This window comes from Streptomyces sp. NPDC055287 (assembly GCF_053646035.1).
Genome location: NZ_JBSHNE010000007.1, coordinates 223431 through 278025, shown reverse-complemented (window position 1 = coordinate 278025; position 54595 = coordinate 223431). Strand labels below are relative to the sequence as shown.

Here is a 54595-nt window from a genome sequence, read left to right as displayed (position 1 = left end):
ATCTCGGGGGTGCAGATCGCACTGGGTGCCAACTCGCCGTTCCTCTTCGGCCGCGAGCTGTGGCGCGAGTCCCGCCCGCCCCTCTTCCAGCAGGCGACCGACACCCGGCCGCCGGAACTCCAGGCGCAGGGCGTGCGGCCCAGGACATGGTTCGGCGAGCGGTGGGTGGAATCGGCGTACGAGCTCTTCGAGGAGAACCTGCGGTACTTCCCGGCCCTCCTGCCGATCTGCGACGACGAGGACCCGCTCCTCGTGCTCGACGACGGCGGGGTGCCGCGGCTCCAGGAGCTCGTGCTGCACAACGGGACGGTCTACCGCTGGAACCGGCCGGTGTACGGGCTGGCCGACGGCGTGCCGCATCTGCGGGTGGAGAACAGGGTGCTGCCGGCGGGGCCGACAGTGACGGACGTGATCGCCAACGCGGCCTTCTACTACGGGCTGGTGCGGGCGCTGGCGGAGGACGCGCGGCCGGTGTGGAAGCGGCTGCCCTTCGAGGCCGCGGAGGAGAACTTCGACACCGCGTGCCGGTACGGGATCGACGCGGAGATCCTCTGGCCGAAGCCGGGCCGCGCGGGCGGGACGGCGCGGGTGCCGGCCGTCAGGCTCGTACGGGACGAACTGCTGCCGCTGGCCGCGGCCGGGCTCGACGCCTGGGGCATCGAGCCCGCCGACCGGGACTACTACCTCGGCGTCATCGAGCAGCGGTGCAGGCGGCGCGTGAACGGCGCTTCCTGGCAGGTGGACACGTACCACCGGGCCCTGGAGGCCGGCCTGGAGCGCGAAGCCGCGCTGGCCGCCACGACGCGCCGCTACAGCGAGCTGATGCACCAGGGCGATCCGGTGCACACCTGGCCGGTGGGGTTCCCGGGGCGGGCGTGAGGCGAGCGGCGGACGGTACGGGCCCGCCCGGTCAGCCGCCCCGGCCCGCCTCCATGATGGCCTGGAGGATGAAGGCGTGGATCACGGCGGGGTCGCTGACCTGGTATCCGCCGCCGCCCGTGACGGAGGCGATCGCCTCGGCCTCCTCCCTGTCGGCGTCCGGGCGCACGGCGATCGCGATCACCGGGACCGGCCGCTCGGGGTCGGAGAGCCGCTCCAGCTCGGCGATCAGGGTGCCGCGGGAGATGCTGTACCGGTCCTGGTTCGAGCCGTCCGTGAGGGGGCGACAGCGTTGAACTTGCCGCTCGCGTAGCTGTCCCGGGCGCCCTTGTAGGCGGCCAGCGTGGTGTCGTACAGGCCCGTCGCACCGCCCGGGACGGGGGCGAGCGCGGAGAACGCCGCCGAAAGACTGTCGCGCTGTGTGCCGCCTCCGGACACGGGGTCGCCGAGCCGGGTGGTCGCCACCTTCCTGCGGTAGTCGCGCGGACCGTCGAGGTTCGTGGCGAAGTCCCACAGGCCGATCTCGTCCTCGGGAGTGAACTGGGAGAGGGCCCGGAGCAGCGACGCCTTCGTGACGTCCATGCGTGACTGGCCGCCGCGCCCCGGCACGGGGGCGGCCATGGACCCCGAGGCGCGTCCACCACCGTCGTCAGCCGGGCGCTCTGCACCGTGATGGTCCACATGCCGAGCGTCTTCTGGACGTCCTCGCTCGACAACGGCTCCGCCGCGGCCGACGCGTACGGCTGGGGCGGGCGGCCGTCGGCGACTCGTACGACATCCTCGGAGAACGGCTTGTCCGGCGTACGGAACCCGCGGCGGCCAGGACCTCGCGGCTCTGCGGTTCGCCGAGCAGCGTCATGAAGCGCATGGCCGCGCGGCGCTCGTCGGCGGACAGTCCGGGCTCGTCGACGAGGGTGTACGGGTAGTCGGGCTGGGGGGCGCCGTTCTTCGGGTGGAAGACCTCGGAGCCGGGTGCGCCGCCCGCGCTGTTGTACGCGAAGGCCGCCTGCTCGGAGAGGAGTACGGCCTGGTCCGGCGGGGGCCGCCCGTGTCCGTGCCGGAGCCGTCCCGTGCCAGCGTCCGCAGAGCTTGCGGTTCGCCGGCCGAGACGCGCTGCGAGAGGAGCTTGGCGGCCGGCCGCGACCTCGCTGTCGCGGGCGCGACCGGCCGCCGCGCGCACGGCGGGGGCGATGTCGGGGGAGGCGACGACCTTCAGACGGACGGCGGAGTCCGCGCACGAAGCGGAGAAGGACAACAGGTCGCCCCTGACCGCGAACGCGGTTCCCGCAGCGAGGCCAAGGACAAGCAGGGTGGTGACGGCGAGCGTGCGGCGGTGAGCGCGTGAACCGGACCTGGTGCCGTCGTTCGCTTCGTCGTCGGGCAAGCTGTGACGTCCCATGGCAGTGGAGCCCTCCTTGGATCTCGAACAAATCCCGGTCAAGGAAAGGGGGCTCGCTACTGGAAAGGCGCTCGTCCCCCCCCGGCCTGTCGCGCGCGATCTTCGTACCTGCATTCGAGACCCTGGCGGGGCGGAGTTGGGGATGAGCCGGGATCGCGGAACTGGAGGCTGGTGTGCAGGCAGAGGCGGGGCGGGTGGCCGATTTCCCTACGGGGCAGGGGGTGACACGACAGATCCTGCGGGTCGAAGTACTGATCGTCCTGGCGCTCTCGCTGGGCGCGAGCGGGGTGTCGTCCCTGATCAGGTTTGTCGGAGCCGTTACCAGGCCGGGCGGGCTCAAGGACCAGGCGGCGCATCTCAACACGTCCGCCGCGCCCGGGCGGCCGTGGCTGGATCTCGCCTGGCAGTTGTTCGGCATCACGTCGGCGCTCGCGCCGGTCGCGCTCGTCGCGTACCTGCTGTTGCGGGAGGGCGCGGGACTGCGCGCGATCGGGTTCGACCGGACGCGGCCCTGGCCGGATCTGGGGCGGGGAACGCTGGTCGCGGCGGGGATCGGCAGCGCCGGGCTCGCCTTCTACCTGATCGCCATCGAGTCGGGGTTCAACCTCACGGTGGTGCCGGAATCGCTGCCGCCGGTGTGGTGGAAGTTCCCGGTGCTGATCCTCTCGGCGCTGCAGAACTCCGTACTGGAGGAGGTCATCGTCGTCGGGTATCTGCTGCGCAGACTTGACCAGTTGGGGTGGTCGCCGAAGGCCTCTCTGGCGGCGAGTTCGGTGCTGCGCGGCTCGTACCACCTGTACCAGGGGATCGGCGGCTTCATCGGCAACATGGTGATGGGCGCCGTCTTCGTGCTGCTGTACCGGCGTTGGGGGCGGGTCGGGCCGCTGGTGGTGGCGCACACGCTGCTCGATGTGGGGGCGTTCGTGGGGTACGCGCTGCTGGCGGGCGAGGTGGGGTGGCTGCCGACTATGAAGGAGTGAGGAAGGGGGCGTACGGAAGATCCGTACGCCCCCTTCGGGCTTTCAGGTGCTCTGCGGGCCGGCGCCGGGCCGTGGGGCGAGCAGCTCTCCGTCGATGACGGTGAAGGCGCCGCCGGTCAGCAGGGTGCGGTCGCCGCGCAGCGAGGTGGCGACGAGGCCGGAGCGGCCGGACGCCTGGAGGCCGGTCAGGTCGTCGCGGCCCAGGCGGGCCGACCAGAACGGGGCGAGGGCCGTGTGCGCGCTGCCGGTCACCGGGTCCTCGTCGATGCCGACCTGGGGGAAGAAGCAGCGCGAGACGAAGTCGTAGCCGTCGGAGGGGCCTTCGGCGGCGGCCGTGGCGATGATGCCGCGCCTTGAGTGGGCCACGAGGCCGGCGAAGTCGGGTGTGAGCGCGCGTACGGTCCGCTCGTCGGCCAGCTCCACCAGCAGATCGCCGATGTGCGGTCCGGTGTCGCGTGCCGAGAGAACCTCCGCGCCCAGGGCCACACCGACGCCGTCGGGAACCGGGACCGCGGAGAGCGGCGCGGTCGGGAAGTCGAGGGTGAAGGCGCCGTCGGACCGCGCGGTGGCGGTGAGGATCCCGCAGAGCGCGGAGAAGCGCACGGTGCCCTTCGAGGCGCCCGTGGAGTGCAGGACATGCGCCGTGGCCAGGGTCGCGTGGCCGCACATGGCGACCTCGGCCGCGGGGGTGAACCAGCGCAGTGCCCAGTCCGCGTCGCCGCCCGCAGGGAGCGGGTGCGCGAAGGCGGTCTCGGAGAGGTTCACCTCGGCGGCCACCTGCCGGAGCCAGGCGTCGTCGGGGAACGTGTCGGAGTCCAGCAGCAGCACTCCGGCCGGATTGCCGGCGAAGGGCCGGTCGGTGAAGGCGTCGACGATTCGAATCCGCATGGACATGAACGTAGGGCCGCGGCAAAGCCGCAGGCCAAGGCCAATTTCGGATGCCTGGCCTCATTTGTGCTTGTCGGTCGAGCTATTCCGATATATCGTTGGAGTATCGCGACAGATCAACGATGGAAGGAGCGTAGCGATGCGTTCACATGGACATGGGGACTGCGGGCCCGGCCATCGCGGTCGGGGTGAGTTCGAGGGGCGGCGTGCCGCCTTCGGCCCCTTCGGGCCACCGTTCGGCGGGCCGTGGGGTGGCGGCGGACGTGGGCGAGGCGGACCGAGGGGCAGGGCGCGGCGCGGCGACGTGCGCGCGTCGATCCTGGCGCTGCTGGCCGACCGGCCCATGCACGGCTACGAGATGATCCAGGAGATCGGCGAGCGCAGTGGCGGGGCCTGGCGGCCCAGCCCCGGCTCGGTCTACCCGACGCTCCAGCTGCTCGAGGACGAAGGCCTGATCGTCAGTGAGAGCGAGGGCGGCAAGAAGCTGTTCACGCTCACCGACGCCGGGCGCACCGAGGCCGAGGCGGGGCCGCAGGCCCCGTGGGAGGAAGCGGGGCGCGGCGTCGACTGGGAGACGATGAACGAAGTCCGCCAGGCGGGATTCGGCCTGATGGAGGCGTTCGGCCAGGTCTGGAAGACCGGTTCGGCCGAGCAGCGGCAGAAGGCTCTCGCTGTCATCAACGAGTCCCGCAAGAAGCTCTATCTGATCCTTGCCGACGAGGACTGAGGCGCGGCAGGAAGAGCCGGGCAGGGCTGGAGCAGCAGGAGCAGCGGCGCCCCGCGGACATCCGCGGGGCGCCGGCTCGTGTCCGCCGGCTCAGGTGACCAGGCCGTCGAGCCTGCGCAGCGACTCGCTCAGCGCGGCGCCCGCCGAGTCCTTCAGCTTGCCCGCCATCAGGGAAACGGCGGCGCCGGTGAACTCGCCGTCGATGCGTACCAGGGTGCCGCCGCCCTCGGGTGCGAGCGAGTACCGCATGGCGAGGTTGACGCCCATCGGCCCCTTCCCCCTGGTGGCGAGGAGCCTGGCAGGCTCCAGCTCCTCGACCGTCCAGGTGACCTCGGCGGGGAAGCCCATGAGCTTCATGTTCTCGTCGTACGTCGCCGAGACCTCGAGCACCGCGGGGCCGCCTCCGGGGAAGCTGGTGTGGGTCGCGTTCCACTCGGCGTACGAGGTGAAGTCCGTCAGCTGCGCCCAGATTTTCTCGGCCGGCGCCCCGATGTGTGCCTCCGCGCTGGCTTCGGCCATGCGACCACCCCTTCTCGTCACCGTTCGGCGGCTGTCGTCGGCTGTGTGTCGCGGAACGTAGCCCGGCGGGGCGGAACATTCAATACTGATGAACTGTCAGATCCGTCGGGGCCAGGCACAGTCCCGATATTCCTGGTCTCATCCGTAAGGAGGAGAGCCCGGGCCGGGTTGCCCAACTTCCGTGGGATGCGCGAATGCTCCTCGGCGGGGATGTTCGCGCCGGCGGCGGCTGATGAGGTGGGAGATGTGCAAAGCCCTACCCCGCGGGTTCCCCATCAGCCCGCTCCCCGGCGTGCGGACGTCGCGGCCGGGCTCACCGCGGAGCTCGCCTCGGTGGTCGCGGGCGCGCGCAGACGGGCGCTGCGGGACGGCGACCGGCAGATCGACACCGCGCATCTGCTGCACTCGGTGATCGAGACCGATCCGGAGGTCCGGGCCGCGTTCGACGGACCGCCGCAGCTCGCCAGGGTGCTCGGCTATCTCGTACAGCGCAGCATCGGCTACGGGCTGCGCTGGCAGGGCGCGGTGGAGGAGTCCGGCACGGTGCCGCCGGTGCGGGATTCGGCGGGTGTGGCGGGTGTGTTGGATGTTGCCGGCTGGTCGCCCGCCGCTGTCGCGGCCATGGCGGGCGCCCTGGAGCGAGCCGCGGCGCGGGGCGATCAGCGGGCCTGCGGGCTCGATCTGTTCGCCGTACTCGCGGCGGATCCCGGTTGCCGGGCGGTCGAAGTGCTGCGGCGGGGCGGGGTGAACACGGAGCTGCTGGCAGGGCGTCTGCGCGGGGCGTCTCGACAGGCGTAACAGGGGTGACGCTCCTGACCCCGGCTGGCATGATGTGCCGATGCATGCGTCTCAGGGAAAGAGCGCCGGCCTGGGACTTGCCCTGGCATCGGCGTTCGCATTCGGCGGTTCCGGTGTCGCGGCCAAGCCGCTGATCGAAGCGGGGCTCGACCCGCTGCACGTGGTGTGGCTGCGGGTGGCGGGTGCCGCTCTCGTCATGCTGCCCGTGGCCTGGCGCCACCGGGACCTGCTGCTGCGCAAGCCCGCTCTGCTCGCCGGTTTCGGCCTGCTCGCGGTCGCCGGTGTGCAGGCCTTCTACTTCGCCTCGCTGTCCCGGATCCCGGTCGGTGTCGCCCTGCTCATCGAGTATCTCGCCCCGGCCCTGGTGCTCGGATGGGTCCGGTTCGTGCAGCGCAGGCCGGTGACGCGGGCGGCCGCGGTCGGTGTGGTGCTGGCCGTCGGGGGCCTGGCCTGCGTCGTCGAGGTGTGGGCGGGGCTGAGTTTTGACGCCCTGGGGCTGCTGTTCGCGCTCGGTGCCGCTTGTTGCCAGGTCGGTTACTTCGTCCTGTCCGACCAGGGCGGCTCCGGCGACGACGCGGCCGATCCGCTCGGCGTCATCGCGTACGGACTGCTCATCGGGGCCGCGGTGCTGACCGTGGTGGCCCGCCCCTGGGGCATGGACTGGTCGCTGCTGGCGGGGAACGCCGACATGGGCGGGACGGCTGTGCCGGCCGCGCTGCTGCTCGGCTGGATCGTGCTGATCGCCACCGTCGTCGCGTACGTGACGGGCGTGGTATCGGTGCGCAAGCTGTCGCCGCAGGTGGCGGGTGTGGTGGCCTGCCTGGAGGCGGTCATCGCGACCGTACTGGCGTGGGTGCTGCTGCGTGAGCACCTGTCCGCGCCGCAGATCATCGGTGGGGCCGTGGTGCTGATCGGTGCGTTCATCGCGCAGTCGTCGGCTCCCAAGGCTCCGAGCGGTCCTGTGGCGGGCGGGGCACCCGTGGTAGATGCGGCATCTGTGGTGGGTGGGGCTTCTGCGAGGGGCGAGGCAGCTGTGGTGGGTGAGGCGGATGCGGGCCTCGGGCGTGCGGATCTTGGGCGGCATGCCGATCTCGGGAGGTCTGCCGACGGTGAGTTGTCCGCGGGCCGGACCGCACCGTAGGGTGATGATCATGCATCTGACTGTGCTTCCGCCTCCCGCCGCGTAACGCGGGCGGCATTGCCGAAGACGAAGACCGGGCTCGGGCAGTCCCCGAGCGGTTCGTCGCTGCCCGCGTGCGGAGTCCAGCGACCACCACCTGTCCCGTCTTCACGCGGAGAAGTCACGTGTCGAAACTGTCCATTCCTTCCTCAGGCCTGCCCGTCGGGCGTGGCCTCGTCTATCTGATCATCGCCGGAACGGCCTGGGGCACCGCGGGAGCGGCCGCCTCTCTCACCTTCACGGCCAGCGATCTCGGGCCGCTCGCCCTGTCCTTCTGGCGCTGCGCCGGGGGGCTGGTGCTGCTGATGGCCGCCCGTGCGGTACGGCGGCGCCGGGTTGTCGCGCTGGGTGCGGCTGCTGCGGGAGCGGATGGCGCGCCGGCCGAGCCTCGTAAGCGGCGGCTGACGCGCGTTGTTGTCACCGGGCTCGGGCTCACCGTCTTCCAGAGCGCGTACTTCGCGGCCGTGCAGGCCACCGGGCTCGCCGTCGGAACCGTCGTCACCATGGGCGCGGCGCCGGTGCTGATCGCGCTGGGTGCGCGGCTGACCATGGGAGAGCGGCTGGGTCGTGCCGGGGCGCTCACCGTGGTCGGGGCGATTGCCGGGCTCGCCGTGATGGTGCTGGGCAGCGGTGAAACTGCCGTGCGGCCCGTCGGCGTCTTCTTCGCCCTGCTGTCTGCGGCGGGGTACGCCGCGATGACGCTGCTCACACGGCGGCTCGGGCGTGACGGTGGCGGCGGCGATCCGTTCCGTACGACCGCCTGGGCTTTCGCGATCTGCTCGCTGTGCCTGATGCCGTTCGCGGCTGTTGAAGGGCTGTTGCCGCACACCGCCGATCCGGTGCGGGTGGCGTGGCTGCTGGTGTACGTGGCGGCGGTGCCGACGGCGCTCGCGTACGCGCTCTACTTCGCCGGGGCGGCCGTGGTCCGGTCCGCGACAGTGTCGGTGATCACGCTGCTCGAGCCGGTGAGCGCGGCGGTCATCGCGGTCGTGCTGCTGGACGAGCACCTGACGGTGGCCACCGTGGTGGGCACGCTGCTGCTGCTCGCGGCGGTGGCGGGGCTGGCGCTCACGGAGGCGAGGGCGGCGGTGGGCCGGAGGGCTGCCGGGGTGCTCGTGTAGGGGCGGCGGGCCGGGCCGGGGCGCACTTCTGCCCGCCCCGGCCCCTCCCCGGCCGGCCTGGGCCGTGGGTCAGAGCGTCGTGAGGTAGTCGGGGAGCGCGACGGCCGGGTCCAGGTCGGCTGCCGGGATCGGGGCGCCGTACCCGCGGGTCAGGGGCACGACGCCCGTCCAGTGGGGGAGCGAGGCGTCCTCGGGCTCGTCGTTGGGGCCGCCGGTGCGTACCTTCGCGGAGACCTCCTTCAGATCGAGGCGGATCACGGCGGTCGCCGCGAGCTCCTTGGCGTTGGCCGGGCGCGAGTCGTGGGAGCGGCCGGGGACCACGTGGTCGACGAGCGCGTCGAGGGCGGTGCGGCGCTCTTCCTCGTCGATGACCTGGTGGGCCGTGCCGTGGACGACCACGGAGCGGTAGTTCATGGAGTGGTGGAAGGCGGAGCGGGCGAGGACCAGTCCGTCGACGTGGGTGACGGTCAGGCAGACGGCGAGACCGGGGTCGCTCTCGCCGGCCATGCGCAGGGGCCGGGAGCCCGTGGAGCCGTGCACATAGAGGCGGTCGCCGACCCGGCCGTACAGCGTCGGCAGGACCACGGGCGCGCCGTCACGGACGAAGCCGAGGTGGCACACGTAACCCTCGTCGAGTATCGCGTGCACCAAGTCGCGGTTGTACGAGGCGCGTTCCCGGGAGCGTGTCGGGACCGTGCGCTCGGAAGGCGCGTAGGAGGTGGTGTCCGGCATTGCGTTCTCCATTGCACTAGTGCATAGTTGTCTTTGTGCTAGGGCGAGAGTATCGGATCAGTGGGCGGCGTGCATCGGAGATTGCCGCGAGTGTGGAGCGTGCGGTGGGTTCCGGGGAACTGGAGCCCGGTCAACTGCTGCCTCCCATGCGTGAGTTGGCAGGGGAACTGGGGGTCAATCCGAATACGGTCGCGGCCGCGTACCGGACGCTGCGCGAGCGTGGGGTGATCGAGACCTCGGGCCGCCGGGGCAGCCGGGTTCGTCCGCGGCCTGCCAGTACGGCGCGGGACTCGATCAGGGTCGACGTACCGCCCGGTGTGCGCGACTTGAGCGAGGGCAATCCTGATCCCGCGTTGCTGCCGCTGCTGCACGACGCCTTCGCGGCTGCCGCGCGGCACAATGCCGAGCGGCCCGTGCTGTACGGGCAGGATGCCGTCGACCCGGATTTCGCGCGGCTCGCGCGGGCCGCGTTCGACGCGGACGGGGTGCCGGGCGGGCCTGTGGCCGTCACGTCCGGGTCGCTGGACGCGATCGAGCGCGTCCTGGCCGCGCACCTGAAGCCGGGTGACGCGGTGGCCGTCGAGGACCCGGGGTGGGGCGCCCTGCTCGATCTCATCCCCGCGCTCGGGCTGACCGCCGTACCGGTCGGGCTCGACGACAACGGGCCGCTGCCCGGTGAGGTCGAACGGGCGCTGCGGGGCGGGGCGCGGGCGCTGGTGATCACCGACCGGGCCCAGAACCCGACCGGTGCGGCGGTGAGCGTCGCGCGAGCCCAGGAGTTGCGCGGTGTCCTGGTGACGTTCCCGGGCGTCCTGCTCATCGAGGACGACCACGGGCACGCCATCGTCGATCTGCCGGTGCGTCCGCTCGCCGGGCTGACCGACCACTGGGTGTTCGTGCGGTCCGTCGCGAAAGCGTACGGCCCCGACCTGCGGCTCGCCATGATGACCGGCGACCCGGTCACCGTGGACAGGGTGATGGGCCGGCAGCGGCTCGGGCCCGGCTGGGTGAGCCGGCTGTTGCAGCGGGCGGTCGTTGAGCTGTGGGAGGCGGGCGCCGTGGACGTGCGGGCCGTCTCGCAGGAGTACGGCAGGCGGCGGGACGCGCTGGTGCGGGCGCTGGCCGAGCGGGGGATCGAGGCGCACGGGCGCAGCGGTCTGAACGTGTGGGTGCCGGTGGCGGACGAGACGGGGGTGGTGGCGCGGCTGCTGCACTCGGGGTGGGCCGTCGTGCCGGGGGCGCGGTTCCGGATGGCGGCGCCGCCGGGCGTGCGGGTGACCGTTTCGGCGATGACTCCGGCCGACGTCGGACCGCTCGCCGACGCCATCGCGGCGGCGGCCGGACCAGCGCCGGGGGGACGGCGCTACGGGTGAGGGCCGGCCGCCTGCCCCGCGACGCGAGCTCGAACCCAGCCCGACCCCAGCCTGATCCGGCGCCGGGCTCAGTCGGATCAAGCCCGCCTGCTGTCAGTCGTGGCTCGCGACCGTGCTTCGGGATCGGGCGCGGCTCTGGGTCAGGGCCGCGCCCGCGAGGACGACAAGCGCGCCCACCGGGGTGTTCCAGCTGAGGTGCTCGCCCAGCAGCGTGACGCCCGCGACGGTGGCGATGACCGGGATGAAGTAGGTGACCATCTGTGCGGTCGTCGGGCCGATCTCGGCGACGAGGTTGTACTGGAGCAGCATCGCGAAGCCCGTGCCGAGCGCGCCGAGTGCCACCACCGCGAGCAGCGGGACGACCGGGAACGACGTCGGCATGGTGGTGAACAGAGGGGTCGCCACGGCCAGTTGCGCGGTGCCGAGCAGGAGTTGCGCGCCGGTCATGGAGAGGGCGGAGTTGCCGCTACCGCCGAGCGTACGGCGCAGGTAGATCCAGCCCACCGGGTAGCTGAGCGAAGCGAGCAGCGCCATCGCCGTACCGCTGAAGTCGAGGCCCGAGAAACCCTGCCAGGCGCCGAGCACGGTCAGTACGCCGATGAAGCCGATGCCGAGCCCCGCGACGCGGCGCCGGGTCGGGCGGTCCTCGGAGAACGCCACCACCGAAAGCGCCATGCCCCACAGTGGCGATGTGGCGTTGCAGATGCCGGCCAGCGTCGAGGGGATCGTCAGCTCGGAGTAGGCGAAGAGCGTGAACGGCAGGGCGTTGAGGAAGAATGCAGCGACAGTCAGATGGCCCCACGTACGGGCGCCGCGCGGCAGCCCCACCCGCTTGACGGCCATCGCGGCAGCGAGCACGGCCGTACCGAAGAGAAGTCGCCCGAGGGTCACTTGGAACGGGGCGTAGGCCTGTGTGCCGACCTTGATCAGCAGGAAGCTGAAGCCCCAGATCAGCGCGAGCACGCCGAAGCGGATGCGCCAGTCCAGGGCCGGGCGCCGGACGGACGCGGGAGGGGCCTCCGGAGCGGCGTCAGGTGTCTCGCCAGGTGTGGCGTCAGGTGTGGCTGGGTTGGCGGACGGCGCGGCGCGGCGTGTGGAGGCGAGGCTCATGATGTTTACCCTGGCCTGCCCCACCTCGTAGCACAAGCGAGATTTTGTGGAGCTGACCGCTTAGTATCGCTTACATGTTGAATCTGGAGCGCCTGCGTACGCTCGACGCCCTCGCCCGGCACGGTTCGGTCAGTGGCGCGGCGGAGGGCTTGCATGTGACGACCTCCGCCGTCTCACAGCAGATGGCCAAGCTGGAGCGCGAGGTCGGTCAGCCCCTGCTCGCCAAGAACGGCCGCGGCGTCCGCCTCACCGATGCCGGAAGGCTGCTCGCCGACCACGCTGCCCGCATCCTCTCCCAGGTTGAGCGTGCGCAGTCCGACATCGAGGCGCAGCGCGGCCGCGTCGTCGGTGATCTCACCGTGGCCGCATTCCCCACCGCCGCCCGGGGTCTGCTGCCGGCCGCCCTTGCCGCGCTTCGCGTCGAGCACCCGCAACTGCGGGTGAAGATGCAGGAGCTTGAGCCCGCCGAGTCGGTACGCGGGGTCGTGCGCGGTGACTTCGATCTCGCCGTCGTGCTCGACTGGTACAACAGGCCGCTCTCCATGCCGGAAGGGCTCGCGAAGCAGGAACTGCTCCACGACCCCGCCGACGTCGCGATGCATGTCGACCATCCGCTCGCCGACCGCAGCGCCGTGGACCTGGAGGAGTTCGCCGACGACGACTGGGTCACCTGGGCGGAGGGCGAGTTCTGCCACGAGTGGCTGATGTTCACGCTGCGCGGCAAGGGTGTCGAGCCCCGGATCGCGCATGTCGCCGAGGAGCACGCCACCCAGCTCGCCCTGATCGCCGAGGGGCTCGGGGTGTGCGTGGCGCCCCGGCTGGGGCGCGGGCCTGTGCCGGACGGGGTACGTGTCGTACCGGTGCGGCATGCGATGCGGCGCCACGTGTACGCCGTCTGGCGCGCCGACGCCGACCGGCGGCCCTCCATCCGTGCGGCGGTCGACGCGCTGAGCGCGGCGGGCGCGGCCGTCGTCAGCTGAACCCGGGCCCGCGCGCCCGGAGCGGGCTGAGGTGCCAGGAGTAACGTCCCCGGGGCTCAGGCGGCGCCGCCGAGCTTGCGGAAGTCCCAGGACGTCACCGCGTCCGGCGTCAGCCGCAGCCAGGCGTGCCGCCCGTCGTGCGGCATCTGCGTCATGTCGAAGTACTTGCGGGGGAAGAGCCGCTCGGGTACCTCGAGTTCGGGGCAGGGCTCGCCGGTGCGCGGCGACTCGCCCACGAAGACGGCGGTGCCGGAGAGCTCGATGCCGCGCAGTTCGCCGTACTCCACCCCGTCGTCGACCACCACGGCCAGCCGGGCGTCCTTGCGGAGCTGCGCCCACCGGCGGCTCCGGGTGATCGAGTACAGCCACAGGGAATCCCCGTCCCAGACGAACCACAGGGCGCCGACGTGCGGGCTGCCGTCCGTCGAGACGGTCGCCACCCGGCAGGTGCGCTGTTCGGTGAGGAATGAGTCCCGCTCGGCGTCCGTCATCATGATGCGGCGGCCTCTGCGCTGCGTGGCGCTCATGCGCGTCCTCCCTGATTCCTGACTTGGTGTCAGAAATCATGGGGTCTCTTCCCCCGTCGCGCAATGGCCGCTACTCTCGCGCGCCCAGACCCGAGGGGGAGTCTTGCAGTCGTACGAACAGCTTGCGGAGCAGCTCGACCCGGCGACCACCGTGCTGCTCACCGTGGAATGCCAGCAAGGGGTCGTCGGGCAGGACAGCGCCCTGCCCGAACTTGCCGGGGAGGCCCGCTCGTCAGGGGCCCTCTTGCGCGTCGCTCGGCTGGTCGCCGGTGCCCACGAGGCCGGTGTACAGGTGCTGCACGCGGTGGCGGAGCGGCGTCCCGACGGGCGCGGCGCCAGCCACAACGCACGGCTGTTCCGGGCCGCCGCACGGCTGCCCGTACAGCAGCTCTCGGGAACGACCGCGGTGCGCGTCGCGGAACCGATCGAAGTCGCGGAAGAGGACTTCGTCGTGCGGCGTCTGCACGGCCTCTCGCCGCTCTCCGGTACGGGCGTCGACGCGCTGCTGCGCAACCTCGGCTGCCGGACCCTGCTCGTCACGGGCGTCTCGGCCAATGTGGCGATTCCCAACGCCGTCTTCGACGCGGTCAATCTCGGCTACACAGCCGTAGTGCCCTCGGACGCCATCGCGGGAGTGCCGAGCGACTACACCCCCGCGATGATCCGCAACACGCTCGCCCTTGTCGCCACGATCACCACGACCGACGAGGTGCTCGCGTGCTGGAAGCGCCCGCGGCGCGTCAGGCAAGGGTGATCGAGTCGCCCTCGACCTTGATGGCGGCAGAGGGGAGCGGCGCCTTCGCCGGGCCGCCCTTTACGCTGCCGTCCGTCGCATCGAACATGCTCCCGTGACAAGGGCAGTTGATCATGCCGTTCGCCACGTCCTTGACCGCGCACCCCTGGTGAGTGCACTTCGACGAGAACGCCTTGAACTGGCCTGCCGTGGGCTGGGTGACGACCAGCCCCTTGTCGGCGAAGACCTTGCCGCCGCCCTCCGGGATGTCGGTTGTCTTGGCGAGCACGGCGCCGGCGTCGCCGCCGCCCGCTTCGCCCGCCCCGCCCGCCGGTTTCTCGGCAGCGGTGCCGGACGGGCTGTCGCTGTCCGAACCGCCGCACGCTGTCAGCGCGGCGGCGACTCCTGCTGCGCCCACCGCGGCGACGACCGTACGGCGGCCGAACAGCCGCCCTGTCTCCTGAGATCCCGTCATGCCGGCACTCCTCTTCGACGTCTGGTTATGCGCTGTTGTACGCGGGAGCGGACTGCGGTGTTCAGCAGCCGAGCGATTTCTTCAGGAAGTCGCGTTCCAGCAGCAACAGCTTGTCCGCCACGCCTTCCCGGGTGACCAGGTGGCTCGTTCCCGGGAGCGGCAGAACGCTGTGCGGACGCCCGGCCGCCAGCAGCGCCGCGGAGAAGCGCAGCATGTGGGCCGGCAGGACGTTGTCGTCCGCCATGCCGTGGACCAGCATCAGCGGCCGGGTCAGCTTGCCCGCGTGCTCGACGAGTGAGCAGCGTTCGTAGTTCTCGGGCAGTACGCCGGGGTGGCCGAGGTAGCGCTCCTTCCAGTGCGTGTCGTACAGCCGCAGATCGGTCGGCGCGGCGCCCGCCACGGCGGCGTGAAAGACATCCGGACGGTGCAGTACGGCGCCTGCCGCCAGGTAACCACCGAACGACCAGCCCCGGATGCCCACTCGCCCCAGGTCGAGGTCCGCACAGTACTCGGCCGCCGCGTGCAGCGCGTCGACCTGATCGTCGAGCACGGGCGTCAGCTGGTCGCCGTGGATGCTCTTCTCCCACGCGACTCCGCGCCCCGGCGTACCGCGCCCATCCGTCATCAGCACGGCGAACCCCTGCTCGGCCCACCACTGGCCGACGGCCGTCCACCACCCGCGTGCCTTGACGGCCAGCTGCATGCCGGGGCCGGCGTACGGACTGAGCAGGACGGGCAGGCTGCCCGACCCCGTTTCGTGCCACGACGGGAGGAAGAGCAGGCTGCGCAGCTCACGCTCACCGAGCGAGAGGCGGAGCGGGCGGGGCGTGACCGAGGGCTCCTCGGCGCGTACGGCGATGTGCCCGGCGGGCTTGCCGCTCCGCAGCACGGTGACGGTGTGACCCTCGGGCGTCATGCTGTCGAGTACGACCGTGTCGCCGCCGGCAGCGGCCGTGTGGACGCCGGGCTCCTCGCTCAGCCTGACGAAACCGGAGTCCGGTTCGTACGACCAGACATGGACCTCCGTCGGCTCGTCGCTCGCGGTGAACAGCACCCTCTCGCCCACCGTGCACAGCAGTTCGCGGACGTTCAGTCCGGGCGGTGTGACCGCTCCGTGCCGGGCCATCCGCAGGCCGTGGACGTCGCCCCCCGGTGGCACGATCGCCAGGACGGGGGAACCGGCGGACGTGCGCGCCGGGACGCCGGGGAGGAACTCCAGCCACGCCCGGTCGCTCTGCTGGTGCAGCAGTGAGGTCTCCCCGGTCGCCGGGTCGATGCCCATCAGGTACGCCGTGCGCTGGTCCCTGGTCTGGACGTTCATGGCAGGTCCCGTGGAGTCCCACCAGGCCGCGACGAGGTACTCGAAGGCGCGGTCCGTCCACCGGTCCTCCCAGTGGGCCTCCGCGTCGGCCTCCGCGGGCATCCGCACCGCGACCCGCTGGCCGTCCACTCGTACGACATGCATCGTAGTTTCGGCGTTCGCCGTGCCGGCGGCCGGATACGGGACCGGCCGCGGCGCGTGCTCGGGACGCGCCGGGTCGCCCAGGTACCAGCGCTGCACCATCGACGTGTCCACGCGCGCGACGAGCAGGGCGCCGCTGTCCGGCGACCACCAGTAACCACGCATCCGGCCGAGCGACTCCGCGGCGACATGGTCCGCGAGCCCGTACGTCACATCGGCGTTCTCGGGAGCGGCCAGCAGCCGTTCCCCGGTGCCGTCGGTCCTGACGACGCGCAGGGCGCCCCCGGTGACGTACGCGACGAGTTTCCCGTCGGGGGAGGGGCGCGGGTCGACGGCCGGGCCGACCGTCGGGACGCGGCGCGGGCCGCCACCGTCCGTCCGTACGGTCCAGAGCTCGCTCCCGAGGGCGTACGCCACGACACGGGCCTCCCGGTCGGTCGCGTACGCCACCACGCCCTGCGACGTCTCCCGAGCGCGCTCCCGGCGGATCCGCTCGGCCTCCGGAGTGTCGGCGGCCCCCTCGGGCCCGGCGAGTACCCGCTCCCTCCCGTCCTCGTACAGCCACAGCCTGCTGACCGGGTCGTCCCCCGCGTCCGACCGTACGAACAGCACGCGCCGGCCGTCGGGCGAGACGGTGAAACGGCGGGGGACTCCGAGGGAGAAGCGACGCGTACGGGCGAACAGGCGAGGAAAACCCTGGGCATCCATGCGGGCACCCTAGGCACGCGAACAACTGATCGTGAACCCCGCCACCACGGCAGTAATCTGGGGAAATGCTCTCCGAAGTCACAGCGACCCGCTACGTCACGCCCCTGCGCGAGGGCGGCTCGCTCCCGGGGATCGTCGAGGCCGACGATCTCGGTACGTACGTCATGAAGTTCACCGGCGCGGGACAGGGCCGCAAGACGCTGGTCGCCGAGGTCGTCTGCGGCGAACTGGCCCGCAGGCTCGGGCTGCGCGTCCCCGAACTCGTGACGATCCAGCTCGACCCGGTCATCGGACTCGCCGAGCCCGACCAGGAGGTGCAGGAACTGCTCAAGGCGAGCGGCGGACTGAACCTCGGAATGGACTACCTCCCCGGATCGATCGGCTTCGACCCGCTCGCGTACGAGGTGGACCCGGCCGAGGCGGGCAGGGTGGTCTGGTTCGACGCGCTCATCAACAACGTCGACCGGTCCTGGCGCAACCCCAACATGCTCGTCTGGCACGGCGACCTGTGGCTGATCGACCACGGCGCCACCATGATCTGGCACCACAACTGGCCGACGGCCGCCGGTGCGTCCGCGAAGCCGTACAACGCGTCGGACCACGTCCTCGCGCCCTTCGGCCCCGACATCGCGGCCGCCGCGGCCGCGCTCGCGCCCCTGGTCACCGAGAAGCTGCTGACCGAGGTCGCCGCCCAGGTCCCCGTCGAGTGGCTGGTCGACGAGCCCGGCTTCGAGAGCACCGAGGCGCTGCGCCGCGCCTACGTCGACGCCCTGCTGCCGCGCGCCGCGACGATCCACGACCGGATCATCGTGGGCGCGCCGACCAAGGACAGGCCGTCGCAGGCCCCCGGCTGGCTGTCGGACCGCCTGACGCCACGACCTGCCGGGCGGGACGACGCCGGACAGGCCACGAAGGACGGCGACCAGTGAACGCTGAGCGGGATGTCTTCGAGTACGCGCTGGTGCGCGTCGTGCCGCGCGTGGAGCGCGGCGAAATGTTCAACGCGGGCGTGCTCGTGTACTGCCGCGCCCAGTCCTTCGTCGCCGCCAGGACGTACCTCGACGAGGCCAAGCTGAAGGCACTGGACCCCGGCGCCGACGTGGCGGGTGTACGGGCCGCTCTGCGGGCCGTGGAGGGCGTCTGCGGGGGCGGGGAGGCGGCCGGCCAGGCGGCTGGTGACGACGCCGGGCGGCGCTTCCGCTGGCTGATCGCGCCGCGCAGCACCGTCGTGCAGCCGGGGCCCGTGCACACCGGTCTGACGGCGGATCCCCGGGCCGAGGTCGAGCGTCTGCTCGACCTGCTGGTGCGGTGATCTCCGCTACTGACGCGCCGGGTCGTCCGTCGGGCCGTTGACACCGAGTGCCATGGCTTCTAGCGTCACGTCTGCTGAAGCTACTAAGCGGTTGCTCAGTGATCGGGAACTCACTCTCGGTCGACCGGGCGGCCGCATCCAAGGGCGAGGAGAACCAGCATGTCCACCACCGAGCAGCGTGTCGCGATCGTGACCGGGGCGGCGCGCGGCATTGGCGCCGCCACCGCGGTCCGTCTGGCGGCAGAGGGCCGCGCCGTCGCCGTACTCGACCTCGACGAGGCCGCGTGCAAGGACACCGTCGAGAAGATCACCGCAGCGGGTGGCACCGCCCTCGCCGTCGGCTGCGACGTCTCCGACAGTGCCCAGGTCGAGGCCGCCGTGGCGCGTGTCGCCGCCGAGCTCGGTGCGCCGACCATCCTCGTGAACAACGCGGGTGTGCTGCGCGACAACCTGCTCTTCAAGATGAGCGAGTCCGACTGGGACACCGTGGTGAACGTGCACCTGAAGGGCGCGTTCCTGATGGCCAAGGCGTGCCAGAAGCACATGGTGGACGCCAAGTTCGGCCGCATCGTCAGCCTCTCGAGCAGCTCGGCGCTCGGCAACCGCGGCCAGGCGAACTACTCCGCCGTCAAGGCCGGCCTGCAGGGCTTCACCAAGACCCTTGCCAAGGAGCTCGGCAAGTTCGGCATCACGGCCAACGCCGTCGCGCCCGGCTTCATCGTCACCGAGATGACCGCGCAGACGGCCGCCCGGGTGGGCATGGGCTTCGAAGAGTTCCAGGCCGCCGCCGCCACCCAGATTCCCGTGCAGCGCGTCGGCACGCCGGACGACATCGCCAACGCCATCGCCTTCTTCACGGGCGAGGACGCCGGTTTTGTCTCCGGTCAGGTCATGTACGTCGCCGGCGGCCCGCTCAACTGACGAGGGACTGAGGATCATGGCTGCTGAGGCAGAGGTACGGGACAGCGGGAAGGTCGCGCTCATCACGGGCGCGAGCCGAGGAATCGGTTACGGCGTCGCCGAGGCGCTCGTAGCCCGCGGCGACCGGGTGTGCATCACCGGGCGCAACGAGGACGCGCTCAAGGAGGCCGTCGAGGCACTCGGCTCGGACCGGGTGATCGGCGTCGCGGGCAAGGCCCACGACGAGGCGCACCAGGCCATCGCCGTCGAGCGCACGATGGAGGCGTTCGGCCGGGTCGACTTCCTGATCAACAACGCCGGCACGAATCCGGTCTTCGGGCCGATCGCGGAGCTGGACCTGGGAGTCGCCCGCAAGACGTACGAGACCAATGTGATCTCGGCGCTCGGGTTCGCACAGCAGACCTGGAAGGCGTGGCAGAAGGAGAACGGCGGGGCGATCGTCAATATCGCCTCGGTCGCCGGCATCTCCGCCTCGCCCTTCATCGGCGCGTACGGCATGAGCAAGGCGGCGATGGTCAACCTGACCCTCCAGCTGGCGCACGAGTTCGCGCCGGGTGTACGGGTCAACGCGATCGCGCCTGCCGTGGTGAAGACCAAGTTCGCGCAGGCGCTGTACGAGGGCCGCGAGGTCGAGGCGGCCGCCGCGTACCCGCTGGGGCGGCTCGGCGTACCCGAGGACATCGGGGGAGCGGCTGCTTTCCTCACCTCGGACCAGTCGGACTGGATCACGGGGCAGACACTCGTCGTCGACGGCGGTATCTTCCTGAATGCTGGCGTCGGCTAAGTCGCTTTACCCGCTTTTACTGCGGATTACACCCAAGCGCCCTGCCGGGACTGCCCGTTGACCCGGCAGGGCGCTGCGGTATGGTCTGCCGACCCATGGCTGATCGAGGAGCGTGCACGTGTTCAACCGGACCAGATGTCTGCAGTCCGCTGCAGCCCTTGTGTCCATATCCCTGCTGACCGGGTGCGGGATGCTGTCCAGTGATCAGTCCGACACCGAGCAGAAGCTCGCTGTCGGTACGACGAGCACGCCCAGCACACTCGACCCGGCCGGCGCTTGGGACGGTTCCTGGGAGCTGTACAGAAATGTCTTCCAGACGCTGGTGAGCTACCCCACGGGGAGCACCACGCCTGAGCCCGACGCTGCCGAGAAGTGTTCCTTCGTGGACAGCTCGAACCAGGTGTACACCTGCACGCTCCGCGAGGGGCTCACGTTCTCGGACGGGACGCCGCTGGACGCGGACGCGGCCAAGTACTCGATCGACCGGATTGTCGAGATCGCCCAGAAGGGAGGTCCGAGCGGGCTGCTCACCAGCCTCGACAAGGTCGAGACGAGCGGCGACCGGAAGATCACCTTCCGTCTGAACAAGCCGGACGCCACCTTCCCGTTCGTGCTCGCGACGCCCGCGATGTCGATGGTGAGCCCGGCCGACTACCCGAAGGACAAGCTCCGCACGGGCAACAAGCTGACGGGCTCCGGCCCGTACACCCTCGCTTCGTACCAGCCGGACAAGATCGCCGAGCTCGTGAAGAATCCGAAGTACGACGGGTTCGCCGATCTCAAGAACGATGCCGTCACGATCCACTACTACCAGGACTCCGCGGTGATGGTCGCGGCCCTGAAGAAGAAGGAGATCGACGCGACGTTCCGCGGTCTGACCGCTGAGCAGGTCATCGATCTGGAGGGGCAGCCGAAGGAGAAGGAACTCCAGGTCGTCGAGGCGGTCGGCGCCGAGATCCGCTACCTGGTGTTCAACCCCAAGGACCCGAACGCGCGCAAGCCCGCCGTCCGCCGGGCCATTGCCCAGGTGGTCGACCGGGGCGCTCTCGTGGACAAGGTCTACAAGGGCACCGCCGAGCCGCTGTACTCGATGATTCCGAGCGGCGTCGCCGGCCACGCGACCAGCTTCTTCGACACCTACGGTGAGCCGAGCGTGCCTAAGGCGAGGGCCATCCTCGCCGAGGAGGGCATCACCGAGCCGGTACCGCTGACCTTCTGGTACACCTCCGACCGGTACGGATCGGCCACCGCGCTGGAGTTCGCCGAGCTGAAGCGACAGTTGGACGAGTCCGGGCTGTTCAAGATCACACTGAAGCACCGCCCCTGGAACTCGTTCTACAAGGGCTACCAGAAGGGCGAGTACCCGGTCTTCGGCCGTGGCTGGTCCCCGGACTTCCCGGACCCGGACAACTTCGTCGCCCCCTTCGTCGGCGAGAACAACGCCGTCGGTACGCCGTACGACACTCCGGAGATCACGGCCAGCCTGCTGCCGAAGACGCGGCAGGAGAGCGACCGTGCCGCGGTCGGCGACCAGTTCGGGCGGGCCCAGGAGATCCTTCTCAAGGACGTCCGTCTGCTGCCGCTGTGGCAGGGCAAGCTGTACGTCGCCGCCTCCGACGAGATCGCGGGCGCCGAACGGGCGCTGGACCCGCAGACGATCATGCAGGTGTGGCAGCTGCACAAGAAGACCAGTTGGTAGGACCCGTTGTCAGTGGCCGCAGGTAGGTTCTTCGATGAAGAACTGATCGTTTACCGGAGGTTGTTGACGTGACCGACACCGACATGCTGCCCGAGTCCTGGCGCGGCGTCCTCGGGGACGAGCTGCAGAAGCCGTATTTCCAGCAGCTCACCGAATTCGTCGAGAAGGAGCGGGCGAACGGGCCGGTCTACCCGCCGCGCGAAGAGGTATTCGCCGCCCTGGACGCCACACCGTACGACCGGGTGAAGGTCCTGGTCCTCGGCCAGGACCCGTACCACGGCGAGGGGCAGGGCCACGGGCTGTGCTTCTCGGTGCGGCCGGGCGTCAAGGTGCCTCCGTCCCTGCGCAACATCTACAAGGAGATGAACGCGGAGCTGGGCACCCCGATCCCGGACAACGGCTATCTCATGCCGTGGGCCGAGCAGGGTGTCCTGCTGCTCAACGCCGTACTGACGGTGCGGGCCGGCGAGGCCAACTCCCACAAGGGCAAGGGGTGGGAGACGTTCACGGACGCGGTGATCCGCGCCGTGGCCTCGCGGCCCGACCCGGCGGTCTTCGTGCTCTGGGGCAACTACGCGCAGAAGAAGCTTCCGCTGATCGACGAGGAGCGGCACGTGGTGGTGAAGGGCTCACACCCCTCGCCGCTCTCGGCGAAGAAGTTCTTCGGGTCCCGGCCGTTCACCCAGATCAACGAGGCCGTCGCGGCGCAGGGCCACCCGCCGATCGACTGGACCGTGCCGAACCTGGGCTGATCAGCCCAGGTCGTACGTGAAGGTGTACGGGACGGCCGGCTCACCGTGTCGCGCGGTGTAGCCGCCCGTCCCCCTCAGCCCGGCCAGGTCGCCGGTGCCCGAGCCCGGGACCACCTCGAAGGTGCAGTGGACCTCGCCGTCCTCGCCGAAGGCGGCCCGCTCCTGGATGGCGAACGTCCCCCGGCGGCCGTCCACGCTGCCGCTGAAGAGCTGGTGGCCGGCGCAGATGCCGGTCTTCTCGGTCACGTAGGCGATGGAGTACTCACACGTCGTCGAGGCCGCCTCGATGGCGCCGGTGAAGGTGTTGGTGACGGAGGCGCGGGCCAGCCTGGGGACCTCCTCCGACCCGGCGGCCGGGGTCTCGTTCCAGTCGGCGAAGGTGAAGCTTCCGGTGGCCTGTGTGGGCATGGAGGGTTCCTCTCAAGACCGGCGCGACACTCTCGCGCTCCTGGGAACCAGCATCCATTCCGTACCTGACACCTTCTGTCAGGTACGGGAGGACCTGCCCGCAGACTTGGTCCATGCGCGCCGACCGACTGCTCTCGCTCCTTCTTCTGCTGCAGAACCGCGGTCGGATGACCGCCCCCGAACTGGCGGCCGAGCTGGGTGTTTCGGTCCGGACCGTCTACCGGGACGTCGAGGCGCTCAGCACATCCGGAGTGCCGGTGTACGCCGACCGGGGCCCGGCCGGCGGATACCGCCTGATGGACGGCTACCGCACTCGCCTGACCGGCCTGACGAGTGACGAGGCCGGCTCCCTCCACTTCGCCGGCATGCCGGCGGCCGCGGCCGAACTGGGCCTGGCCGCCGACCTGACGACGGCGCAGCTCAAGCTGCTCGCCGCGCTCCCGGACGGCCTGGGGGAGCGCACCCGGCGCGTCCAGGAACGGTTCCACCTCGACGCCCCCGCCTGGTTCCGGGACGCCGACCCGGCGCCGCATCTCGCGGAGGTCGCCGGGGCGGTCTGGCGGCAGCGGCTGCTGCGCGTGCACTACCGGAGCTGGCGTGGTGACGTGCACCGGGATCTGGAGCCCCTGGGCCTCGTTCTCAAGGGCGGCAACTGGTACCTGGCGGCGGACGCCGGGGAGTCGGTGCGCACCTACCGGGTGTCGCGGATGCTCGCCGTGGAGGCGCTGGAGGAGGGCTTCGAGCGGCCCGCAGGCTTCGGTCTGGCGGCGTACTGGCAGGAGAGCACAGCCGGATGGAGGCCGCGGTACTGCGCGGCGAGGCACGGCTGAGGGTGTCTCCACGCGGCGTGAGGCTGCTGCCGGTGCAGTGCGGTGCGGCCGGTGCGGAGGCGGTACGGGCGGCGGGGCCGCCGGACGCGCAGGGCTGGGTGGAGACCGTGCTGCGCGTCGAGGCGCTGCCCGTGGCGCTGGGGGACCTGTTGCGGCTGGGGCTGGAGGTGGAGGTGCTGGGGCCGCCGGAACTGCGCGCGGAGGTGGCTCGTACGGTCACCGGCCTGGCTCAGCGCTATCAGGGCGCGGACCGAGCCTGAGCCCGATTGTCAGTGGCGGGGTCTAGCGTCGGGACCGTCGGAATTTGCTTTGTGCGTGGCGGGCGACAGGAGAGCACGGCGATGGGGCAGCAGGAGACGTCCGAGGACGCCACGATGACGCGGATCGGGCAGGCGATCATGCTTCTCCATGCCGGGGACCGGGAGGAGGCGCGCAACCGCCTCGGTGAGCTGTGGGCGGAGGTCGGCGAGGACGGCGATCCGTTCCACCGCTGCACCCTCGCCCATTACATGGCGGACACGCAGGACGACGCCGGGGACGAACTGGCCTGGGATCTGCGTGCGCTGGCCGCCGCCGACGGCCTGACGGACGAGCGGGTGGCCCGGCACGACTCCTCGGTCGCGGTGCGCGGGTTCTATCCCTCGCTCCACCTGAATCTTGCCGCCGACTATCTGAAGCTGCACCGCCCGGACGCCGCACGCACACATCTGGGGCGGGCGCGGGCGGCGTCGGACGCGCTGGGGGACGACGGCTACGGAGACGGGGTGCGGGCAGCCATCGACCGGCTCGAGCGGAGGCTCGCGGACGCGGGCTGACCGGCGGGCTCGCCCGGTCGGCAGCGCCCGGTCGTCAGCGCCCGTATGTCAGCGCCCGTATGTCTCGCGGCAGATGCGCGCCTGGGCGCTGTCGTGCTGCCAGCCGCCGTATCCCTCGCCGAGCGCGCACACATCCGTGCCGGCTCCCACGGCGGGAGCGGGAAGAGACGGCAGGACGCGCGGTACCGGTACGGCGACTTCGCGTGGTGCGGGGGCCGCGGGGGCCGGACGCGCGGGGGCAGGAGCCACGGCCCCGGCCGAGCGGCGTGGTGGTGCGGGCGGGTCGGTTCGGCGTACCGCTGGGGCCTCTCGTCGCTCTGCCCGGGGCGCGGCCTCCTCCGGCGGCTGGAGCGCGGCGTCCAGGGCCTCGCGGGCGGGCGCCTGGACGATCTGCGGCTTCACGTCCTGGTCCGGTGAGAGCGGCGGCGCGTCGATCCCCACAGGTACGGGGACAGGCGCGGGCAGAGGTTCCACCGCCACGCATCCGGTGACGGTGGCGGAGACGGCCGTGACCGCCACTCCCATGAGGATCTTCGCTGTGGTTCTCGTTCGGTGCACCCGCGCAACTCTGGTGGGCGCGGTGTGGTTTTCGCGTACTCGCGTGGGAGATTGGCCCACACGAGTGATGTGGCGGCGCGTGGGGGCGCGGCGTGGTCAGTCGCCCGTCGAGCCGTCGATGCGTTCACGCAGCAGGTCGGCGTGGCCGTTGTGCCGGGCGTACTCCTCGATCATGTGGACGTAGATCCAGCGGAGGCTGTACGGCTTCCCGGAGCGGTGCTTGCCCTCGCCGACGTGGTCGAGCGAGTGCGGCGCGGCCAGCTCGCGCGCCCTGTCGATCGTGGCCCGCCAGGCGGTGTGCGCTTCCTCCCACGTGTCCCGGCCGGTGACATGGAAGTCCCCGTCCGGGTCTTCTGCGCTGGAGTAGAGGGGCGGGGCGTCCTGGTCGCTGAGCACCCTGTGGAACCAGCCGCGTTCGACGTCCGTCATGTGCCGCACGAGACCGATCAGAGACATGTCGGAGGGTGCGACGGACGTCTCCCGCAACTGCTCCTCGCTCAGGCCCTCGCATTTGAACGCCAGCGTCTCGCGGTGGAATTCCAGCCAGCTCTCGAGCATTTCGCGCTCGCCGGCGGTGGTTGAGGGATCGATGCGCTCAGGAATCGTCATGGCGGCCATCGTCACTCACCGCCTCCCCCCGCCGCCAGTCCTTATGCGCCGCCGGCCGTGCTCGCGTTGGTGCTCGTGCTCGTGCCGATGTCCGTACCGATGTCCGTGCCGATGTCTGTGCCGATGTCTGTTCCGAGCATTCCGCGCAGCAACTCGGTGAACCCCTTGCGCAGTTCGGCCTCGCTGGGCACGGCGGAGTGGTACGAACCGGCCGCGCAGGAGAACATCAGCCCCTCGCACCACGCCACCAGCGACAGCGCGTGCCGCTCCGGCTCCCGCGAACCCGCCCCCGCCATCAGCGCGTTGAGCGGTTCACGGAAGTGGTGCCGGCCCGCCGCGTCGTAGAACTCGCGCAGCTCGGGCCGCCGCGTCGCCTCCAGGCCCAGTTCGTACCGGGCGATCAGCAGCTCCCGGTGGTGCGTCACGTGGCGGTGGAGGATCAGCGCGAGGGCGCCGACGATGCCCTCGAGACCGGCCGACGGTGCGGGAATCTCCTCCAGGGCGAGTACTTGAGCCTCGCGCTCGGCCAGTCGGCGCACCGTCGCCTCCAGCAGTGCCTGGCGCGTGCGGGCGTGGTTCGACGTGGATCCCTGCGGCAGCCCGGCGCGTTCGTCCACGGCCCGGTGGGTGAGTCCGCGCATGCCCCGCTCCACGAGCAGGGCCAGGGCGGCGTCGGTGATCAGCTCGGGGCGGGAGCGGCCCGTGGCGGCGCGTGCGGTCATGGGGACAATCTATCGCGCCCACTACACCTGTAGTACTCTCATGGTGTCACTACAGGTGTAGTTGCCGAGGAGCAGTCATGACCATGAGTCCCAAGGCCCAGCCCCACGCCGTAGTTGTAGGGAGCGGAATCGGTGGGCTGACCGCCGCCGTCGCCCTCCACCAGCGCGGCTGGCACATCACGGTCCTGGAGCGCGCGGCTGCCGTGGAAGCGGTCGGCGCCGGGATCGGGCTCGCCCCCAACGGACACCACGCGCTCGATGTCATCGGCGTAGGCGAGGAGATCCGTGAACTGGCCGCATGGCAGGGCGACGGCGGTATGCGTTCCCCGAGTGGCCGCTGGCTCGCCCGTACGACCAGCTCCGCCGCCACCGAGCGCTTCGGCGGTCCCCTCGTCCTCGTCCACCGCGCCACCCTCGTCGAGCGCATCGCCTCCCGCCTGCCCGACGGCGCCCTGCGCACCGCCTCGCCCGCGACGCTGGCCGATCCGGGGGTGGCCGGTGGCCGCCCCGCCGTGGTCACCACCCCCGACGGAGACATCGAGGCGGACCTCGTGATCGGCGCCGACGGCATCGGCTCCGCGATGCGCCGCGCGCTCTTCCCGGACCACCCGGGCCCCGCGTATTCCGGGATCACCACCTGGCGCGCGGTCGTTCCGGGCGCCGCACCCTTCGAGCCTCACGAGACCTGGGGCCGTGGCGCCCTCTGGGGCAGTCAGCCGCTGAAGGACGGCCGGGTCTACGCCTACGCCGCCGCCGTCGCCCCCGCCGGAGACCGCGCCGCGGACGGGGAGAAGGCCGAACTCCTGCGCCGGTTCGGCGACTGGCACAACCCCGTCCCCGCGATCATCGAGGCGGCCGGACCCGACGAGGTCCTGCGGCACGACGTGCACCACCTGATCACGCCACTGCCCGCTTTCCACCGCGGCCGGACCGCGCTGCTCGGCGACGCCGCGCACGCCATGTGCCCCACCATGGGGCAGGGCGGAAACCAGGCCATCGAGGACGGCATCGTGCTGGCCCACCACCTCCCTGGCGCGAATGACATCGGAACGGGCCTCGCGGCGTACTCCGCGGACCGGCTGCCGCGCACCACCGACATCGTCCGCAAGTCCGCGAGGATCGCGAAACTGATGTCGCTCCGCAACGCCCCGGCCGTCGCCGTGCGCGACACCCTGATGCGCCTCGCCGGCTTCGGGCCCGGCCTCGCCCTGCGTACCTTCGACGGCATCGCCGACTGGATGCCACCGCAGCGCACGTATGCTGCCGGGGCACGGGACCGCGCGGTCCGCGATCACCAGGCACAGCGTTAAGGGAGGCCTCTGTGAAGGTCGGCGTCATCGGGCTCGGAGACATCGCTCAAAAGGCATACCTGCCCGTACTGACCACCCGGCCGGGGCTCGAACTTCACCTGCAGACCCGCACGCCCGCCACCCTCGCGCGGGTCGCCGCGACCTACCGCGTCCCCGACGCGCAGTGCCACACCGGCCTCGACGCGCTGCTGACCGAGGGCCTGGACGCCGCCTTCGTGCACGCGCCGACCGCCGTGCACCCGGAGATCGTGACCCGGCTCCTGGAGGCGGGCGTGCCGACGTACGTCGACAAGCCGCTCGCGTACGAACTCGCCGAGTCCGAGCGGCTCGTGCGGCTCGCCGAGGAGCGCGGTGTCAGCCTCGCCGTCGGCTTCAACCGCCGTCTCGCCCCCGGGTACGCGCAGTGCGCCGAGCGCCCGCGCGACCTGATCATCATGCAGAAGAACCGCGTCGGCCTGCCCGAGGACCCGCGCACCCTCGTGCTCGACGACTTCATTCACGTCGTCGACACCCTGCGGTTCCTGGTCCCCGGCACGGTCGACCACATCGACGTACGGGCCAGGATGGTGGAAGGGCTGGTCCACCACGTCGTCCTCCAGCTCTCCGGCGACGGGTTCACAGCGATCGGCACCATGAACCGGATGAACGGCTCCACCGAGGAGATCCTCGAAATCTCCGGCCAGGACAGCAAGCGCCAGGTCGTCAACCTCGCAGAGGTCGTCGACCACAAGGGCCAGCCGACGGTCCGGCGCCGCGGAGACTGGGTGCCGGTGGCACACCAGCGCGGCATCGAGCAGTCCGTCGACGCCTTCCTCGACGCCGTACGGGCCGGAAAGCAGCTCAGTGCCCAGGACGCGCTGCTGACGCACGAGCTGTGCGAGCGGATCGTCCGGGCGGCCGAGGAGCAGAGGGCCGCCTGAGGGCCCGTACGCCACCGGCCGCGCACAGCAGGGCCAGTACGGCGAGTGCGCCTTGGACGGCCCAGTCGCCCGCCCGGACGTACGCCGTCGTGCCTTCGGCCAGCGGGATGTCGTACACCGCGGAAGTACTCTCGTCCGTCCCCAGCGGCGAGCCGACGCGCTCGCCGTCCGGGCCGAACACCGCGCTGACGCCGGTGAGTGTCGCGTGCACCACCGGGCGGCCGGTCTCGGCGGCCCGCAGCGCCGCGAGTGAGGCGTGCTGCTCGGGCGCCCAGCTGTCCTGGAACGTCGACGTCGCCGACTGGGTGACCAGTACGTGCGCCCCCTGCCGGGTCAGCTCCCTGCTCATGTCGGGGAACGCCGACTCGAAGCACACCAGAGGGCCGACGCGCAGCCCGCCGGCGGCGCCGCTGCCGGGGAGCGTCATCACCACGGGGCTCGTGCCGCGTCTGCGGTCCTCGCCCGCGGCCTTGCCCACGGAGGTGGCCCAGCCGAGTACGGATCGCGCCGGGACGTACTCGCCGAAGGGGACCAGGCGCATCTTGTCGTACCGCTGTCCGGTGACGCCCTGCGGGCCGACCAGCACGGAGCTCTTGAAGATGCCCGGCCGGTCGGAGCGCCGTGCGTCCACATTGACCAGTACTTCGGCGTCGACCAGCCGGGAGAGCGCGGCGAGCCGGCCCGCGAGGTCCGGACGCTCGACGAGGTCCTCGCCGACGCTGCTCTCGCCCCACACCACGAGGTCGAGGTCCTGTCCCGCCAGGTCGCGGGTGAGGGACTCGCTGAGCGCGAAGCGCCGCGCGGGCGCGCCCGCGCCCGCGCCGTCGACGACACCCGGCTGTACGACGGCGATACGCACCCGGCCCGACGGTTCGGGGCGCGGCACCCACGCCCACACGGCGCCCGCCGCGACGGCGCAGGCCACCAGCGCGGCCACGACGGGCCTGCGGGCCGAGCGCGCTGCCACCAGCATGACGATCCCGGTGTTGACCGCGACCACCAGCAGGCTCACCAGCCAGACTCCGCCGACCGACGCCAGCCGCAGCGCGGGGGCGACCTCCCACTGGCTGGAGCCGAGCAGCCCCCACGGGCCGCCCAGCCCCTCCCAGGACCGGACGAGTTCCGCCATCAGCCACCCGGAGGGGACGACAGCGAGCGCGGCCGTCGCCCGGCGGGCCGACGGCGCCCCGCCCAGCAGGTATCGCACGAGCCACCCCCAGGGCAGCCACAGAAGCGCCAGCAGCGCCGCCAGGAGCACGATGAACACGTGCAGGCTCGGCACCAGCCAGTGATGAACGGCGATCATGAACCCGGTGGCGCCGAGCCAGCCGTCCAGCGCCGCCCGACGGCCCGTGGGCGCCGAGCGGATCAGCAGCATCCAGGGCACGAGGGCGACGTAGGCGAACCACCAGAGCGACGGTGCGGGGAACGCGAGCGCCGGCAGAGCTCCGAACGCCACCGCGGCGGCGCCGCGCCACCAGGGCGACGACAGCCAGTGCCACCGGCCGGCCGGAATCCGCATGCGGCGCCTCCTCGTCCTGCCGCTCTGCACCGTGAGGAGTCCCGGAGCAGTCCCTGCAACCAGTGTGGGGGAGCGCGGCGATCGCGGACAGTGTGCCCGCAGCGACACGGGCGTAACAGGTGCTCGTCCGTCAGCTCGTCGTACGCCGCCACTTCTCCTGGACAACCACCGAGCTGAGCAGCCAGCCGTCCCGCGTGCGCAGCAGGCCGAAGGCGTAGCGCCCGCCGGACATGAAGTTGGGGTCGGTGCCGCGACGGCCGTGGTGTTCGCCGGGCGCGGCTTCGAGCCGCATCGGGTTCACGTAGTCGGCCTGGAGCGTCGCGCGGTCCCCGGTGTCGCCGTTGAGATCTTCGAGCCGCAGCCGCCTGTTGACGATGAGGTGCTGACGCATGGCAAAGAGCCGCATCGTCTCCGCCAGCCAGTCCGCGACCTCGGCGGCCGGTCCCTCGATGCCGCCCGCCGTGCGGTAGTCGGCCCGGCCGTTCGGGGTGAACAGGGCGCGGTAGTCGGACCAGTTGGCGTCGTCGACGGCCACCGCGTATCCGGTGATCACCGCGTCGATGGCCAGCCTGTCCATTACGGTCGCGAGCTCCACACGCTGCGTCATCGGCTCAGTCTCCGGCAGCGGACGCCCTGAGCCAAGAGCCGTGCACGTCGAGAGGGTCCCGACTGACACCGGCCATGAACCTGGTGTCGGCGTCGGTCCGTTTCGCGAAGGACTCACGGTTTCGCGAAGGGCTCGCGGGGAGCGCAGGGGCCGGGCCGCCGGGGCAGGGAGGCGCGGGGCGGCTAGGCCGCTTCGGCGACCTCGCCGCGCACGGCAGCGGCCCACTGCAGCAGCAGCGTCTCGTACTCCTCCGCAGGCCAGGCCTCGTCCACGCGCGACTCGACCAGAGCGCGAATGGCCTCATTCGCCTCGGTCAGGGGTCGCACGGAACCAGCCGGCGGGGGAGTGCGGTACATGAGATAAGACTACGTCCAGGCACTGACAGTGAGCACCGGATCGGCAGTGTCTTTCCTCGCACTAAGCTTGATCGCCGGGCGCCGGCCGGCGGTGTCCCCAAGGCGCCAGGAGATCGCACACCGTGTCCGAGCAGCACGTTCACGCCCCATCCGCCTCCGGCCGAGGCGGCCCCGAGCTGCGGGCCGACTGCGCGAACTGCTTCGGACTGTGTTGTGTCGCACTCGCCTTCACGGCCTCCGCCGATTTCGCGATCGACAAGGACGCCGGGCAGCCCTGCCCCAACCTGCGGACGGACTTCCGCTGCGGCATCCACGACCGGCTGAGACCCCAGGGTTTTCAGGGCTGCACGGTGTACGACTGCTTCGGAGCGGGGCAGCAGATCTCCCAGGTCACGTACGCGGGGCAGGACTGGCGCCAGGCCCCCGGCACCGCGCGGCAGATGTTCGCTCTGCTCCCGGTCGTGCGGCAGCTCCACGAGTTGCTCTGGTACCTGACCGAGGCGTTGGAGCTGGAGCCGGCCCGTGTGCTCCACGAGGACCTGCGCGCAGCGCTGACCAGGATCGAGCTCCTCGTGCAGGGCAGTCCCGACGAGCTCCTCGCCCTGGACGTCGCGGGGCACCGGCAGGACGTCAACGCGCTCCTGCTGCGTACGAGCGAACTCGTGCGTGCCGGTGTCGCGGCGGAGAGCGGCGGGAAGGGCGCCAGAGGCGGGAACAAGAAGGGCAAGGGCGGCAAGAAGAAGGACCGCCGGGGCGCCGACCTCATCGGCGCGAACCTCAAGGGCGCCGACCTGCACGGCGCCAACCTCAGAGGGGCGTACCTGATCGGCGCCGATCTCCGGGGCGCCGACCTGAGGGTGGCCGACCTGATCGGCGCGGACATCCGCGACGCCGACCTCTCCGGCGCCGACCTCACGGGCAGCTTCTTCCTCACCCAGTCGCAGCTGAACGCGGCGAAGGGCGACGCCGGCACCCGGCTTCCGCCGGCGCTGACTCGCCCTTCGCACTGGTGAGGAGAGTGGATCAGCCCGCCGACTCGCCCGCGTGGGGGCTCAGCGTGTCCGTGCCGACGAGGACGAACAGCAGGATGCCGAGCAGGATCCGGTAGATCACGAACGGCATGAAGCTCTTTGTCGTGATGAACTTCATGAACCACGCGATCACGGCGTAGCCGACGACGAAGGCGATGATCGTCGCGAAGATCGTCGGGCCCCACGACACATGGCCGCCCTCGCTCGCGTCCTTGAGCTCGAAGACGCCGGACGCCAGCACCGCGGGGATGGCGAGCAGGAACGAATAGCGCGCCGCCGCCTCGCGGGTGTAGCCCATCAGCAGCCCGCCGCTGATCGTCGCGCCCGAGCGGGAGACGCCGGGGATCAGGGCCATGGCCTGGCAGACGCCGAAGATCAGACCGTCCTTGACGCCCAGCTCCCGGAGCGTCTTGCGCTCCCGGATCGCCCGGTGTTTGCCGCCGGCCTCGTCGCGGGCCGCGAGACGGTCGGCGACGCCGAGGACGATGCCCATGACGATCAGCGTGGTGGCGATCAGGCGCAGATCGCGGAACGGGCCCTCGATCTGGTCCTTGAAGGTGACGCCGAGCACGCCGATGGGAATCGAGCCGACGATGACGAGCCAGCCCATCTGGGCGTCGTGGTCACCGCGCATCGAACGGTCGACGAGCGACTTGCACCAGGCGGAGATGATGCGGGCGATGTCCTTGCGGAAGTAGATGAGGACGGCCGCCTCGGTGCCGATCTGGGTGATCGCGGTGAACGCCGCACCCGGGTCGTGCCAGCCGGCGAAGGCCGCCGTCAGCCGCAGGTGGGCGCTCGACGAGATCGGCAGAAACTCGGTGAGCCCCTGGACGAGTCCGAGGATGAATGATTCGAACCAACTCATGGGGCTAATGCCGTCCCGATGTATTTGTGCAGCGGCGTGCAGCGTGCAAGTGCAGTCAAGGTCAGTTGGTGGGCAGCGTATCGCCCGAAGATGTCGGCGCTGCGGGAACCCCCGGCTGCGTACCCGATCAGGCGGAGACAGGGCCGGCGGGTGTCCAGCCGGGCGCGCGGACGTGCGGGGGCAGGGCGTCGTGTTCGACCCCGTTGCCGCAGGTGGCGCTGGTGACGACGGGGGTCAGCCGGGCGCAGCGGAAGTGTTCGGCCTCGGCCGGGGGCCGGTCGGGGTGATGTGCGAGGTCGGCGGACTCGCGACCGCCACCGTGCTCGAAGCCCGCTGAAGCGCTTCACGCATCCGGCTGCGCGCCACGCAGGCGGTGGCGCTTGCGCCAGGCGACCACCGCCGCCGCGAGACCCGACAGGGCGATGAAACCCATCGCCATCAGGAAGGCGGGGGAGGTCGGGGAAGAGGCGCTGCTTCCCGCGATCACGTACGCCGCCGTATTCGGGATCGAGCCGAGCCCGGTGGCCAGGAGGAAGGGAAACCACCCCATCCGGGAAATCGCGGCGCAGTAGTTGGCGGCCGCGAACGGCACCCCCGGGAACAATCGGATGGCGAGCATCGTCCGGAAGCCGTGCCGGCTCAGCTGGCCGTCCGCAGCGAGCAGTGCCCGCCCGCGCAGCAGCGGACGCAGCGCGTCCTGGCCCAGCAGGCGGCCGAGGCCGAAGGAGATTCCGGCGCCGACGACCGTTCCTGCGACGGCGGCGGCGAGCCCCGCCTGTGAGCCGAAGAGGGCGCCGGCGGCCAGATTGAGAATCGGCCGCGGTACGAACGCCGCTGTGCACAGCCCGTACGCGACACCGAAGAGCACCACGGCCGCCGCACCGCTCAGCTGCGGCGGCCAGCCCGCGCTCAGGAGCCGCTGCGGCTCGAAGACCAGCACCGTCGTCACCGCTGCGGCGAGCATCACGACGAGGAACGACAGCCGGGACCACGGGGAGAGCAGCGTCCTGGTGCAGCGGACGGTGAACCCCGCGGGCGGGGCAGCGGTGTCGAGCATCCGGGGAGACTAACCGACAAGCGCATGTGATCGCCGTAACGCGCACTCGCGTGAGACGCCCGCAGTAACGCGCACACGCGTGAGACGCCCGCAGTGCGCCCCACGCGTGAGACGCCCGCACGGACGACGCGTCGCGGATAAATCGTTCGACGCGCGGGTGGCCGTCGGCGAGGATCAACACATGTTCAGGCACGCCTTCTTCGCAGCACGGACCGCAGTCGCGGCCGCGCCGAAGGCTGCCGCGATCATCCCCGCAGCATGCGTCCCGGCAGCGGCCGCAGTCGCCATTGCCGCAGTCGCACTCGTCGCTGCCGCAGCGTCCTTCGACGGCGCCCGAAGCTGACCCTTCCCGGATTGTCCGGCGGACCCCACAGGGGGAGGGTCGGCAAGGCCCAGGGGTCCCCTCTCGCTTCGACCTTCCGAGGAAGATCACCATGCCCAAGACGGCATACGTGCGCACCAAGCCGCACCTGAACATCGGCACGATGGGCCACGTCGACCACGGCAAGACCACCCTGACCGCCGCGATCACCAAGGTCCTGAGCGAGCGTGGGACCGGCACCTTCGTGCCGTTCGACCGCATTGACCGGGCCCCCGAGGAGGCGCTGCGCGGCATCACCATCAACATCGCGCACGTCGAGTACGAGACCGACACCCGGCACTACGCGCACGTCGACATGCCCGGCCACGCCGACTACGTCAAGAACATGGTCACCGGAGCCGCGCAGCTCGACGGGGCGATCCTCGTCGTGTCCGCGCTCGACGGGATCATGCCGCAGACCGCCGAGCACGTCCTGCTCGCCCGCCAGGTCGGCGTCGACCACATCGTCGTCGCTCTCAACAAGGCCGACGCCGTCGACGACGGCGACGACGGCGTGCTGACCGACCTGGTCGAGCTGGAGGTGCGCGACCTGCTCACCGCGCACGGCTACGGCGGCGACGCCGTGCCCGTCGTACGGGTCTCCGGGCTCAGGGCGCTGGAGGGCGACCCGCGCTGGACGGCGGCGATCGAGGCGCTGCTGGACGCGGTGGACACGTACGTACCGATCCCGGAGCGCTACACGAACGCGCCGTTCCTCATGCCCGTCGAGAACGTCCTGACCATCACCGGGCGCGGCACGGTCGTCACCGGAGCCGTCGAGCGCGGCACGGTCAGGGTCGGCGACCGGGTCGAGGTGCTCGGCGCGGACACCGAGACCGTCGTGACCGGTCTGGAGACCTTCGGCAAGCCGATGGAGTCCGCCGAGGCGGGGGACAACGTCGCGCTGCTGCTGCGCGGCGTACCGCGCGACGCGGTGCGCCGCGGGCATGTGGTGGCGGCGCCCGGCAGCGTGACGCCCACCAGCCGCTTCACCGCGCAGGTGTACGTGCTGTCGGCGCGGGAGGGCGGCCGTACGACGCCCGTCACGAGCGGGTACCGGCCACAGTTCTACATCCGTACCGCGGACGTCGTCGGCGACATCGACCTCGGCGAGACGGCCGTGGCGCGCCCCGGCGACACGGTCACCGTGACCGTGGAGCTGGGCCGCGAGGTGCCGCTGGAGCCGGGGCTCGGTTTCGCGATCCGGGAGGGCGGACGCACGGTGGGCGCGGGCACGGTGACGGGCCCGGTCGCCTGAGGTCCGGCTCCGGCACGGCACATGACGGCCGGGCGGGGCGGGGGCGGGGAAGGATCACCGCCCCCGCCCCGTCAGCGGTCCAGGGGGGCCGGCCGGCCACGCACAATAGGGGGGTGGACGAGCCGATACCCGTGATCCGGAACGTGGACTGGGGCACCGCCAAGCTCATGCCCGACGTGGACCGGCCGCGGGCCTGGCTGCTGACGGTCGACGGCGCGCCCCAGTCGTACGTCGACCTCGACGAGCCCGCCCACCTGGAGTTCGAGTACGCGCGCCGGCTCGCCCACGTCGTCGACTGCGCGGCCGACGAGGGCGTACCCCTCGACGTGCTCCACCTCGGCGGCGGCGGCCTCTCGCTGCCCCGATACACGGCGGCCACCCGGCCGGGATCGCGCCAGGACGTGGTGGAGGCCGACCGGGGCCTGCTGGCGCTGGTCACCGAGCATCTGCCGCTGCCGGACGACTCCGGTGTGCGGGTGCACGGGGCCGACGCGCGCGAGTGGCTCGACGGCGCCCCGGCGGCGTCCGCCGACGTACTCGTCGCGGATGTCTTCGGCGGTTCCCGGGTGCCCGCGCATCTCACGTCCGTCGAGTACGCGCGCCTGGCCGAACGCGTCCTGCGCCCCGGCGGGACCTACGCGGCCAACCTCGCCGACGGCGCGCCCTTCACCTTCCTGCGCTCCCAGGTCGCCACCTTCGCGGCCGTCTTCGACGAGGTCGCCCTGATCGCCGAACCGGGTGTGCTGCGAGGCCGCCGCTTCGGCAACGCGGTGCTGATCGCCTCGCGCGCCCCCATCGACACGGCGGCCCTCGCCCGCAGGACCGCCGCCGACGTGTTCCCGGCGCGGGTGGAGAGCGGCCGTTCGCTGACGCGATTCACCGGCGGTGCGAAGACCGTACGCGACCAGGACGCGGTGGAGTCACCCGAGCCGCCCGGGCACGCCTTCAGCATCGGCTGACACGGCCAGGGCCGCTTCCGTCTTCGCCGCCGCCACTTGGTGCGTACGACGCGTCAGGTTCCGTACGTCGGGTACGAACAGCACCGCCGCCGTCACCAGGATCACCAGCGCCGCGCACCCCCACAGCGCCTCGTGGCGCCCGACGAGGCTCTCGACGGGGCCTGCCACCGCCGTCGCCAGCGGCAGCATCGCGACCGAACCGAACCAGTCGTACGCCGACACCCGCGAGAACTTCTCCTCCGGGATCTCCTGGTGCAGCGCCGTCATCCACGAGACACCGAAGACCTCGATCGCGACACCGCTCACGAACATCACCGCGGCGAGGCCGGCCACCGGCAGCGGCACGGCGAGGGCCGCCGAGGGCAGGGCGAGCGGGAAGACACACAGGGTTCCCGCGAGCAGCAGACGCCGCGGCTTCCACCGCATCATCATGAGCGCGCCGCCGACCGTGCCGACGCCGAAGGCGGCCAGGGCGAGGCCCCATGGCGCCGCGCCGCCCAGTTCGTCCTGGGCGACCAGCGGCCCGTACACGGCCTCCGCGGCTCCTACAACGGCGACCACGACCGAGAACTGCGCCACGATGCTCCACAGCCACGGCCGTCCGACGACCTCACGCCAGCCTTCGCGCAGGTCGGACAGCATCCCGCCGCCGGGCTCCCGGGGCCGGATGTGGCTCACGTCGAGGAAGGCCCGCAGGGCGCCGGCGAAGGCGAACGCGGCGGCGTCGACGGCGAGCACCCAGCCGGGGCCGACCGCGGCGATCAGCGCGCCGCCGAGTGCCGCGCCGCCGATGGCGGCGCCGTGCATGGCCATCCGGAAGAGGGCGAAGGCACGGTTGGCCTGTTCGCCGCTGACGCTCGACAGGAGCATGCCCTCGGCCGCCGGGTTGAAGAAGGCCTGGCCCACGCCGCAGAGCCCGGTCAGGAGCATCATCTGCCACAGCTGGGGCTCGCCCGTCAGGACGAGGAACGCGAAGGCGGCCTGGGACACGCAGTTGAGGGCGTTGGCCGCGACCATCACGCGGTGCCGTGGCAGCCGGTCGGCTATCGCGCCGCCGATGAGGAGGAACAGGACGAGCGGCAGCGTACGGGCAGCGGCCACCAGGCCCACGTCACCGCCGTCGCCGCCGGACTCGAGAACCGCGAACGCCGACGCGATCAACGCACCGTGCGTACCCAGGTTCGTCACGATCGCGGCGGCGGTCAGCAGGACGTAATTGCGGCCGGCCCAGTCGGGACGGCGGACTCGGCGGGGAGCGGCGGCAGGAGATCTCACCTCGGGACTATCGCCGCCGTCGCGTGCCATTGCCAAACCGTTTTCAACGGCGTATGGGCGCGAACGTCAGTCGGCGAGCCTGACGGTGCCGAGGATCTTCTTGATGGTCGCGTCCGGCACTTCGTCCTTGACGCCCTTCGAGCTGAACAGGCTCCAGACGGCGAAGTCACCGTTGGCGTTCTTGAAGGCGAAGGCGATCGACTTGCCGTCGGTGTCGCACTTCGTCTCCTTCTTGACACCCGTGACGCTGGCGAGGGAAACGCTGCCCTTGAGCCCGGACGCGGAGGTGAACGGCGCGGCCTTGGAGATCTTGAGGGTGCCGGTCTCGTTCTGGTCGTACCCGGCGAAGACCCACTGGCCGGCCACGTTCTCGGCCTCCGGGCCCGTCTTGTCGGCCCCGTTCGCGCCGCGGGTGCCGGTCGCGCCGAGCAGCGTGTTCTTGCCGCACCATCCGCTCTTGTAGTACGCCGGTGCCGACATGGAAATGACCGGCTTGTCCTTGTTATCCGTGAAGTTGATGGTCAGGCCGGGGGACTTGACCTCCCACTCCGGCGGCACGTCGAAGCGCGTGCCGTACTTCGGGTTGGTCACGACCTGCCAGCCCGGGATCGTCGGCCTGGCCTCCTCGACCGACCCGCCGCGCGGATTCTCGGCGGAGGAAGCGGGAGCGGACGGCTCCACGGGCGTGGCGGCGGCGGACGAGGCCGAGGTCTCCTTGCCGCCCGCCTCGGTGGTGCCGCCCTCGTCGTCCTTCCCGAGGATCACCACACCGGTGATCACGGCCGCCGCGACGACGGCGGTGGCGGCGACGATCGCGACGACGGTGGTCGTCCTCCGGTTGCCGTCCGGCGGCCGGGGCGCGCCCGGCGGCACCGGAGGCGCGTACTGCGGCGTTGCCGGCTGCTGGTAGGGGTTGGGCTGCTGGTATCCGGGCTGCTGGTACCCCGGATGCTGGTAACCAGGCTGCTGGTACGGGTTCTGGTTCGCGTCCTGCGGGTTCTGCTCGCCCCCGGGCGGCTGCTGTCCTGGCCACATGGCCCGTAACGATAGAGGTGCGCGGCCGCGGCGGGTGCGTCCGCCCCCCGAGGGGATGGCCAAGCTTGCCTACTCGTGGGTAACATCGCGCCTCATGAGCGCAGATCAGATGTCCGTCGGCGACATGCTCGTCGCCACGGTTCCCATGGCCCGTACCCTCAACCTCGAGTTCCTGGAGACCACCCCGGAGCGCGCCGTCGTGCGCCTGCCGGACCAGGCCGACTACCACAACCACGTGGGCGGCCCCCACGCCGGCGCCATGTTCACCCTCGCCGAGTCGGCGAGCGGCGCCATCGTCATCGCCGCCTTCGGCGACCAGCTGTCGCGCGCCGTGCCGCTCGCCGTCAAGGCCGAGATCGGGTACAAGAAGCTCGCCATGGGCGTCGTCACCGCGACCGCGACGCTCGGCCGCCCGGTGGCGGACGTCGTAGCGGAGCTCGACGCCGGACAGCGCCCCGAATTCCCCGTCGAGATCTCCATCCAGCGCGAGGACGGCGCCGTGACCGGCGAGATGACGGTCGTCTGGACCCTGCGTCCCAACAGCTGATCCGCCTCCCCGTGTGACGGGTGCGACCTCTTGGACGCCGTCACGACGTGACGAGGTGCGGGTAGGCTGCCCGCCGTGTGCCACGGGGGCGCACGGCGGTCAGCCGCACCTTCCACGACGACAGGAACCGGCGTTGCACATCACGGAGTGGCTCGAGACCATCCCCGCGGTCAGTATTTACCTCCTGGTGGGGGTCGTCATCGGGCTGGAGAGTCTGGGCATTCCGCTGCCGGGCGAGATCGTTCTCGTCAGCTCGGCCCTGCTCGCCTCGCAGCACGGCGACATCAACCCGTACGTCCTCGGCGCGTGTGCCACGGCGGGCGCCATCATCGGCGACTCGATCGGCTACGCGATCGGGCGCAAGGGCGGTAGGCCGCTGCTGGCGAAACTGGGGCGGAAGTTCCCCAAGCACTTCAGCGAGTCCAACATCGCGATGGCGGAGCGCTCGTTCGAGAAGTGGGGCATGTGGGCGGTCTTCTTCGGCCGCTTCGTGGCGCTGCTGCGGATCTTCGCCGGTCCGCTCGCGGGCGTACTGCGCATGCCGTACTGGAAGTTCCTCATCGCCAACGTCTTCGGCGGCATTCTCTGGGCGGGCGGCACCACGGCCGTCATCTACTCGGTGGGCGTGGTCGCGGAGGCATGGCTCAAGCGCTTCTCGTGGCTGGGCCTGGTGATCGCCGTGCTGTTCGGCCTCACCTCGATGCTCGTACTCAAGAACCGCGCGAAGAAGGCCGCCGCCCAGGCAGAGGCGAAGGCGGAGACCCAGGCCCAGGTCCGGGTCGAGGCGGAGGCGAAGTCCGGGGCCGCAGCGGACCAGCCGGAGGCCGCCGCACCCCAGAAGGTCACGGCGACCACCGAATGACGGGTGCCCGCCGCGGCTAGTCCGCGTGCGCCTCGCGGTGGCCCTTGGCCAGCTCCAGATACATCGCGGCGTTCAGCTTGATGCCCTCGCGCTCCTCGTCCGTCAGCTCCCGCTTCACCTTGGCGGGTACGCCCGCGACCAGCGAGCCCGGGGGCACGCGCATGCCCTGCGGCACGAGCGCCTGCGCGGCGATCAGCGAACCGGCACCGATGTGCGCGCCGTTGAGCACCGTGGCGCCCATGCCGACCAGTACGTCGTCCTCGACCGTGCACCCGTGCAGTACGGCGTTGTGCCCGACCGAGACACGCTCGCCGACCGTGACGGGGAAGCCCGGGTCCACATGGACCGTGCAGTTGTCCTGGATGTTGCTGTCGGTGCCCAGGACGATCGGCCCGCAGTCGGCGCGCAGCACGGTGTGGTACCAGACGCTGGCGCCCGGGCCCAGCGTCACGTCCCCGATCACCACGGACGTCGGCGCGGCGAAGGCCGACGGGTCGATGCTCGGCTCCTTGCCGCCCACGCCGGTGATCAAAGCCTGCTCTGCCATCGCGTGCTCCTTGGTGCTTCGGTGCTGGTCGGTCGCGCCAGGGGAACCGTAAGCGACGCCCTTCGCCCCCGGGATGCCGGGTGGGGCGAACATCACAGCAGGCCGCTTCGGGCCGTCGGCCTCCCGCGGACTACCGTGTGCGAGTGCCGAAGAACAGAAGCACGTTCTCTGTGTTGTCCGCGTTGGCCGCCCGGCGTCGCCGCCTGGTGACCAGCGCCGTGCACGGCGGTTGGCGCCTGCTCCAGCAGGCCGGGGCGGTCAGCGCGGAGCGCCCGGGGCGCCTGCGCTTCGGTGCGATCGGCGTCGGCACGAAGCTCGCCTTCCCGCAGGGCACGGTGTTCGGCGAGGAGTGGATCCACCTCGGCGACCACTGCATCATCGGCGAACAGGTCACGCTGACCGCCGGCATGATGCCCGGCCTCGACCTCGGCCCCGATCCCATTCTGCGGCTCGGCAACGGCGTGGTCCTCGGCCGGGGCAGCCATGTCATCGCCGATACGACGGTGACCATCGCGGACGACTGCTACTTCGGCCCGTTCGTGTACGTGACCTCCACGAACCACAGTTACGACGACCCGGACATCCCCGTCGGCAAGCAGTGGCCGCGCACGGACCCGGTGGAGATAGGCCCCGGCTGCTGGATCGGCACGGGCGCCGTGATCCTCCCGGGGGCCCGTCTCGGCCGTAACGTCGTCGTCGCGGCGGGTGCGGTCGTCCGGGGCGCGGTGCCCGACCACGCGGTGGTCGCCGGGGCACCCGCCCGCGTCGTACGCCGCTGGGACGCGGCGAAGGGCTGGCAGCCGCCGATGCGGACGCCCGCGCCCGTACCGATCCCCGAGGGCGTCACACCGGAGCAGCTGCGGGCGCTGGCCGAGCTGGAGGCGGAGAACGCCGAGGGAGCGGCTCGGCCACCCGGCGGTGAGTGGGAGCGTCCCCCCACGGCCGATTCCGCACGCTGAGACGGCCAAAGCGCTGCCCGGCGACGGCTGTTAGCGTCGGATCCATGCGCGCGCCTCTCGGAGACTTCGACCACGCCACCCCCGCCCCCGACTGCCTCGGCCTGCTGTGCGCCCCGGTCGCGGAGGCCGTGCGCGGGTGGAGTCACGACGTACCCGCCGATCAGCTGATCTACGTCGACACCGATCCCGGGATCGCCGACATGGCCGCCTTCGTCGAGCACTACGGCGCCGGCCTTCTCGACGCGTCGGCGAACTGTGTGGTCGTCGCGGGCAAGCGGGGCGGTGAGAGCACTCTGGCCGCCTGCCTGGTCCTCTCCCGTACACGTGTCGACGTGAACGGAGCCGTCCGCCGGCAACTGGGCGCGCGCAAGGCGTCGTTCGCCCCAATGGACTCGGCTGTCGGTGAGACCGGCATGGAGTACGGCGGGATCACGCCGATCGGCCTGCCCGCAGGCTGGCCGCTGCTCGTGGACTCCGCCGTCACGGGCATCCCGTGGGTCCTGGTCGGCAGCGGCCGCCGCAGGGGCAAGCTCATCGTGCCCGGCAAGGCCTTCGCGAGTCTGCCGGGCGCGGTCGTGATCGACGGCCTCGGTATCTGAGCCGACACCTGAGCTCCTCCGCCGGCCCTGTCACGCGAGTTTCTCGTCCGAGCCCTTGGGCCCGCGGCCCGCTCCCGCTCAGCCGAGCAGGGGGATCTCGATCGCCGGACAGCGGTCCATGACCATGTCCAGGCCCGCCGCGCGGGTGCGCTCGTACGCAGCCTCGTCGATCACGCCGAGCTGGAACCACACCGCCTTCGCGCCGGCCGCCGTGGCCTCGTCCGCGACGCCGCCCGCGAGGTCGCTGTTGACGAACACGTCCACGACATCGACCGGGAACGGGATGTCGGCCAGCGAGGCGTACCCCTGCTCGCCGTGGACCGTCTCGGCCTTGGGGTGCACCGGCACGATGCGCTTGCCGTAGCGCTGGAGCACCTCGGCGACGCCGTACGCCGCACGCGAGCGGTTGCCTGAAAGGCCCACCACCGCCCACGTGTCGCCGGACTGCGTGAGGATCTTGCGGATCGTTGCCGGGTCGCCGTACACGCTCTGCCTCCTGAAGTCGAAAGGTCACCGCTCGTGGCCAACAGGCGGTGTCGTACGCGCATTCCCGGGACGGCGCGCGAGCTGTTCCCGGGTGCGTTGTTGTTCAAGGTTGTACTGATGTGTATCGTCGCCGTGTGTGACTTGAAGTTTCAAGTAATGGCAGCCGTCCCCCAACAGGCAACAGGAGAGAGCCCCTCATATGACTCCCCCCACCAGCACCCTCGGCGTACCCGTCATCAGCAGCGGCACCACAGCCGGCCGTACCCCCTCACTCCACGGCTACGACGCGGGTCTCCTCGTCCTCCGTCTGGCCCTCGGTCTGACGATGGCCGCACACGGCGCGCAGAAGCTCTTCGGCTGGTTCGGCGGCGGCGGCCTCGAAGGCACCGGACAGTTCTTCACCGCGAGCGGCTATCCGGCCGGCAGGACGATGGCGGCCGTGGCCGGCCTCACCGAGACCTTCGGCGGCCTCGGCCTCGCGCTCGGCCTGCTCACCCCGCTGGCCGGTGCGGCGGTTGTGGGCACCATGGTCAACGTGCTCGCGGTGAAGTGGGGCGGCGGCTTCTTCGCCCCGGAGGGTGTGGAGTACGAGGTGCTCCTCACGGCGGCCGCGGTGGCGCTCACCCTGACCGGTCCCGGCCGTTACGCCCTCGACCGCTTCCTGCCCGGCCTGCGCGCCCACCGTCTGGCCTACGGCGTCGCCGCCGTGGTGGTCGGCCTGGTGGTCGCGGCCGTGATCCTGCTGCTGCGGAAGTAACCCCCTCCGGCCTGCGCATAGGGTGGGCCGAATGCAGGATCAGTACCGGACCGTCGCCCGCGCGGGCGTGCACGAGGCCGAGATCAGCAGATCGCGCTTCCTCTGCGCGCTCGCGCCCGCCGCGACCGAACGGGAGGCGCAGGACTTCATCGCGCGCGTCCGCAAGGAACACCCCACGGCCACGCACAACTGCTTCGCGTACGTCGTCGGCGCGGACGCCTCCGTGCAGAAGGCGAGCGACGACGGCGAGCCGGGCGGCACGGCTGGCGTCCCGATGCTCCAGATGCTGATGCGCCGCGAGGTCCGCTACACCGTCGCCGTCGTCACCCGCTACTACGGCGGCGTGAAGCTCGGCGCGGGCGGGCTGATCAGGGCGTACGGGGGAGTGGTCGGCGAAGCCCTGGACGCCGTCGGCACGATCACCAGGCAGCGCTTCCGGCTCGCCACCGTCACCGTCGACCACCAGCGGGCCGGAAAGCTGGAGAACGACCTGCGGGCGACCGGGCGCGCGGTGCGCGACGTCCGCTACGCCGAGGCGGTCACGATCGAGGTCGGCCTGCCGGAGGCGGACATCGAGCCCTTCCGTGCGTGGCTCGCCGACGCGACGGCGGGCACGGCCGGATTCGAACTCGGTGGCGAGGCGTACGGCGACGCCTGAGCCCCCCGCAAATCGGAGTCCGTGGTGGGGGAGGTGCTGAGCGGCGCTAACGTGGTCGGTGCCGACCGTCAGGTCCGTGCTGTTCGTGCAGGCTCAGGGGGCGGAGGAAGTAAGAATGCAGGTCGGAGCCGTCTCTTGAGGATTCTGCACACGTCGGACTGGCATCTGGGGCGGTCGTTCCACCGGGTGAACCTTCTCGACGCCCAGGCCACGTTCCTCGACCACCTGGTGACGACGGTGCGCGAGCGGGACGTCGAAGCCGTACTCGTGGCGGGTGATGTGTACGACAGGGCGGTCCCGCCGCTCGCCGCCGTCGAACTCTTCGACCGTGCCCTGCACCAGCTCGCCGCCGCAGGCGTGCCGACGGTCATGATCTCCGGCAATCACGACTCCGCCCGCCGGCTCGGCGTCGGCGCCGGGCTCATCGACCGGGCCGGGATCCACCTGCGTACCGACCCCGCCGGTTGTGCGACACCCGTCGTACTTCGTGACGCGCACGGCGACGTGGCCTTCTACGGGCTCCCGTATCTCGAGCCCGCCCTGGTACGTGAAGAATTCGCCGTGTCCGGGGTGGGCCACGAAGTGGTCCTCGGAGCGGCGATGGAGCGTGTACGGGCGGACCTCGCCGGGCGGCCCGAGGGCACCCGGTCGGTCGTACTCGCGCACGCCTTCGTGGCGGGCGGCGAACCGAGCGACAGCGAGCGCGACATCACCGTCGGAGGCGTGGCCTCCGTCCCCGCCGGTGTCTTCGACGGCGCGGACTACGTGGCCCTCGGGCACCTGCACGGCTCACAGGCCGTCACCGCCCGGGTGCGCTACTCGGGCTCCCCGCTCGCGTACTCGTTCTCGGAAGCGGACCACCGCAAGACGATGTGGCTGATCGACCTCGGGCCCGGTGGCGAGATCGAGGCCGAGCGGCTCGACTGCCCGGTGCCGAGACGGGTCGCCCGGATCCGCGGGCGCCTGGAGGAACTCCTCGAAGACGCCTCCCTGGAACGCCACGAGGAGTCCTGGATCGAGGCGACGCTCACCGATCCCGTACGTCCCACGGAACCCATGGCGCGGCTCTGCGCGCGCTTCCCGCACACCATCAGCCTCGTCCTGGACCCCGAGCGGGCCCCCGAGGACCCCCTCGCGTCGTACGCACAGCGTCTCAAGGGGCGCGACGACCAGCAGATCGCGGAGGACTTCGTGGCGCACGTTCGTGGTGGCAGCGGGCCGGACGAGCTCGAGCGCACAGTGCTGTACGGCGCGTTCGACGACGTACGTGTGGACGACACGACGCGTGAGGTCGCCCGGTGAGGCTGCACGCGCTGGACATCACGGCCTTCGGGCCGTTCGGAAGCACCCAGGAAGTCGACTTCGACGCGCTCAGCGCCGCCGGGATCTTCCTGCTGCACGGACCGACCGGCGCGGGCAAGACGTCCGTCCTGGACGCCGTCTGTTACGCGCTGTACGGCGCCGTGCCCGGCGCCCGGCAGAGCCCCGGAGCCTCGCTGCGCAGCGACCACGCTCCGCACGGCCTCCCGACCGAGGTGCGCCTCGAACTCACGGTGGGCGGACGGCGTCTGGAAATCACCCGACGGCCCGCACAGCCGCGCCCGAAGAAGAAGGGCACCGGTTTCACCACGGAGAAGGCGCAGAGCCGGCTGCGCGAGCACGTGCCCGGCACCGGCTGGAAGGCGCTCAGCCGCTCCCACCAGGAGATCGGCGAGGAGATCACGCAGCTCGTCGGCATGAGCCGCGAGCAGTTCTGCCAGGTGGTTCTGCTGCCGCAGGGTGACTTCGCGCGCTTCCTGCGCGCCGACGCGGAGGCGCGCGGCAAGCTCCTCGGGCGGCTCTTCGACACCCGCCGCTTCGCCGCCGTCGAGGACCGCCTGGCCGAGCTGCGCCGCTCGGCGGAAGCGCAGGTGCGCACGGGCGACGAGCGGCTGCTCGCCGTCGCGCAGCGCATGGCGCAGGCGGCGGGCGACAGCGCTGACACGCGGGCCTGGCCACTGCCGGACGAGCAGCCGGGCGAGCCGGGACTCGCCGAAGGCGTACGGGAGTGGGCCGCGATCGCGCGCAGCGGTGCGCGGGAGCGCCTGGACATCGCGGAGTCGGCGGTGGCGGCGGCGGAGAGCCGGCGGGCGGGGGCCCGGCGCACGCTGGAGGCCGAGCGTGAACTGGCCGCCCTCCAGCAGCGTTACGCCGACGCGCGGCGGCGCGCCGACGTACTCGAAGCGCGGCGCCCCGAGTACGAGCGGCTGCGCGAACGGCACGACAGCGCCCGCCGGGCCGAGCGCGTCGCCCCCGCCCTGTCGATCCGCGACGACTCCGAGCGGGAGCACCGCGCGGCGAGTGGCGCCCGCGAGCGCTCGCGGGCCGAACTGCCGCCGGACCTCGCCGACACGGGAGCCGAGCAGCTCGCCGCGCTGGAGCGCGGGCTCCGTCAGGACCTCGGTGGCCTCGACGCCGCGCGCCGGGCGGAGCGGCGGAGCGAGGAGATCGGCCGCGAGCGGCTGGCGCTGGAGCGCCAGGCCCGCGCCGACGACGAGCTGCTGCGGGACGCAGCCGACTGGCTGGGCGGCTGGGACGCGACCCGCCGCCGTGGCCAGGAGCGCATCGAGGCGGCTCAGGACGCGGTGACCCGCGCGGAGCACCTGGCGGGGCGGCTCGAACCGGCCCGCCGCAGACTCGACGCCGCGCGCCGGCGCGACGTACTCGCCGAGCAGGTCGAGGCCGCCGAGGGCCGGCTGCGGGCGGCCCGCGAGAGCGCCGTCGCAGCGCACGAGACGTGGCTGGACCTGAAGGAACGCCGGCTGCTGGGCATCGCCGCCGAGCTCGCGGCGGGCCTGCGCGACGGCGAGGAGTGTGCGGTCTGCGGTTCGGCCGCGCACCCGAAGCCGGCGCGGGCGGCGGCCGACCAGGTGGACCGTACGGCGGAGGAAGCCGCGTACGAGGCGCACACGCGAGCCGAGGCGGCGCGCGGAGCGGCGGAGCGTGCGCTGGCAGCGGTACGCGAGGAGCACGCGGCGGCACGCGCGGAGGCGGGACACGCTGCCGAACCGTCCGAAGCAAAGGCGCACGCCGGCCGCGCGGCGCGGGGCGTTGCAGCCGCGGGCGGGGTCATGACCGCAGCCGGCTCGGGGCCGGCTGTCTGCGGTGCGGCTGACGTGCCCTCACCGTCGCCCGCTCCCGAGGAGGGGAACGGTGACATCGAGGGAGCCTGCAAGTCGGACGGGCTCGGGGACGACGTTCCCGTGTCTCAGGACGCAGGTGCGGGAATCCCGGCCCAGTACGGTGGGCCCGCAGCCGGGGCGGCGCCTCCCGGCGGGGCCATCGGCGCCGCCCAGGACACTGCGTCCGGCCGGGCGCAGTGGCGTCCTCGAGACGTGAGCGTCGGCGAACTGGCCTCGCTGGTCGAGGAATTGAGCCGGAAGCACGCCGAAGCGCGCGCCACGGCCGTCGGCCTGCATGCGGCCCGCGAGGCTCTGGAAGGTGCCGAGCGCGAATACGCGCGGCGCGTCGACGCGCAGCAGCAGGCCGAGCGCCGTACCGCCGCCCGCACCTCGCAGCGCGAGGCGCTCGACCGCGAACTGGCCGCCCTCGAAGCGGAATTGGCCGAGGCCCGGGGCGAGGCGCGCAGCGTGGCCGAGCATGCGGCGCTGCTGGAGCGCCGCGTCCGCCTGCTCGGTGAGGCCGCCGAGGCCGTGCGCGCGGTCGAAACCACCGCGCAGCGCCTCAAGGAGGCCGACGACCGGCTCGCCGACGCCGCGTTCAGGGCCGGGTTCGACACCCCGCGCGCCGCCGCCCAGGCGCTGCTCGGGGACGCGGAACAACGGGACGTCCAGCGCAGCATCGACGCGTGGCGGCACGAACAGGCCGCCGTCGCCGACCGGTTGGCGGAACCGGAGACCGCGGCGGCCGCCGGCCGGCCCGAGGCCGCACCGCGCCAGGCCCAGGCGGAGTACGACGCCGCCGAACGCGCACTGCTCGACGCCGCCTCCGCGCTCGACACCGCCCGCGAGCGGTGTGCCGCGCTCGCCGCGCTGTCGCGTCAGGCCGACGAGGAGACGCGGCGCCTGGGCCCCCTGCGGGAGCGGTACGAGCGCGTGGCACGCCTCGCCTCGCTCACCGCCGGCACCTCGGCCGACAACGAACGGAAGATGCGGCTGGAGTCGTACGTACTGGCGGCCCGCCTGGAGCAGGTCGCGGCCGCCGCCACCGCCCGCCTCCAGCGCATGTCGTCCGGCCGCTACACCCTCGTCCACTCCGACGCCAGGTCCGGCGGCCGGGGCCGGTCGGGACTCGGCCTGCATGTCGTCGACGCGTGGACGGGTATCGAGCGCGACACCGCGACGCTGTCCGGCGGCGAGACGTTCTTCGCCTCGCTCGCCCTCGCGCTCGGCCTCGCCGACGTGGTCACCGACGAGGCCGGCGGCGTACGGCTGGACACGCTCTTCATCGACGAGGGCTTCGGCAGCCTCGACGACCAGACCCTGGACGAAGTCCTCGACGTACTCGACTCCCTGCGCGAACGCGACCGCAGCGTCGGCATCGTCAGCCACGTGGCCGACCTGCGGCGCCGTGTCACCACCCAGCTGGAGGTCGTCAAGGACCGGCACGGCTCCGTGGTGCGCCACCGTACGGCCGGGGTCAGCGGCTGAGCGCGCGCCGGGGCAGGGGCGAGGAGTAGACGACGCTGGTGGTGACCGAGCCGAGCGTCCCGAACCGGCCCGAGACCTCTTCCAGGTGCTTCATCGAACGGGCCGCGACCTTCATGACGAAGCAGTCGTCGCCCGTCACGTGATGCGCTTCGAGGACCTCGGTCGTCACTTCGAGCAGGTCGTGGAACGGCTTGTAGTTGCCGTGCGGATAGCGCAGCCGTACGAACGCCAGGATGGGCATCCCCAGCTGTTCCTGCTCGACGACGGCCGTGTAACCCGAGATCACCCCGGCCTCTTCGAGCCGCCGCACCCGCTCCGTCACGGCGCTCGCGGACATGGACACGGTGCGCGCCAGCTCGGCGAAGGTCGCCCGGCCCTCGCGTTGCAGGGCTTCCAGGATGCGCCAGTCGGTGGCGTCCGGTGAATATCCGGTCATGACCGAGAGACAACAGGGAATCCACCGGCAGATCAAGAGGAGAGCCGGGGAATCCCACTTCAGCTCGGTGATCACCCGTCGTAGATTTTGGGCATGACCACAACACAGCTCACCGCCGCCCAGACCGCCCCCACCAGTGCGAACGCCGTCCTGCGCGTGCCGCCGGCCGCCCCCGCCGCGGCCGCCGCGTACTTCTCCGCCAGCCTCGCCTTCCACGCCGACGTCTCCGACGTCGCCTCGGTCCTCGCCTCCGGCGAGGACCCCGGCTTTGTAGTGATCGACTCCCGCTCCACCGAGTCCTGGGACCAGGGCCACGTCCCCGGCGCCCTGCACCTCCCCACGGCGCTGATCCCGGCCCAGGCGGAGCCGCTCCTGGACAAGTCCGTGCCGGTCGTCACGTACTGCTGGGGCCCCGGCTGCAACGGCGCGACCCGAGCCGCCCACGCCCTCGCCGAACTCGGCTACCAGGTCAAGGAGATGCTCGGCGGCATCGAGTACTGGATCCGCGAGGGCTTCGAGGTCGAGACCTGGGAGGGCCGGGAGCGGCGCGACGCCGACCCGCTCACCGCGCCCGTCGGCTCGGACAACTGCGGCTGCTGACGGCCTTCCCTCACCGTACGACGTGACGCCCGGGCCGCAGGAAACACGCGTCCCGCGGTCCCACCCCGGCCGTCGGCCGCGCCGCCCGCAGCACCACATCGAGCACGGCGTCGCTGTCGCAGGCGTAATGCCCGCTCGCCCAGGCCGCGTTGGCCTCCACCACCGCCCACTGCCCGTCGGCCGTACCGACATCGACGACCACCGCACTCGGCAGCGGAGGCACACCGGGCGCGAAGAGCAGCGACGCGAAGTCCAGCGCCTCACCGTGGAGCGGGTCCTCCTCCAGCGGTACGACGTCCAGCGCGCCGCGCACCGCGTAGCGGCTGCCGGTCACGACCGCTCCGTCCAGCACGAACAGCCGGTACTCGGCGGTGAACGCGACGATGTCGCTCACCAGCACCGGAGTCTCGTCGTCCACTGCGTCCGGGCCCGGCAGGCCGCTGCCGTCCGGATACACGCGAGCGGGGAAGCTCTTGTCGTTGGGCGGCTTCACGAAGGCGGGGCGACGCAGCGTACGGGCCCGGGCGACTGTCGTGAACTCGATGTGCCGGCGGGTCAGTTCGCAGGGCAGTGCCGCAAGCCACTCCATCGGCGCCTCGAGGAGGCCCAGCCCCAGCCCGTCGGCGACCGCGTCGGCGAACAGGGGGCCCGCGTACAGCGAGCAGATGCCGTCCGGCCGGTCCGGCGCCCGCCACTCGCGCAGCGTCTCGCATCCCATCCCGCGCCGACGGGCGGCGGCCGCGAGCGCGTGGCCGGTCGCGGTGACGCGGGGGGAGAGGGCGAGGGTGCGTACGGGAGTGGGCATGGGGTGAGGGTGCCGCACCCGGCGGACGTGCGGTAATGGTTTTCCCGCACGGCCTCGCCCGAACGCCCGGGAGGGCTCCGGGAAGTGACGCGGGCTGGTCACCGACTCCGAGGGCGGCTCCCCGCGCGGGTGAGCGCGTCAAAGAGCGCGGACGCGTCCGCCCCGGCCGGCAGGCCGCTGACCTGCCCGTCGCCGGCCTCCACCACCCGCCACACACCGTCCTCGCGCAGCGCCATGTCGGTCGTCACCCAGCGGCAGCCGAGCGCCCGCACCGCGGGACGTACGGCATCGAGGCCGGGCGCGGGCAGGTCGCCGGGGGAGTCGGGATGCGCTGTCGTGAGTACGGGCTCACCGTCGAGCCACCACACGCGTGCCTCGCCGCCCGGCACGAACGACTCGTACTCCCGTACCACGAGACCGCCCGCGAAGGAGTCCTCCTGCAACTCCAGGAAGCGGCGTACGACGGCCGAGAACTTCTCCGTGTCGGCGAGCGAGGGGACGAAGCAGGCCTCGTCCCACTCGTGCTTGCGCGACTTGACGAAGTCCTTGACCACGGCGGGCCCGCGGCCGAGAGGTGCCGCGAGCGCGGCGAGTTCTGGTAGGGACGGCGGCGCTCCGGACGGCAGCGCGCGCCAGACACTGCGTGGTGTGAGCTCGGCGAAGACGTCGTACCACCCGGGGAGTTCATGCGCGCGGCGGAAATCGGCCGCCGGGGTGAGCAGCTCGCATCCGCGCGCACGCAGGGCTCCCGCGAGGTCCTCGTACCGGGACGCCGGGATCATCCAGCCCCGGTACCAGTACGGACCGGACCCGCGCGGCACCCGTGAGAGCGCCGCCCGCGTGTCCCCGGCGAGCAGCGCGTCGTGGTCCAGGAGCGCGACGTCCCCGCTCGCCTGCCGCGCACACGCCACCTCCGCCGCGAAGGCCGGATCGGGACGTCTCCCGCCGAGCGGGTCGGAGCAGAAGAGATAGCCGGTACTCATGAAACGGACTCCTGGTCGGGACGGATCAGCGGCGCGAGCGGGGGCCACGGCGCACGGAGGCGGCCGGGCTCACCGAACCCGCCCGGACCGCCCGCCACCGTACATACAGCCATGCAGCCGCGCGCGGCCCTTCAGAGCTTCGACAGCTCTTCCACCAGGTCGTCGAGCCCCAGCGAGCCCTGCGACAGCGCCGCCATGTGCCACGCCTTCGCGTCGAACGCGTCACCGTGCGCCTTGCGCGCGTTCTCGCGGCCCAGCAGCCACGCCCGTTCGCCCAGCTTGTAACCGATGGCCTGGCCCGGCATGGACAGATAGCGGGTCAGCTCGCTCTCCACGAAGTCCGCGGGACGCCCGCTGTGCATCCCGAAGAACTCGTGCGCGAGTTCCGGCGTCCAGCGCTCCCCCGGGTGGAAGGGGGAATCCGCCGGAATCGCCAGCTCCAGGTGCATGCCGATGTCCACGATGATCCGCGTGGAGCGCATCATCTGCGCGTCCAGGTAGCCGATCCTGCGCTCCGCGTCGCCGAGGAACCCCAGCTCGTCCATCAGTCGCTCCGCGTACAGGGCCCAGCCCTCGGCATTGGCGCTGACCATGCCGACGGTCGCCTGGTAGCGGGACAGCCGGTCCGCGACGTGCACCCACTGCGCGAGCTGCAAGTGGTGACCCGGAACGCCCTCGTGGTACCAGGTCGACGTCAGGTCGTACACCGGGAAGCGGGTCTCGCCCATCGTCGGCAGCCAGGTGATGCCCGGGCGTGAGAAGTCCTCCGAGGGAGTGGTGTAGTACGGCGCCGCCGCGCTGCCGGGGGGCGCGATGCGGGACTCCACCTCCCGTACCCGCTCGGCGAGCTCGAAGTGCGTACCGTCGAGCGCTTCGATCGCCTCGTCCATCAGGCCCTGCAGCCAGGCCCTGGTCTCCTCGACCCCCTCGATGTGCGTACCGTGCTCATCGAGCCAGGCCAGCGCCTCCCACGGCGTGGCCGCGCCCGGCAGGATCTTCTCGGCCTCGGTCCTCATCTCGCCGAGCAGGCGGTGGTACTCGGACCAGCCGTACGCGTACGCCTCGTCCAGGTCGAGGTCGGTGCCGTTGAAGTAGCGCGACCAGCGGGCATACCGCTCGCGGCCCACCGTGTCGGGCGCGCCCTTGACGGCCGGGGCGTACACATCACGCATCCAGTCGCGCAGCGCGGCGACCGCGCCGGTGGCGGCGCGGGCCGCCTCGTCCAGCTCGGCGCGCATCGGCTCGGGGCCCGCGGCCGCCCACTCGTCGAACCAGCCGCGGCCGCTGCCCGCCCATTCGGTCAGCTGACCTGTGAACGTCTCGGTGGCGCGCGGGCCACCCGGCAGTCCCCGCTCCAGGCCGAGCGCGAGCGACGCCCGGTAGCCCTCGAGCGCGCCCGGCACCGCGCGCAGCCGCTCGGCGGCGGCCGCCCAGTCCTCGTCGGTCTCGGTGGGCGTCACCGTGAAGACACCGCGGACGCTGTGGACGGGAGAATGGATGTTGCTGACGGCGCGCAGGTTCTCGTCGGCCTCGTGCACGGCCAGTTCGGCGGTGAGCCGCTCGCGCAGCAGTCGGCCGCAGCGCCGCTCGGCGTCACTGTCCGCGCCGGGCAGGGCCTCGGCCTTGTCCAGCTCGGCGAGCGTGGTGCGGGCCAGTTCGGCGAACGCCTTCTGTCCCTCCGGGGAGAAGTCCGGCAGGCTGCGGGAACTCTCCCTCACCCCCAGGTACGTACCGGTGATCGGGTCGAGGGCGATGAGTGCGTCGACGTACGCGTCGGCGACCTGGCGGGGGAGGGCGAGCCCGCTGCTCGGAGTGACTGACATGCCGACATCCTCGTACGGGGAAGGGCTCCTCGTCACCACCGTCGGGCGTCAGTGGCCTGACATCGGCGGCTTGGTACCGACGCCCCGCGGCGACCCCGCGGCGGGCGGCAGCAGCGGTCCGCAGTCCCACTCCTGGAAGATCAGCCGGGTCTCCACCCGGGCGACTTCCCGCCGCGACGTGAACTCGTCGAGAACCAGCCGCTGCAGGTCAGCCGTGTCCGTCACGGCCACGTGGACGAGATAGTCGTCCGGGCCGGTCAGATGGAAGAGCGCGCGCGTCTCGGGCAGGGCCCTGATGCGCTCCACGAACGGGCCGATGAGCTCACGCCGGTGCGGGCGCACCTGGACCAGCAGCAGGGCTTCGAGACCGCGGCCGAGCCTGGCGGGGTCGAGGCGCAGCTGATGGCCGAGAATCACCCCCGAGCGGCGCAGCCGCGTCACCCGGTCCAGGCACGTGGAAGGCGCCACCCCGACCTCGGCGGCCAGGTCACGGTAGGTGGTCCGCGCGTCGTTCTGCAGAAGGCGCAATATGTGCAGATCGACCGTGTCCAGTGCGACAGATTCGGCCATGGCCCGAACGTAACACGGAGTGCTGTCGTTACTTCCCGGTAGTTGTTCAGAGTCATGTCATGAACACCGACGCCTCGACCACACCCCGGGCCCTGGCCACCGAAGCCGTGCACGCCGGCCGCGAAGACCTCGCGGTGCTGGGCGTGCACTCCGTGCCGCTCGACCTGTCGACCACCTATCCGTCGTACGACAGCCGGGGGGAGGCGGCCAGAATCGACGAGTTCGCCGCCACCGGCGCACGGCCGCAGGGTCCGCCCGTATACGCCCGTCTCGACAACCCGACGACGGCCCGCTTCGAGGACGCCCTCGCACGGCTGGAGGGTGCCGAGGCCGCCGTCGCCTTCGCCAGCGGCATGGCGGCGCTCACCGCCGTGCTCCTCGCACGGGCGAGCACGGGCCTGCGCCACGTCGTCGCCGTACGGCCGCTGTACGGATGCAGCGACCACCTGCTGAACGCCGGACTGCTCGGCACCGAGGTGACCTGGGTGGATCCGGCCGGCATCGCGGACGCGATACGCCCCGACACCGGTCTCGTCATGGTCGAGACCCCCGCCAACCCGACGCTCGCCGAGGTCGACATCCGGGCGGTCGCGCAATCCTGCGGCTCGGTGCCGCTGCTCGTCGACAACACCTTCGCGACGCCCGTGCTCCAGCGGCCCGTGGAGCACGGCGCGCGGATCGTGCTGCACAGCGCGACGAAGTACCTCGGCGGACACGGCGACGTACTGGGCGGGGTGGTGGCGTGCGACGAGGA

General features: G+C 71.7%; 57 protein-coding genes and 2 pseudogenes (2 of these 59 only partly in view). 33 read left to right on the top strand and 26 right to left on the bottom strand.

The genetic code is table 11. The features are described from left to right. A protein-coding gene (locus ACWIHY_RS14780; RefSeq protein ID WP_454376030.1) for a glutamate-cysteine ligase family protein crosses the window boundary here: on the top strand, positions 1-879 show its 3' portion. Its footprint begins 630 nt before the window's first position; the window shows 879 of its 1509 coding nt (coding positions 631-1509); its start codon lies off the left edge, out of view; it ends in the stop codon at positions 877-879. Between the two features lie 31 nt (positions 880-910). Here ACWIHY_RS14780 and ACWIHY_RS14775 read toward each other — a convergent pair. Beyond that, positions 911-2278: pseudogene (locus ACWIHY_RS14775) on the bottom strand (hypothetical protein). Positions 2279-2451: 173 nt separating this feature from the next. Between ACWIHY_RS14775 and ACWIHY_RS14770 the strand changes: the two are divergent. Then, complete coding sequence (locus ACWIHY_RS14770) at positions 2452-3258, top strand: CPBP family intramembrane glutamic endopeptidase (RefSeq protein ID WP_454376029.1); 807 nt, start codon at positions 2452-2454, stop codon at positions 3256-3258. Between the two features lie 42 nt (positions 3259-3300). Here ACWIHY_RS14770 and ACWIHY_RS14765 read toward each other — a convergent pair whose 3' ends face one another. Then, entirely contained in the window at positions 3301-4146 is an 846-nt protein-coding gene (locus tag ACWIHY_RS14765) for a PhzF family phenazine biosynthesis protein (protein WP_454376028.1), read from the bottom strand. A 139-nt stretch (positions 4147-4285) separates the two neighbouring features. On the opposite strand from ACWIHY_RS14765, the gene ACWIHY_RS14760 reads away from it, so the two are divergent. Beyond that, complete coding sequence (locus ACWIHY_RS14760; RefSeq protein ID WP_454376027.1) at positions 4286-4873, top strand: PadR family transcriptional regulator; 588 nt, start codon at positions 4286-4288, stop codon at positions 4871-4873. A gap of 90 nt (positions 4874-4963) precedes the next feature. Here the strand turns inward: ACWIHY_RS14760 and ACWIHY_RS14755 are convergent, their stop codons facing one another. Next, a complete protein-coding gene (locus ACWIHY_RS14755; protein WP_454376026.1) occupies positions 4964-5392 on the bottom strand; it encodes a type II toxin-antitoxin system Rv0910 family toxin in 429 nt (142 codons plus the stop codon). 246 nt (positions 5393-5638) lie between these two features. On the opposite strand from ACWIHY_RS14755, the gene ACWIHY_RS14750 reads away from it, so the two are divergent. From ACWIHY_RS14750 to ACWIHY_RS14740, 3 genes are all read left to right on the top strand, one after another. Then, positions 5639-6190 (top strand): peptidase, encoded by a 552-nt coding sequence (locus ACWIHY_RS14750; protein ID WP_454376025.1) that lies wholly within the window; start codon positions 5639-5641, stop codon positions 6188-6190. A gap of 40 nt (positions 6191-6230) precedes the next feature. After that, positions 6231-7331: an EamA family transporter gene (locus tag ACWIHY_RS14745; RefSeq protein WP_454376024.1), complete on the top strand. Its 1101-nt coding sequence runs from the start codon at positions 6231-6233 to the stop codon at positions 7329-7331. 173 nt (positions 7332-7504) lie between these two features. Continuing rightward, on the top strand, positions 7505-8491 hold the full coding sequence (locus ACWIHY_RS14740) for a DMT family transporter (RefSeq protein WP_454376053.1): 987 nt from the start codon (positions 7505-7507) through the stop codon (positions 8489-8491). A 69-nt stretch (positions 8492-8560) separates the two neighbouring features. Here ACWIHY_RS14740 and ACWIHY_RS14735 read toward each other — a convergent pair whose 3' ends face one another. Continuing rightward, positions 8561-9235: a pyridoxamine 5'-phosphate oxidase family protein gene (locus ACWIHY_RS14735; protein WP_454376023.1), complete on the bottom strand. Its 675-nt coding sequence runs from the start codon at positions 9233-9235 to the stop codon at positions 8561-8563. A gap of 23 nt (positions 9236-9258) precedes the next feature. Here ACWIHY_RS14735 and ACWIHY_RS14730 point away from each other — a divergent pair, with 23 nt between their 5' ends. After that, a complete protein-coding gene (locus ACWIHY_RS14730) occupies positions 9259-10596 on the top strand; it encodes an aminotransferase class I/II-fold pyridoxal phosphate-dependent enzyme (RefSeq protein WP_454376022.1) in 1338 nt (445 codons plus the stop codon). Between the two features lie 93 nt (positions 10597-10689). On the opposite strand, the gene ACWIHY_RS14725 is transcribed toward ACWIHY_RS14730, so the two are convergent. Then, positions 10690-11742, bottom strand: a complete 1053-nt coding sequence (locus ACWIHY_RS14725; protein WP_454376021.1) for a DMT family transporter — start codon at positions 11740-11742, stop codon at positions 10690-10692. Between the two features lie 38 nt (positions 11743-11780). On the opposite strand from ACWIHY_RS14725, the gene ACWIHY_RS14720 reads away from it, so the two are divergent. Continuing rightward, positions 11781-12686: a LysR family transcriptional regulator gene (locus ACWIHY_RS14720; RefSeq protein WP_454376020.1), complete on the top strand. Its 906-nt coding sequence runs from the start codon at positions 11781-11783 to the stop codon at positions 12684-12686. A gap of 56 nt (positions 12687-12742) precedes the next feature. On the opposite strand, the gene ACWIHY_RS14715 is transcribed toward ACWIHY_RS14720, so the two are convergent. Then, positions 12743-13213 (bottom strand): pyridoxamine 5'-phosphate oxidase family protein, encoded by a 471-nt coding sequence (locus tag ACWIHY_RS14715; protein WP_454376019.1) that lies wholly within the window; start codon positions 13211-13213, stop codon positions 12743-12745. A gap of 103 nt (positions 13214-13316) precedes the next feature. Between ACWIHY_RS14715 and ACWIHY_RS14710 the strand changes: the two genes are divergently transcribed. After that, complete coding sequence (locus tag ACWIHY_RS14710; protein ID WP_454376018.1) at positions 13317-13967, top strand: cysteine hydrolase; 651 nt, start codon at positions 13317-13319, stop codon at positions 13965-13967. On the opposite strand, the gene ACWIHY_RS14705 is transcribed toward ACWIHY_RS14710, so the two are convergent. Together ACWIHY_RS14705 and ACWIHY_RS14700 are read right to left on the bottom strand one after the other, a co-directional pair. Further along, the gene (locus ACWIHY_RS14705) at positions 13954-14421 is read right to left on the bottom strand and encodes a Rieske (2Fe-2S) protein (protein WP_454376017.1); all 468 of its coding nucleotides are present in this window, start codon (positions 14419-14421) and stop codon (positions 13954-13956) included. The two genes, ACWIHY_RS14710 and ACWIHY_RS14705, sit on opposite strands and share 14 nt — an antisense overlap. A 61-nt stretch (positions 14422-14482) precedes the next feature. Then, entirely contained in the window at positions 14483-16591 is a 2109-nt protein-coding gene (locus tag ACWIHY_RS14700; protein WP_454376016.1) for a prolyl oligopeptidase family serine peptidase, read from the bottom strand. A gap of 65 nt (positions 16592-16656) precedes the next feature. Here ACWIHY_RS14700 and ACWIHY_RS14695 point away from each other — a divergent pair, with 65 nt between their 5' ends. The 6 genes from ACWIHY_RS14695 to ung all read left to right on the top strand — a co-directional run bounded on the left by ACWIHY_RS14695 (position 16657) and on the right by ung (position 22059). Continuing rightward, entirely contained in the window at positions 16657-17520 is an 864-nt protein-coding gene (locus tag ACWIHY_RS14695; RefSeq protein ID WP_454376015.1) for a HipA family kinase, read from the top strand. Then, positions 17517-17903, top strand: a complete 387-nt coding sequence (locus ACWIHY_RS14690; RefSeq protein WP_454376014.1) for a DUF3037 domain-containing protein — start codon at positions 17517-17519, stop codon at positions 17901-17903. The genes ACWIHY_RS14695 and ACWIHY_RS14690 overlap by 4 nt, the downstream gene beginning before the upstream one ends. Before the next feature lie 159 nt (positions 17904-18062). Beyond that, a complete protein-coding gene (gene fabG / locus ACWIHY_RS14685) occupies positions 18063-18824 on the top strand; it encodes a 3-oxoacyl-ACP reductase FabG (protein ID WP_214971524.1) in 762 nt (253 codons plus the stop codon). A gap of 16 nt (positions 18825-18840) precedes the next feature. Continuing rightward, positions 18841-19608: an SDR family oxidoreductase gene (locus ACWIHY_RS14680; protein WP_454376013.1), complete on the top strand. Its 768-nt coding sequence runs from the start codon at positions 18841-18843 to the stop codon at positions 19606-19608. A 118-nt stretch (positions 19609-19726) separates the two neighbouring features. Then, positions 19727-21307, top strand: coding sequence for an ABC transporter substrate-binding protein (locus tag ACWIHY_RS14675; RefSeq protein WP_454376012.1), 1581 nt, complete (start codon positions 19727-19729; stop codon positions 21305-21307). A 68-nt stretch (positions 21308-21375) separates the two neighbouring features. Next, positions 21376-22059: a uracil-DNA glycosylase gene (gene ung / locus ACWIHY_RS14670; RefSeq protein WP_454376011.1), complete on the top strand. Its 684-nt coding sequence runs from the start codon at positions 21376-21378 to the stop codon at positions 22057-22059. Here ung and ACWIHY_RS14665 read toward each other — a convergent pair whose 3' ends face one another. Beyond that, positions 22060-22467, bottom strand: coding sequence for a DUF3224 domain-containing protein (locus tag ACWIHY_RS14665; protein WP_454376010.1), 408 nt, complete (start codon positions 22465-22467; stop codon positions 22060-22062). A 113-nt stretch (positions 22468-22580) separates the two neighbouring features. Between ACWIHY_RS14665 and ACWIHY_RS14660 the strand changes: the two are divergent. Then, positions 22581-23557 (top strand): annotated as a pseudogene (locus ACWIHY_RS14660) (helix-turn-helix transcriptional regulator). 81 nt (positions 23558-23638) lie between these two features. Beyond that, a complete protein-coding gene (locus ACWIHY_RS14655; protein WP_454376009.1) occupies positions 23639-24112 on the top strand; it encodes a hypothetical protein in 474 nt (157 codons plus the stop codon). A gap of 48 nt (positions 24113-24160) precedes the next feature. Here ACWIHY_RS14655 and ACWIHY_RS14650 read toward each other — a convergent pair whose 3' ends face one another. The 3 genes from ACWIHY_RS14650 to ACWIHY_RS14640 form a co-directional block, all read right to left on the bottom strand. After that, complete coding sequence (locus tag ACWIHY_RS14650; RefSeq protein WP_454376008.1) at positions 24161-24670, bottom strand: hypothetical protein; 510 nt, start codon at positions 24668-24670, stop codon at positions 24161-24163. A gap of 96 nt (positions 24671-24766) precedes the next feature. Continuing rightward, entirely contained in the window at positions 24767-25279 is a 513-nt protein-coding gene (locus tag ACWIHY_RS14645; RefSeq protein WP_454376007.1) for a DinB family protein, read from the bottom strand. 41 nt (positions 25280-25320) lie between these two features. Then, entirely contained in the window at positions 25321-26001 is a 681-nt protein-coding gene (locus ACWIHY_RS14640) for a TetR/AcrR family transcriptional regulator (RefSeq protein ID WP_454376006.1), read from the bottom strand. Between the two features lie 83 nt (positions 26002-26084). Here ACWIHY_RS14640 and ACWIHY_RS14635 point away from each other — a divergent pair, with 83 nt between their 5' ends. Together ACWIHY_RS14635 and ACWIHY_RS14630 are read left to right on the top strand one after the other, a co-directional pair. After that, the gene (locus ACWIHY_RS14635) at positions 26085-27311 is read left to right on the top strand and encodes an FAD-dependent monooxygenase (RefSeq protein WP_454376052.1); all 1227 of its coding nucleotides are present in this window, start codon (positions 26085-26087) and stop codon (positions 27309-27311) included. Between the two features lie 11 nt (positions 27312-27322). Next, on the top strand, positions 27323-28231 hold the full coding sequence (locus ACWIHY_RS14630; RefSeq protein WP_454376005.1) for a Gfo/Idh/MocA family protein: 909 nt from the start codon (positions 27323-27325) through the stop codon (positions 28229-28231). On the opposite strand, the gene lnt is transcribed toward ACWIHY_RS14630, so the two are convergent. The 3 genes from lnt to ACWIHY_RS14615 all read right to left on the bottom strand — a co-directional run bounded on the left by lnt (position 28152) and on the right by ACWIHY_RS14615 (position 30686). Beyond that, positions 28152-29753, bottom strand: coding sequence for an apolipoprotein N-acyltransferase (gene lnt / locus ACWIHY_RS14625; RefSeq protein ID WP_454376004.1), 1602 nt, complete (start codon positions 29751-29753; stop codon positions 28152-28154). The two genes, ACWIHY_RS14630 and lnt, sit on opposite strands and share 80 nt — an antisense overlap. A gap of 130 nt (positions 29754-29883) precedes the next feature. Continuing rightward, positions 29884-30360: a nuclear transport factor 2 family protein gene (locus tag ACWIHY_RS14620; protein ID WP_454376003.1), complete on the bottom strand. Its 477-nt coding sequence runs from the start codon at positions 30358-30360 to the stop codon at positions 29884-29886. Between the two features lie 182 nt (positions 30361-30542). Next, positions 30543-30686: a hypothetical protein gene (locus ACWIHY_RS14615; protein ID WP_454376002.1), complete on the bottom strand. Its 144-nt coding sequence runs from the start codon at positions 30684-30686 to the stop codon at positions 30543-30545. A gap of 152 nt (positions 30687-30838) precedes the next feature. Between ACWIHY_RS14615 and ACWIHY_RS14610 the strand changes: the two genes are divergently transcribed. Then, entirely contained in the window at positions 30839-31729 is an 891-nt protein-coding gene (locus tag ACWIHY_RS14610) for a pentapeptide repeat-containing protein (protein WP_454376001.1), read from the top strand. Between the two features lie 10 nt (positions 31730-31739). Here the strand turns inward: ACWIHY_RS14610 and ACWIHY_RS14605 are convergent, their stop codons facing one another. Next, positions 31740-32615 carry an undecaprenyl-diphosphate phosphatase gene (locus tag ACWIHY_RS14605; RefSeq protein ID WP_454376000.1) on the bottom strand — a complete coding sequence of 292 codons (876 nt, stop codon included), beginning with the start codon at positions 32613-32615 and terminating at the stop codon, positions 31740-31742. 343 nt (positions 32616-32958) lie between these two features. Further along, positions 32959-33672, bottom strand: coding sequence for a TVP38/TMEM64 family protein (locus ACWIHY_RS14600; protein WP_454375999.1), 714 nt, complete (start codon positions 33670-33672; stop codon positions 32959-32961). Between the two features lie 181 nt (positions 33673-33853). On the opposite strand from ACWIHY_RS14600, the gene ACWIHY_RS14595 reads away from it, so the two are divergent. The 3 genes from ACWIHY_RS14595 to ACWIHY_RS14585 all read left to right on the top strand — a co-directional run bounded on the left by ACWIHY_RS14595 (position 33854) and on the right by ACWIHY_RS14585 (position 36250). Beyond that, complete coding sequence (locus ACWIHY_RS14595) at positions 33854-34015, top strand: hypothetical protein (RefSeq protein WP_454375998.1); 162 nt, start codon at positions 33854-33856, stop codon at positions 34013-34015. A 91-nt stretch (positions 34016-34106) separates the two neighbouring features. Beyond that, on the top strand, positions 34107-35291 hold the full coding sequence (tuf, locus tag ACWIHY_RS14590) for an elongation factor Tu (protein ID WP_454375997.1): 1185 nt from the start codon (positions 34107-34109) through the stop codon (positions 35289-35291). Positions 35292-35404: 113 nt separating this feature from the next. Then, a complete protein-coding gene (locus tag ACWIHY_RS14585; protein WP_454375996.1) occupies positions 35405-36250 on the top strand; it encodes a spermidine synthase in 846 nt (281 codons plus the stop codon). On the opposite strand, the gene ACWIHY_RS14580 is transcribed toward ACWIHY_RS14585, so the two are convergent. Together ACWIHY_RS14580 and ACWIHY_RS14575 are read right to left on the bottom strand one after the other, a co-directional pair. After that, positions 36212-37555: an MFS transporter gene (locus ACWIHY_RS14580; protein WP_454375995.1), complete on the bottom strand. Its 1344-nt coding sequence runs from the start codon at positions 37553-37555 to the stop codon at positions 36212-36214. The genes ACWIHY_RS14585 and ACWIHY_RS14580 overlap by 39 nt on opposite strands. A gap of 36 nt (positions 37556-37591) precedes the next feature. Beyond that, on the bottom strand, positions 37592-38560 hold the full coding sequence (locus ACWIHY_RS14575; RefSeq protein WP_454375994.1) for a hypothetical protein: 969 nt from the start codon (positions 38558-38560) through the stop codon (positions 37592-37594). 109 nt (positions 38561-38669) lie between these two features. Between ACWIHY_RS14575 and ACWIHY_RS14570 the strand changes: the two genes are divergently transcribed. Both ACWIHY_RS14570 and ACWIHY_RS14565 read left to right on the top strand, forming a co-directional pair. After that, positions 38670-39107, top strand: coding sequence for a DUF4442 domain-containing protein (locus tag ACWIHY_RS14570; RefSeq protein ID WP_454376051.1), 438 nt, complete (start codon positions 38670-38672; stop codon positions 39105-39107). A 133-nt stretch (positions 39108-39240) separates the two neighbouring features. Further along, positions 39241-39969, top strand: a complete 729-nt coding sequence (locus ACWIHY_RS14565) for a DedA family protein (protein ID WP_454375993.1) — start codon at positions 39241-39243, stop codon at positions 39967-39969. Positions 39970-39985: 16 nt separating this feature from the next. Here the strand turns inward: ACWIHY_RS14565 and ACWIHY_RS14560 are convergent, their stop codons facing one another. Next, on the bottom strand, positions 39986-40516 hold the full coding sequence (locus ACWIHY_RS14560; RefSeq protein ID WP_454375992.1) for a gamma carbonic anhydrase family protein: 531 nt from the start codon (positions 40514-40516) through the stop codon (positions 39986-39988). A gap of 143 nt (positions 40517-40659) precedes the next feature. Between ACWIHY_RS14560 and ACWIHY_RS14555 the strand changes: the two genes are divergently transcribed. Continuing rightward, positions 40660-41475, top strand: coding sequence for an acyltransferase (locus tag ACWIHY_RS14555; protein WP_454375991.1), 816 nt, complete (start codon positions 40660-40662; stop codon positions 41473-41475). 44 nt (positions 41476-41519) lie between these two features. Then, complete coding sequence (locus tag ACWIHY_RS14550; protein WP_454375990.1) at positions 41520-42074, top strand: YbaK/EbsC family protein; 555 nt, start codon at positions 41520-41522, stop codon at positions 42072-42074. A gap of 78 nt (positions 42075-42152) precedes the next feature. Here the strand turns inward: ACWIHY_RS14550 and ACWIHY_RS14545 are convergent, their stop codons facing one another. Next, positions 42153-42560: a CoA-binding protein gene (locus ACWIHY_RS14545; RefSeq protein WP_454375989.1), complete on the bottom strand. Its 408-nt coding sequence runs from the start codon at positions 42558-42560 to the stop codon at positions 42153-42155. Between the two features lie 199 nt (positions 42561-42759). Here ACWIHY_RS14545 and ACWIHY_RS14540 point away from each other — a divergent pair, with 199 nt between their 5' ends. From ACWIHY_RS14540 to ACWIHY_RS14525, 4 genes are all read left to right on the top strand, one after another. Continuing rightward, the gene (locus ACWIHY_RS14540) at positions 42760-43317 is read left to right on the top strand and encodes a DoxX family protein (RefSeq protein WP_454375988.1); all 558 of its coding nucleotides are present in this window, start codon (positions 42760-42762) and stop codon (positions 43315-43317) included. 31 nt (positions 43318-43348) lie between these two features. Continuing rightward, positions 43349-43975, top strand: coding sequence for a YigZ family protein (locus ACWIHY_RS14535; protein ID WP_454375987.1), 627 nt, complete (start codon positions 43349-43351; stop codon positions 43973-43975). Between the two features lie 135 nt (positions 43976-44110). Next, entirely contained in the window at positions 44111-45277 is a 1167-nt protein-coding gene (locus ACWIHY_RS14530) for an exonuclease SbcCD subunit D (protein ID WP_454375986.1), read from the top strand. Next, complete coding sequence (locus tag ACWIHY_RS14525) at positions 45274-48624, top strand: AAA family ATPase (protein ID WP_454375985.1); 3351 nt, start codon at positions 45274-45276, stop codon at positions 48622-48624. Before ACWIHY_RS14530 ends, ACWIHY_RS14525 begins: the two co-directional genes overlap by 4 nt. Here the strand turns inward: ACWIHY_RS14525 and ACWIHY_RS14520 are convergent. Next, positions 48614-49060, bottom strand: coding sequence for an Lrp/AsnC family transcriptional regulator (locus tag ACWIHY_RS14520; protein ID WP_069929885.1), 447 nt, complete (start codon positions 49058-49060; stop codon positions 48614-48616). The genes ACWIHY_RS14525 and ACWIHY_RS14520 overlap by 11 nt on opposite strands. A 93-nt stretch (positions 49061-49153) precedes the next feature. Between ACWIHY_RS14520 and ACWIHY_RS14515 the strand changes: the two genes are divergently transcribed. Beyond that, entirely contained in the window at positions 49154-49660 is a 507-nt protein-coding gene (locus ACWIHY_RS14515; protein ID WP_454375984.1) for a rhodanese-like domain-containing protein, read from the top strand. Between the two features lie 10 nt (positions 49661-49670). Here ACWIHY_RS14515 and ACWIHY_RS14510 read toward each other — a convergent pair whose 3' ends face one another. The 4 genes from ACWIHY_RS14510 to ACWIHY_RS14495 all read right to left on the bottom strand — a co-directional run bounded on the left by ACWIHY_RS14510 (position 49671) and on the right by ACWIHY_RS14495 (position 53841). Next, positions 49671-50465, bottom strand: a complete 795-nt coding sequence (locus ACWIHY_RS14510; protein ID WP_454375983.1) for an ATP-grasp domain-containing protein — start codon at positions 50463-50465, stop codon at positions 49671-49673. Between the two features lie 98 nt (positions 50466-50563). Next, positions 50564-51448 carry an ATP-grasp domain-containing protein gene (locus ACWIHY_RS14505; RefSeq protein WP_454375982.1) on the bottom strand — a complete coding sequence of 295 codons (885 nt, stop codon included), beginning with the start codon at positions 51446-51448 and terminating at the stop codon, positions 50564-50566. A 131-nt stretch (positions 51449-51579) separates the two neighbouring features. Beyond that, positions 51580-53271 carry a DUF885 domain-containing protein gene (locus ACWIHY_RS14500; protein ID WP_454375981.1) on the bottom strand — a complete coding sequence of 564 codons (1692 nt, stop codon included), beginning with the start codon at positions 53269-53271 and terminating at the stop codon, positions 51580-51582. Between the two features lie 48 nt (positions 53272-53319). Then, the gene (locus tag ACWIHY_RS14495) at positions 53320-53841 is read right to left on the bottom strand and encodes an Lrp/AsnC family transcriptional regulator (protein ID WP_454375980.1); all 522 of its coding nucleotides are present in this window, start codon (positions 53839-53841) and stop codon (positions 53320-53322) included. A 59-nt stretch (positions 53842-53900) separates the two neighbouring features. Between ACWIHY_RS14495 and ACWIHY_RS14490 the strand changes: the two genes are divergently transcribed. Beyond that, a protein-coding gene (locus tag ACWIHY_RS14490; protein WP_454375979.1) for a trans-sulfuration enzyme family protein crosses the window boundary here: on the top strand, positions 53901-54595 show its 5' portion. Its footprint extends 550 nt past the window's final position; the window shows 695 of its 1245 coding nt (coding positions 1-695); the start codon lies at positions 53901-53903; its stop codon lies beyond the right edge, outside the window.

Bases quoted from the DNA above. Each gene is read 5' to 3' on its own strand.
- ACWIHY_RS14765 (WP_454376028.1), bottom strand. From the start codon at position 4,146: ATGCGGATTCGAATCGTCGACGCCTTCACCGACCGGCCCTTCGCCGGC.
- ACWIHY_RS14760 (WP_454376027.1), top strand. From the start codon at position 4,286: ATGCGTTCACATGGACATGGGGACTGCGGGCCCGGCCATCGCGGTCGG.
- ACWIHY_RS14755 (WP_454376026.1), bottom strand. From the start codon at position 5,392: ATGGCCGAAGCCAGCGCGGAGGCACACATCGGGGCGCCGGCCGAGAAA.
- ACWIHY_RS14745 (WP_454376024.1), top strand. From the start codon at position 6,231: ATGCATGCGTCTCAGGGAAAGAGCGCCGGCCTGGGACTTGCCCTGGCA.
- ACWIHY_RS14735 (WP_454376023.1), bottom strand. From the start codon at position 9,235: ATGGAGAACGCAATGCCGGACACCACCTCCTACGCGCCTTCCGAGCGC.
- ACWIHY_RS14720 (WP_454376020.1), top strand. From the start codon at position 11,781: ATGTTGAATCTGGAGCGCCTGCGTACGCTCGACGCCCTCGCCCGGCAC.
- ACWIHY_RS14715 (WP_454376019.1), bottom strand. From the start codon at position 13,213: ATGAGCGCCACGCAGCGCAGAGGCCGCCGCATCATGATGACGGACGCC.
- ACWIHY_RS14705 (WP_454376017.1), bottom strand. From the start codon at position 14,421: ATGACGGGATCTCAGGAGACAGGGCGGCTGTTCGGCCGCCGTACGGTC.
- ACWIHY_RS14700 (WP_454376016.1), bottom strand. From the start codon at position 16,591: ATGGATGCCCAGGGTTTTCCTCGCCTGTTCGCCCGTACGCGTCGCTTC.
- ACWIHY_RS14695 (WP_454376015.1), top strand. From the start codon at position 16,657: ATGCTCTCCGAAGTCACAGCGACCCGCTACGTCACGCCCCTGCGCGAG.
- fabG (WP_214971524.1), top strand. From the start codon at position 18,063: ATGTCCACCACCGAGCAGCGTGTCGCGATCGTGACCGGGGCGGCGCGC.
- ACWIHY_RS14680 (WP_454376013.1), top strand. From the start codon at position 18,841: ATGGCTGCTGAGGCAGAGGTACGGGACAGCGGGAAGGTCGCGCTCATC.
- ACWIHY_RS14665 (WP_454376010.1), bottom strand. From the start codon at position 22,467: ATGCCCACACAGGCCACCGGAAGCTTCACCTTCGCCGACTGGAACGAG.
- ACWIHY_RS14655 (WP_454376009.1), top strand. From the start codon at position 23,639: ATGGGGCAGCAGGAGACGTCCGAGGACGCCACGATGACGCGGATCGGG.
- ACWIHY_RS14645 (WP_454376007.1), bottom strand. From the start codon at position 25,279: ATGACGATTCCTGAGCGCATCGATCCCTCAACCACCGCCGGCGAGCGC.
- ACWIHY_RS14640 (WP_454376006.1), bottom strand. From the start codon at position 26,001: ATGACCGCACGCGCCGCCACGGGCCGCTCCCGCCCCGAGCTGATCACC.
- ACWIHY_RS14635 (WP_454376052.1), top strand. From the start codon at position 26,085: ATGAGTCCCAAGGCCCAGCCCCACGCCGTAGTTGTAGGGAGCGGAATC.
- lnt (WP_454376004.1), bottom strand. From the start codon at position 29,753: ATGCGGATTCCGGCCGGCCGGTGGCACTGGCTGTCGTCGCCCTGGTGG.
- ACWIHY_RS14620 (WP_454376003.1), bottom strand. From the start codon at position 30,360: ATGACGCAGCGTGTGGAGCTCGCGACCGTAATGGACAGGCTGGCCATC.
- ACWIHY_RS14605 (WP_454376000.1), bottom strand. From the start codon at position 32,615: ATGAGTTGGTTCGAATCATTCATCCTCGGACTCGTCCAGGGGCTCACC.
- ACWIHY_RS14600 (WP_454375999.1), bottom strand. From the start codon at position 33,672: ATGCTCGACACCGCTGCCCCGCCCGCGGGGTTCACCGTCCGCTGCACC.
- ACWIHY_RS14595 (WP_454375998.1), top strand. From the start codon at position 33,854: ATGTTCAGGCACGCCTTCTTCGCAGCACGGACCGCAGTCGCGGCCGCG.
- tuf (WP_454375997.1), top strand. From the start codon at position 34,107: ATGCCCAAGACGGCATACGTGCGCACCAAGCCGCACCTGAACATCGGC.
- ACWIHY_RS14580 (WP_454375995.1), bottom strand. From the start codon at position 37,555: ATGGCACGCGACGGCGGCGATAGTCCCGAGGTGAGATCTCCTGCCGCC.
- ACWIHY_RS14575 (WP_454375994.1), bottom strand. From the start codon at position 38,560: ATGTGGCCAGGACAGCAGCCGCCCGGGGGCGAGCAGAACCCGCAGGAC.
- ACWIHY_RS14570 (WP_454376051.1), top strand. From the start codon at position 38,670: ATGTCCGTCGGCGACATGCTCGTCGCCACGGTTCCCATGGCCCGTACC.
- ACWIHY_RS14560 (WP_454375992.1), bottom strand. From the start codon at position 40,516: ATGGCAGAGCAGGCTTTGATCACCGGCGTGGGCGGCAAGGAGCCGAGC.
- ACWIHY_RS14550 (WP_454375990.1), top strand. From the start codon at position 41,520: ATGCGCGCGCCTCTCGGAGACTTCGACCACGCCACCCCCGCCCCCGAC.
- ACWIHY_RS14540 (WP_454375988.1), top strand. From the start codon at position 42,760: ATGACTCCCCCCACCAGCACCCTCGGCGTACCCGTCATCAGCAGCGGC.
- ACWIHY_RS14535 (WP_454375987.1), top strand. From the start codon at position 43,349: ATGCAGGATCAGTACCGGACCGTCGCCCGCGCGGGCGTGCACGAGGCC.
- ACWIHY_RS14520 (WP_069929885.1), bottom strand. From the start codon at position 49,060: ATGACCGGATATTCACCGGACGCCACCGACTGGCGCATCCTGGAAGCC.
- ACWIHY_RS14515 (WP_454375984.1), top strand. From the start codon at position 49,154: ATGACCACAACACAGCTCACCGCCGCCCAGACCGCCCCCACCAGTGCG.
- ACWIHY_RS14510 (WP_454375983.1), bottom strand. From the start codon at position 50,465: ATGCCCACTCCCGTACGCACCCTCGCCCTCTCCCCCCGCGTCACCGCG.
- ACWIHY_RS14505 (WP_454375982.1), bottom strand. From the start codon at position 51,448: ATGAGTACCGGCTATCTCTTCTGCTCCGACCCGCTCGGCGGGAGACGT.
- ACWIHY_RS14500 (WP_454375981.1), bottom strand. From the start codon at position 53,271: ATGTCAGTCACTCCGAGCAGCGGGCTCGCCCTCCCCCGCCAGGTCGCC.
- ACWIHY_RS14495 (WP_454375980.1), bottom strand. From the start codon at position 53,841: ATGGCCGAATCTGTCGCACTGGACACGGTCGATCTGCACATATTGCGC.